This is a genomic window from Chryseobacterium tongliaonense, assembly GCF_041224435.1.
GTDB classification, from domain to species: Bacteria; Bacteroidota; Bacteroidia; order Flavobacteriales; family Weeksellaceae; genus Chryseobacterium; species Chryseobacterium tongliaoense.
Window position 1 is genome coordinate 717481 of record NZ_JBGFFD010000001.1, and the last position, 56477, is coordinate 773957.

Consider the following 56477-nt stretch of genomic DNA (forward strand, 5'->3'; position numbering starts at 1 on the left):
TGCACTTAGAAAAGTAGCAAGGGTAAGACTTTCTAACGGAAAAGAAGTTAACGCCTACATCCCGGGCGAAGGACATAATCTTCAGGAGCACTCGATAGTATTGGTGAGAGGCGGAAGGGTGAAAGACCTACCGGGAGTACGTTACCACATCGTAAGAGGTGCTTTAGACACTGCAGGTGTAAATGGAAGAACACAGAGAAGATCGAAGTATGGAGCTAAGAGACCTAAGCCAGGTCAGGCAGCTGCTGCACCAGCAAAAGGAAAGAAAAAATAATCATTAAATAAGGTACAGAAACAATGAGAAAGACAAAAGCGAAAAAAAGACCGTTGTTACCAGATCCAAAGTTTAATGATCAGTTGGTAACAAGATTCGTAAACAACTTAATGCTTGACGGTAAAAAGTCTATCGCATTCAAAATTTTCTATGATGCATTAGATATCGTAGAAACTAAAAAAGGAGATAACGAGAAAACAGCCCTTGAAATCTGGAAAGATGCATTAACGAATGTAATGCCTCACGTAGAAGTACGTTCTAGAAGAGTAGGTGGAGCTAACTTCCAGATCCCAATGCCAATCAGAGCTGATAGAAAAATTTCTATGGCAATGAAATGGTTAATCAAATATTCAAAAGCTAGAAATGATAAGTCTATGGCTTTGAAATTAGCTAATGAAGTTGTAGCTGCTTCTAGAGAAGAAGGTGCTGCTTACAAGAAAAAGAGTGATACTCACAAAATGGCGGAAGCTAACAAAGCGTTTTCACACTTTAAATTCTAATCTGAAATGGCAAGAGATCTTAAATTTACAAGAAATATTGGTATTGCTGCTCACATTGATGCCGGTAAAACTACCACAACAGAAAGAATTTTATTCTATACAGGAAAAACCCACAAGATTGGTGAGGTTCACGAAGGTGCCGCTACAATGGACTGGATGGAGCAAGAAGCAGAAAGAGGTATTACCATTACTTCTGCTGCCACTACTTGTAGCTGGAATTTCCCGACTGATCAGGGAAAAACTCTTCCTGAAACTAAACCTTACCACTTCAACATCATCGATACACCGGGACACGTTGACTTCACTGTAGAAGTAAACAGATCTTTAAGAGTATTGGATGGTTTGGTATTCTTATTCTCTGCAGTAGATGGAGTAGAGCCTCAGTCTGAAACAAACTGGAGACTTGCTGACAACTATAAAGTGGCAAGAATGGGATTCGTAAACAAAATGGACAGACAGGGTGCTGACTTCCTTAACGTGGTAAAACAGGTTAAAGAAATGTTAGGATCTAATGCAGTTCCAATCGTTTTACCAATCGGTGCTGAAGAAGATTTTAAAGGTGTTGTAGACTTAATTAAAAACAGAGCTATCATCTGGGATGAAGCAGGACAAGGAGCTACTTTCGAAGTAGTGCCAATTCCTGAAGACATGAAAGATGAAGTTTTAGAATACAGAGAGAAATTAGTAGAAGCTGTAGCTGACTATGATGAGACTTTAATGGAGAAATTCTTCGAAGATCCGGATTCAATTTCTGAAGAGGAAATCAACGAAGCATTAAGAAAAGCTACTATCGATCTTTCTATCATTCCAATGACTTGTGGTTCTTCTTTCAAAAACAAAGGAGTACAGTTTATGCTTGATGCGGTTTGTAAATATCTTCCTTCTCCAATGGATAAAGATGATATTACAGGTACAAACCCTGATACAGATGCTGAGATCACAAGAAAGCCGGATGTAAAAGAGCCTTTCTCTGCATTAGCATTCAAGATTGCTACTGACCCGTTCGTGGGAAGATTGGCATTCTTCAGAGCTTATTCCGGAAGACTTGACGCTGGTTCTTATGTTCTTAACACAAGATCAGGAAACAAAGAAAGAATTTCCAGAATCTATCAGATGCACGCTAACAAGCAAAATCCTGTAGAATATATTGAAGCAGGAGATATCGGTGCAGCTGTAGGATTTAAAGATATTAAAACAGGAGATACTTTATCTGACGAGAAAAATCCAATCGTTCTTGAATCGATGATTTTCCCTGATCCGGTAATTGGTATCGCTGTTGAGCCTAAAACTAAAGCTGACCAGGATAAAATGGGTAATGCTTTGGCTAAATTAGCTGAAGAAGATCCTACTTTCCAGGTTAAGACTGACGAGGCTTCAGGACAAACGATTATCTCAGGGATGGGTGAGCTTCACCTTGACATCCTTGTAGATCGTATGAGAAGAGAATTCAAAGTTGAAGTTAACCAGGGACAGCCTCAGGTAGAATACAAAGAAGCTCTTACACAAACTGCTAACCACAGAGAAGTTTACAAAAAGCAATCTGGGGGTAGAGGTAAGTTCGCAGATATCGTATTTACTATCGGACCAGCTGACGAAGGTAAAACCGGTCTTGAATTCATCAACGAAATCAAAGGTGGTAACATTCCTAAAGAATTTATCCCTTCAGTAGAAAAAGGTTTCAAAGAATCTATGAAGAATGGTCCTTTAGCCGGATTTGAAGTTGAGGCTATGAAGATTGTATTGAAAGACGGATCTTACCACCAGGTTGACTCGGATCAATTATCTTTCGAATTAGCTGCTAAAATGGGATTCAAAGAAGCTGGTAGAGCTGCAAAAGCTGTGATCATGGAACCTATTATGAAACTGGAAGTTGTAACTCCGGAAGAATATATGGGGGATATCGTAGGTGACCTTAACAGAAGAAGAGGTACTGTAAACGGTATGGATGACAGAAATAATGCAAAAGTAATCAAAGCTTTCGTTCCACTTTCTGAAATGTTTGGTTATGTAACTTCACTTAGAACATTGTCTTCTGGTAGAGCTACATCTTCTATGGAGTTTGAAAAATATGAAGCGGCACCATCAAACGTTGCTGAAGAAGTAATCGCTAAGGCTAAAGGTTAATATTTAAATTAGATTAAAATGTCACAAAGAATCAGAATAAAACTAAAATCTTACGATTATAATTTAGTAGACAAATCTGCTGAGAAAATCGTAAAAACGGTAAAGGCTACTGGTGCTGTTGTAAACGGGCCAATTCCATTACCAACAAATAAGAGAATCTTCACTGTGTTGAGATCTCCGCACGTTAACAAAAAAGCAAGAGAACAGTTCCAACTTTCTGCTCACAAGAGATTGATGGATATCTATTCTTCTTCTTCTAAAACTGTGGATGCTCTAATGAAATTAGAGTTACCAAGCGGTGTAGACGTGGAAATTAAAGTGTGATAATTGCATACTTTGCAATGATTATAATAAAATCCGTTCCTTTCAAAGGGACGGATTTTTATATTTTACAGATAAGCTGAAATCATAATCATGATTCCTTCCCACTTTTGTATTCCCCTTCTACATATCCTCCGTTTACATAACGGGTCGTGTCATTCATATGCCACGCATAAACTCCGGCGACCATTACACCAAGATCTTCCACATAGTTACAGACTGTCTCATGAAAATGATCAAAAGGTAGAAGGTATTTTTGTAAAACCAGAAACTCATCTAAATAACAATCATGGAGCTCCAAAGCTTTCATATAAGCTTCCTTTAATGATATTTTATGTTCTTGCTGCATGACTTTCACAAGATTCATCGTGTCTTCTTCCCGGTGAAGCTCTTTGGGTAAAGATATAATATCATTATGAATGCCGATCATTAAAGCACAAAGGGTATAAATACGCTTAATGTGTGGATGGTCAAAAATTTCATCCGGTAAATCACGATATTCCTTTTGCAACGCCACATAATTACAATAAGGCTGAACTCCGCTTGTCGCTTCCCGGATAAGCAGGTAAACAGGTAGCGGCGGAATGGTATTTGTCCTGTAATATACCTTTTCTTCCGAATAGCCGATAAGTACCTCATGTATTGACTTTACAAACCTTTTGTATAAACGTTCGGGGATTCCGCATTGAATGGCATCTTGCCTTAATATCCAGAATTGATGGAATATGCCGTTATCTGTTGGCTCTTTAAGATCATCACCGCTTAATAATGCCATGATACGATCTGTTATTTCATACATTTCGCTGCGTGTACAACGGTCAAAATAATCGTCCATCATCGCTCCGTTGCCTGTATAATTGGCTAAAGGCCGTAGCTCTGCAATGTTGTTTAAAAAAGGGCAACCGCGTGCTGCAAGATCGGTAAGATTGTGCTGCTTGTGCTTTTCGCGGGCTGTTAAACTGTGGAAAATATATTCTTTATCAATCCAGTCATAATATTCTTGTCTTTGCTGTAAATAATCGGGATGAATAAAATCCGGAAAAGGATACTTAGGTTTAGGGAGTTCTGCTAAATCCGCATAAAATTCTTCATCTGTAATTGAAGTTTTCATATTATTTTGTTTTTATGGTTAAGTTTTGTTTAAAATTAATTCAAAAAATTGAGATTTAATTTGATTTTTGAAATTGATTTACTGTGTGCCGGTTTCGGCGGAGTTTTTGCTGGCATTCTCTTAAAAACTATTACAATGAGTCAACCAAACAAAAGTATATTTGAAAAGTTTTCAGATTGGGCAACGAAATTTACAGGAAGTTCCTATGCATTTATCGGTGCAACGCTTATTGTGGCGGGATGGGCATTTTCAGGGCCTTTGTTTGATTATTCAGAAACCTGGCAACTGGTGATCAATACCGGAACGACCATTATTACTTTTTTAATGGTGTTTCTGATTCAGAAAGCCCAGAATAAAGATTCAAAAGCAATTCAGATCAAACTGAATGAGCTTCTTGCCGCCAATGAAAAAGCGAGCAACAGAATTGTAGATATAGAAGACCTGACGGAAAAAGAACTTGACCAGTTACATTGCTACTACGAAAAGCTTTCGAGCTTTGCCAAAGAAGATGCAGATATTCACACTTCACACTCCATCGATGCTGCCCAAAGGAACCAGGATTATAAACATGAGTTCTTCAAAAAGAAGCATGAAGAATGGCTGGGAAAACAACAAAAAAAGGAATCAATTTGATTCCTTTTTTTATTATAGATATTGAAGATTATTTCATGAAATAGCTGAAATAAGAACAGCTTCCCATCAGACTTTTCGCAGCTTCAGTATCTGCATATTGGGTTTTCAGCAAAGCAAAATAGGTGCGGTATTTTTGATTTTTAATCTGATCCAACTGTTTTTGGTAAGCATCGGTTTTTTCAGACCACTTAGGATCAGAATAGCTGACATTAGCCGGATTTTTTGCTTCATACTGATAATATTTTCCCTGCTCGGCACTCGCCATCTGGAAGATGATTCTGGCTTTCTGTTCTTTATTGGCGGAAGCATCCAGAGCTTTTCTGTAATAATTGATTGCCAGGTCAAAGTTGTCAGGTTCTATATAAGACCTGTCGAGGAAGTTTTTATAATAATACTGGTAAGGTGTTTTCTTATCGGTATTCCAGAAATCATACTTTCCGCCATTCGTATTATCAACATCCATTACAAAAATATGTCTGTAATACCCCAGAATAGAAGTGTTGTACAAGAGATTTCCTATCAGTTGATTCGCTTTAGCTGCTTTTTCATCTTTTCCTGAACCTATTTTTTTAAGCTGGATCAAAGCATCTGCCAGTTCCAGTTTGCTCATATCCGGCTTGATGAATGGAAACTGGGAATAATCTTCATTTTCCATACTGGTCTGCGCATCACTCTGGTAGCTTTCCCAAAAATTATGTCCGAAAATATAATCAGGAATATTTCTGAAGCCGTTATATTCATTCGCTGCATATTGATGAGGAACTTTCGGCTGCTCAGTAGAAACCCAGTCATAATTAATCCTTGGAATCCCTACAAAGTTCTGTGCCTTCTGATAATAAGATTTTGCTTTTTCAAAATCAGCCTGCCGCATTGCTCTGTCACCATAAATTACGCTGAAGAACGCATCAATATTGCCAACATCATCCATATTTTTGGCGATGATCTGCTGCTCAAACCGGGTCTTGTCGGGTTTTCTGTAAAAGTCCTCAACGCTTTTTACCAGACTTGAATTCGGGTTGTACTGCAGGTCGGAAAGCTTATTATTCATCAAGAAAGATTTTCCGTCTTCACCCTGAAGGAAATAACGGTTAGCCAGAACATCTTTAAGGAAAGATGCCGTTGACGGAACAGGACCATAATAATCATAATCGGTAGTGGCACTGTCTTTTTTAGCTTCCTGATCGATAAAATATTCTGAATAATCTTTCATCAGGTGATCTTCATATTCTGCCGTAATTTTTGGTTGGGAGACTATATCATTCAATACCTTCATCCTTTTGATCTCTTCAAGATATTCCGGATTATTGGTTTTGATCTCATCTAAAATTTCAGTACTTGCTTTATAATCTTTTTTCAGGAACTGCAAATAAGCATCTGCAATCTGCCAGTATTCGTCTTTTGATTTCTCTTTGGTCTTTTCAGTGAATTTTTCCAGCTCATCCAGGAAATCTTTTGTCTTGTTTCCATACCAGTAATTGCTGTTGGTATAAACCGGAATTCTGTTCGGGTTGTCCAGTAATTCATCATCGCTCTGGTCGGCTTTGCTTTCAGTTGAATTTTTATCTTTTTTACCTCCGAAAAGGTTTTTAAAGAATCTTATAATTTTCTGCCAGAAAGAAAGCTCTTTTTCCTTTACTTCTTTGGTTTCGGTTTTGGCTTTATCTACAGTTGCTTTTGAACCGTCTTTTTGAACCGCTGCCTGATTTTCATCATCAGAATTATAATAATAAATCGGAAGATAATTTCTTTCAAGTTCGTTGATGCTTCTCACCGCCATTACTTTTAGAATTTCCGAATCCGGATTGATGTCATACATCTTTTCCATAATAGGAATAGGATTTGTGAAATCTTCATAGCCTAAAAGAAAGTAAGCCATGTTTTTTTCATCATTGTTCCCAGCCCGTTTCAGGATATTATTAAAAGATGCAGTATCCGAAAGCTTCATCGAAACAAACGCAGATTCTTTACGGCTTTTACTGTTCATAAAAACCTGAAAGAAATTCCAGTTGGCATCACCGTTCATTTTTAAACCTCTCTGTGCACCTGCAAGCTGATCAAGAGCCATGAAATAAGGAGCTCCTTTTAACCTGATTGGTTCTACATACATCTTGAAAGCCTGAAGTGCAGTATCATAATTCCGTGTATAATGATTGAAGCGGACAAGCTGATAGCCGTACCGCTGTTTGATCTCCGGATTTTTTGCCGCGTTGTAGAGCGAAGTTAAAGCGGAAATTGTCTTATTGTAATCAAGGTTGGTTGCATTTTTATCATTTCCGGTTCCGCCATAATAAAACGAATCTGCATTTTCAATGAAGTTGATTCTCATATAAGGCTCGAGATATTTTGCCTCAATTAAATAATCAATTCCTTCGTGGTATTTTTGGTAAAAACCGGTGCCCAGCTTTTTTAACAGCTGATTGTTGGGATTTCCTTTTTTTAATTCATTAAGATCATTCATCCCCATTTTGTTCACAAGATAATCTGTCTCTGAATAACTGAGCTGATTATTGAAAAACTTTCGCCATGAATCAATATTTTCATCCGGAATCTGTCCCGCTTTAAACTCAGTATAAAACCTTGTCGAATAACTGTGAAGAAAAGGCAGGTAAGATTTATCCTTGATGATGCTCTGGGTAAACAGATTGAAATATTCATAGTCCGGGTCAGACCATGCGCATGCATCAGACTTGGTATAGAAAAGTGATAGCACTGCTAATGAAAGAATATACTTTTTCATATTATTTTGTGATGTTTTATTTGAGTTTATAGTTTTAAATATTTAATCAATACAATATAGTTTTCTGTGTTCTTTACACAGGTTTTTATTTGTTAAAAGATTCGTATTATTTATGCTTCAATTAAAAATTAAACTTCTGATCTACAACAAATTTACTATCTAATTGGTAATAAATGATATTGAATTGGGGTATTTTTTTCTCTAAGAAATTAACGACCTCTTCCAGCTGCTGATCCGAAATCTCTTCTATTTTTATGGTAAAGCCTTTGTTTAAATAGTTTCCAAAATAGAATCCGTCTTTCATGATTTCAATTTCATTTGCTGAAATTCTTTTGAAATCAGGGTTTTCCAGATCCTTTTCAGACAATGCATTGATCAGCTTATGCTTTCCCAGATAATTGGTGACAATTCCCCATGAATAGATCGGCAGTGCCACTTCTATTTGCTGAATAGGATAATCTTCCAGCTTTGAAAGATAACTTTTCAGTGTATTGACCTCCAAAATTGAGTTTTTATCAGAGCTTTCCAATGGTGAAGACGTGGAATAGCACATCAGGTATACTTTTTTAACGGGCGGAATTCCGGTAAGGTTTTTATCCTTTACCTGATGAAGACGAAGCGTGCAGGTGATTTCTTTTCCCGAAACTTTCTGCAGCTCTTTTAAGAATTTAAAATAATCATTGTGCGTTCCTGCAGTCCAGTCACAATCAATTTGAATTTCATTATTTGTTTTCAGGTGATATTCTGTTGTTTTTTTCCGGATTAAACGATCAATGCTTTCAGCCAGAAATTTGATTTCATCAGCAGAAATATTGAGAAAGGTCTGGTTTGTAATGAAAACCGTAGGAACGATCTTTTTATCAGTGGTAAAGTTTTGGTCTTTGGTAATGACTGCAACCGGCTGAAATTTTCCATCGGTTTTACTCACATCAAAAAAACGGGTATATACATAAGGTGTTGTAGCCTGATCTAAGGCCTTTTTCTCCTCCTGATTCAAGACAAGACGGGTTTTCCAGTAATAAAATGTGTACGGATGATCCTCTTTCTTACATGAAATAACCAAAAGGAAAAGGAATAAAAATCGCAGAACTTTCATTATTGGTAAAATGCGCTTTCACAGGTGCAGTCTCCTTTATCCATCTCGGAAACGGAACAGCAATCTTCCGATTTTTGAATATTGCCTTTTTCGTCGGTAAGGTAGATTTTTTCCTTGTCAAATTTTACATAGAAAGTTTCGTTATACGTCTTGAAATATACCTTCATCACTTTAGGATTGTACTTTCCGGCATTGATTTCTTCGGAAGTTTCTTCTCCGCTTGCCTGGTTTACCTGGACAAAGCCGAAATAGACATCATCGTTTTTCTTTACTTCAAGATAATAAGCCGGAGTTCCGGTACCACTGTATCCTTCAATGATGTTGAAAGTTCTTTTTCCCGTGAAGGGAGCTTTAGACTGGGCAAAAGACAAAAGGCTGATGCATAGAATAAGGAAGCTGAAAATCTTTTTCATATTTTTTATTCAAAATTAAAAATATCCCAGCAAAAATTAAACCGTAAAAACCCGATGTTTTATTTCCTGAGTCTTTTCAGAAAGGATAGACTTAAATTCTGATCATCAACAAAACAAAACCACTCCGGAACGGAATGGTTAATTGAAATTTATTAGATCATATTTTTAAAATACAGTCGCGCTAAGCTGTATCCTGGCAAATTTATTAGCCGGATTCCACATGGCCATCATAAAGACGGGGAGGCTGTAATGTTCGGAAAACTTAATGGCTTTACTGGCTTTCAGGCCTACGTTGACAATTTCAAAACTGTCTTTTCCGCTGCCATACAGGAAATTCCTGTCATTTAATGCAAATCCGCCACCGACAAAGGCATCTAAATTTACTTTTTCATCCCTTATTACAGGATAGCTGGCCTGTACATAAGTCGAGTATTTATTCTTTTTATAGCTTCCGTCAGGTTCTAAAACCACTTCGCCTGCATTTGCTCCACCATAAAGCATAATATCGGCTTCGATATTGATCGGAAACGATGGCCCGAAAGTATAATTGGTTCTTAAATCAATGATATGGGCTGTCTTTCTGTTGGAATAATTGAAAATGTCATCAGAAGCAACCTCAGTATTAATGTTCCTGGAATTAAATAAATCCCACAACCCGATATACAATCGCCCGTCGGAATACTGAACGTAATAATTGATCTCCTTGTAATGGGTACTGTCTTTATCATCAGTGAGCGAAGAAGCTCCCCATAATCCGACTTTCCATTTCTTTTCTGCATCGAAGGCATAAGAAAGGTTTCCCATAACCACCGGTTTGTCTGTAATAATCAATCCTCTCCACAGGTGATTATTCTGAATGTTGGCGGTAAAATCTAATCTGCCTTCTTTGGTTTTTGTGCTGTCCTGGGCAAAAAGATTCCCTGTGCCCAGCATAGCCAGGCATATCATTATCGAAAATTTTTTCATTGATTTTTTTGTGATTAATTTAAAACACCATAAAGTAATGCTGCTAAAGTTGCTCCCAAAATGGGACCTGCCACAGGAATCCATGCATAGCTCCAGTCGCTGCTTCCTTTTACCGGAAGAAGTGCGTGCATAATCCTCGGTCCCAGATCACGAGCAGGATTGATGGCATATCCGGTAGTTCCTCCCAATGATAAACCGATGGCCCAAACCAATAAGGTTACCGGAAGTGCTCCCACAGAACCCAGACCTACTTTTGCTGTAGAATCATTAAGTAAAGAAATACTAGGATCTGCAAAATGAAAAATAACAAATACCAGAACGAAGGTTCCTATAATTTCACTGATCAGATTGGAAGAAGTTTTTCTGATGGCCGGTCCGGTGCTGAAGCAAGCCAGTTTTGCACCTTCATCTTCTGTAATGGCAAAATGGTCTTTATTAAACAGCCATACTAAAAATGCTCCTGATAATGCCCCTATCATCTGAGCGGCAATATATGACGGAACAAGATCCCAGGAAAATTTTCCGGCAATGGCCAGGCCTAGTGTCACGGCGGGATTCAGGTGAGCACCGCTTATTGGCCCTGCAACGGTAACACCTACAAAAACGGCTAATGCCCAGGCTGTGGTAATCACAATCCATCCGGAATTATTTCCTTTTGTACCTTTCAAAACAACATTGGCTACAACACCGTTGCCTAATAGGATCATAAGCATTGTGCCGATTATTTCTGCTATAAATGGAGTCATATGTATTTTTTGTAAAATGGGTTAATCTTCGATCCAGTTTTGAGAACGTGTTACTGCTTTCTTCCATAAATGGATCATGCGGTCTGTCTTCTCTTTTTCCAGTTTAGGATGGAAATCTTTGTCTACAATCCATTGAGACTGGATCTCATCAATATTTTTCCAGTATCCTACAGCAAGACCTGCGAGATAGGCTGCTCCCAATGCGGTAGTTTCCAGTGTTTTCGGTCTTGTAATTTTAAATCCGAATAAATCCGATTGTATCTGCATCAAAAGATCACTTGCGGAAGCTCCGCCGTCCACTCTCAATTCAAGGCTGGCTCGCCCGGAATCCGCTTCCATTGCTTTTACAATATCATATACCTGAAATGCAATTCCTTCCAACGTAGCTCTCGCGATGTGAGCGTTAGTCGTTCCACGGGTAACCCCAACAATAGTTCCTCTTGCATACTGATCCCAATAAGGCGCTCCTAAACCTGTCAAAGCAGGAACAAAATAGACTCCGCCATTATCTTCTACAGTTTGAGCGAGGTCGTTTATTTCCTCAGCAGTATTAATGAGTTTCAAACCATCTCTCAGCCATTGTATAGCTGCACCGCCTACAAATACGCTTCCTTCTAAAGCATAATTAACTTCTCCATTGATTTTCCATGCAACGGTTGTAAGCAGATTATTTTTAGAGGATACAGCTTCTTTTCCTGTATTCATTAATAAAAAGCAGCCGGTTCCGTAAGTGTTTTTTACCATTCCCGGCGTGGTGCACATCTGCCCGAACAATGCAGCCTGCTGATCTCCGGCGATACCGGCAATCGGAATTTTGGTGGAAAAAAGGGTGGTGGCTGTTTCTCCGTAAATTTCACTGCTTTGTTTCACTTCGGGTAAGATTGCTTTCGGAATGTTGAATAACTGCAGCAGATCATCATCCCAATCCAAAGTGTGGATATTCAGAAGCATGGTTCTGCTGGCATTGGAAACATCGGTGATAAACATTTTTCCGCGGGTAAGTTTCCAGACCAGCCATGTATCAACCGTTCCGAAACATAATTTTCCTGCTTCCGCTTTTTCTCTTGCTCCTTCTACATTATCCAGGATCCATTTCAGTTTTGTTGCTGAAAAATAAGCATCCAGAACGAGACCTGTTTTTTCTTTGATCATATCGGCATGACCTTCTTCTTTCAAAGAATCACAATATTTGGCCGTTCTTCTGTCTTGCCAGACTATAGCGTTGTAAACGGGCTCACCGGTTTCTCTATCCCATACCACAGTAGTTTCACGTTGATTGGTGATACCAATTGCTGCAACTTCCAATCCTGAGATGCCTGCTTTTGCAATGATCTCAGCCGCTACGGAAATCTGGGAAGACCATATTTCATTGGGATCATGCTCTACCCAGCCCGGAGTAGGAAATATCTGTTCAAAACTCTTTTGAGAAATGTATTCTATTTCTCCGCTGTGATTAAATAAAATAGCTCTAGAGGAAGTTGTACCCTGATCTAAAGCTAGAATTAATTTTCCACTCATATCGCGCATATTAATTTAGATTGATTGTTTTAGGAGAATACGGAGTCAATAAATAACCCTTTGCCAATTCAATGAATTCTTGTTCCTGTTGGTGTGCCCATTCCTGTCCAAGCCCTCTCTCTTCAGCAATGATTGCTGCCACTTTATGAGCACTGTCTATTGCGGCTCTGGCATCCAGAAACAGCATGCGGACTCTTCTGGCCAGAACATCTTCTATTGTTTCTGCCATTTCATTTCGTACGGCCCATATGATTTCAGCTACCGTAAACGGATGATCCGGGTGTATTTTTTCTGCATAATTTTGATTTTCGTTTTGCAAAGACCGGATCGCCGGAATATCAGATCCGTAAACATATAAATGACTGCTTCTGTCCACCTGTTCAGCTTTTACATTACCATGGATGGATAAATGTTCGGTAGATGAAGGTATTGGTTTCATTTTATGAATTTCCATGGCTTTATTAATGGTGTCTTCCGCCATTTTACGATAAGTCGTCCATTTTCCGCCGATAATTGAAACTAACCCGGTGTCTGATATAATCACTTTGTGGCTTCTGGAAACCTCTTTTGTGTTTTTACCTTCTCCTTTTGGTGCTGCGAGGGGTCTGAGCCCTGCAAATACAGATTTTACATCTTCCCGGGTTGGTTTTTTTGAGAGATATTGTCTTGCCGTATTTAAAACAAAATTAATTTCCTGTTCTAAAGCTCTCGGTTCAAAACTTTCGGTTTCCAATAAGGTATCAGTAGTTCCTACTAAAGCCCTGTCATGCCATGGGACGACAAACAAAACCCTTCCGTCTGAAGTTTTGGGGATCATGATGGCATCATCGCTTTTCAGAAAAGATTTATCCAATACCAAATGGATTCCCTGGCTAGGTACCACAAATTTACCATGCTTGGGATTATTCATATTCAGAATATCATTGGTAAAAACCCCGGTTGCATTGATAACTACCTTCGCATGTATCTCGTATTGCTTTTGGGTGAACTGATCTTCGGCAACGACACCTGTTATTTTATTTGAATCGTTTTTGATCAGGTTGATTACTTTCAGATAATTAATGGCACTGCCTCCTTTTTCAATAATTGTTTGTGCCAGGTTGATCGCTAAACGGGCATCATCAAACTGCCCATCCTGATATACCACACCGCTCATCAGATTTTTCTGTTCTATCGTCGGAAGTTTACCGATCGTCCTGGATTTGCTGATGTATTGTGTTTTTCCGAGACTTAGTTTCCCTGCCAGAAAATCATAGACAGATAATCCTATCTTATAATAGATGCCGCCCCACCATGTGTAATTCGGTATGATGAATGACTGGTTTTTTACTACGTGGGCTGCATTCTTTGCAAGCAGGCCTCTTTCTTTCAAAGCTTCTTTTACCAATCCGATATCTCCCTGTGCAAGATATCTTACGCCACCATGCACAAGTTTTGTACTTCTGCTGGAGGTTGCCTTTGCAAAATCATGAGATTCTATCAATAATGTTTTGAATCCCCTGCTTGTTGCGTCCAATGCTGAACCTAAGCCACTCGCGCCACCACCTATAATGATAAAGTCCCATTCCTGAGTATCGGCTAATTTATTTAGTTCTTCATTTCGTTTCATAACTGTTTCGTTTATGTTTCGTTTTCAAATGTATAAATTAAAAACGAAACTAAAAAGAAAATAAATGAAATTTTTAAGAAGTCAAAAAAAAATGATATTTTTGATGAAACAAATACAATGGAAAAGCTAATAGCCCGGCATAATGATATTTTAAAGGTATTGGATGAAAAAGACTATGTTCTTGTGCAGGAGCTGTGCGAAAAGTTTAATGTTTCTTCAGTTACGATCCGAAAGGATTTGAATTATCTGGAAAGCTTGGGATTACTTTTCCGGAATCATGGCGGTGCCAGTAAACATATGCGATATGCTTATGAGAGGAATGTGGATGAAAAGGAAAGTATCAATGTGGAGGCAAAACAGAATATTGCAAAAGCAGCCTTACAGCTTATTGATGAAAATGACTGTATTATTCTTGCTTCAGGTACTACCATGCATTATCTGGCCAGAATGCTGAAAAATTTTGGACCGCTTACCGTTCTTACTTCTTCCTTAAGAGTTGCTCTTGAGCTTTGCAATAATCCTAATATTAATATCATTCAATTGGGAGGTGAGGTGAGGAAGAGTTCTACTTCTATTGTGGGTTCCATCTCTGAAACGATTCTGAGACAGTTCTCATGTAATAAATTATTCCTTGGGGTTGACGGAATTGATATGGAGTTCGGGATCAGTACATCAAACGCTGCTGAAGCTCATTTGAATCAGCTGATGATCGAATGCTCCGAAAAAGTGGTTATTCTGGCTGACTCATCCAAATTAAATAAAAAAGGATTCGGAAAGATTGCTTCTCTGGATAAGGTTGACTATCTTATTACAGATGATGAAATCTTGGAAGGGGATAAAGTTAGACTTGAAGAAGCTGGTGTGAGTGTTATTGTGAAATAATTTAAGTTTAAAGATTCAAATACTTTTTATTAATCAAAGAAACTTTTTAAGTTTAGTATTTTGTTAATCAGTTGATTGCTTGCCGTTGACTGACTTGTTTTTTAATAATAGTTTCGTGATGTTAAAAAACAAACAATATGAAAAAATTATTATTTATTACAGCTTTAGGAGCTGCGGGCTTAACAAGTGCTAAAGAAATTAAAAAAGAAAATACTTCTGTTAAAAATAAAGAAGCTGTAATTGAAAAAGTTGAAAGCCAAAATTTAGAAAAGCAAGTGAAAATTGCGATATCGTTGCATAATTGGATCGGTGTTTCTACTTGGTGTGGTAAAGTATTTTATTTAGATGCGAATGATTATTCAAATATCGCTGACTTAAATGCTGATGCTGCTTATTTTACAGACCAACAATGTGCCTCCACACAGTTAGGGACAGGTTTTTAGTCGTTTAAAAATTCTCTTAATTGTTACGATTCTTTATCATTTAACAAATATGAAATTCTATCCATTAATATTAACCTTTTTCTTGTCTTTTTACAATGGGCAATCAATCATTTCTCCTAACTTCTCAATTAAAACAGCACCTTTTGAAGTTATCAATTATGAAAAGAGCTCTTATAATATATATTATAAAGTAAATTTTTTAGACAATGCTCTTTCATTAAATAGTCAAAGAGAAGTATTATGTATTTTAGAAATTGGAGATAAGGTTTCTAAATTTTTTGATCATAATCATATGAAAATAGATTCGTTAGACGAAAAATACAGTAGTCAAAATACGATTGGAGCAAAGGAAACTGGTTTGTATTTAAAAACAAAAGTTTTATGGCATAATGTGATCTTTAGGAACAATGATTCAATTACAGTTCAGGATAGGTTTAGAAAAGTCTATCAGTATGAAGAAAGTCAACCAAAGCTTAACTGGAGTTTAGAGAAGGAAGATAAAGACATATTAGGATATAAGTGTAATAAAGCAACCGTAAAATACAGGGGAAGAGATTATGTAGCTTGGTATACCAATGATATATCGGTCAGTAATGGACCTTACATATTTAATGGACTTCCCGGTTTAATAATGGAAGTTGAAGATAGTGACAGGAAATATCATTTTGTTGCAGTTGGTATTGATAAAAACCCTAGGAAGATATATTTACGAAATGAAAAGTCTATATTAAGAACAACAAGAGAAAAATTCAGGAATGTACAAAAAACATATAGAGAAAATCCTGGAGCTTTTTATAGTGGCAAAGCTTACAATGAAGATGGTACACCAATTATTATTAAACAACAAAATGTTAAATATGAATCTATGGAAATCGAATAATCCCTGATCTATTTATAAAAAGTTAAAGCCTTCCAAAAAAATGGAAGGCTTTAACTTTCTATAAATCAAAATATTTTGCTGTAAATATTTGTCAGTTGTAAAATTATTCATACATTTGCACACTCATTTTAGGGGCGTAGTATGCCTATATCAAAAGTAGAAATTACTTCAGACTTCCTGAAAATGGTGATAAATAAAGGATAAATTTTATTATAATATAAACAATGTCAGGTATTATTGGTAAAAAAATCGGTATGACGTCTTTGTTTAACGAAGAAGGAAAAAACATTCCTTGTACAGTTATTCAGGCTGGTCCATGCTCGGTTTTACAGGTCAGAACCATAGAAAAGGACGGCTACAAGTCAGTTCAATTGGGTTTCGATGACAAGAGTGAAAAGAACGTTGGTAAAGCGTTAGCTGGCCATTTTAAAAAGGCTGGTTCTGCTCCTAAAGCTAAATTGGTAGAATTCTACAGAGAATTCGTTGATGAAGTAAAAGTAGGAGAAGAAGTAAAAGTTGATTTATTTGCTGAAGGTGAATATGTTGACGTAACAGGAACTTCTAAAGGTAAAGGTTTCCAGGGTGTTGTTAAAAGACATGGCTTTGGAGGTGTAATGCAAGCTACTCATGGTCAGCACAACAGACTTAGAGCTCCAGGTTCTATCGGTGCTGGATCGGATCCTTCGAGAGTATTCAAAGGAATGAGAATGGCGGGTAGAATGGGAGGTAAGCAGGTAACTGTACAAAACCTTCAAGTGTTAAAAGTGGATCAAGAACAAAATCTTTTAGTAGTAAAAGGTGCTGTTCCGGGAGCTAAAAATTCTTATGTAATTATCAGAAAATGGAACTAGTAGTATTAAATACATCAGGAAAAGAGACCGGAAGAAAAGTAACTCTAGACGAAACAGTATTCGGAATTGAGCCAAATCAGCACGCGGTTTACTTAGAAGTTAAACAGTACCTTGCCGCACAAAGACAAGGGACTCATAAAGCAAAAGAAAGAAGCGAAATTACTGCTTCTACTAAAAAGCTTAAGAAGCAAAAAGGATCTGGTTCTGCTAGATATGGTGATATCAAATCTCCAACTTTCAGAGGTGGGGGTAGAGTATTCGGACCAAAACCAAGAGACTACAGATTCAAATTGAACAAAGCTCTTAAGAGATTAGCTAAAAAATCTGTTTTATCTCAAAAAATGAGAGACAACAGCATCAGAGTAATGGAAGATCTGAGCTTAAACGCTCCTAAAACTAAAGATTTCATCACAATCTTAAATGCATTGGCATTAAACGATAAGAAGTCTTTATTCGTACTTCCTGAAGCTAACAAGAATGTATATTTATCTTCAAGAAACTTACCTAAAACGAAAGTAATGAACTTTAACGAAATCAGTTCATATGACTTAATGAATGCAGGTGAGATCATATTCTTAGAAGGTGCCGTTGAAAAATTCCAGGAAAATTTAAAGAAATAAGTCATGTCAGTTATCATTAAACCAGTTATTTCAGAAAAGGCTAACTATCTTACAGATTTAAGAGGTGCTTATTCTTTCTTAGTAAACACTAAGGCGAATAAAATCCAGATTAAAAAAGCTGTAGAAGAAGCTTACGGTGTAAAAGTAGCAGACGTTAGAACAATGATTTATGCTCCGAAGGTTTCTTCGAAATACACTAAAAAAGGTCTTCAAGTAGGAAAGACAAACAAATTGAAAAAGGCGGTTATCACTCTTGCTGAGGGAGAAGTAATCGACATTTTTGCTGTAAATTAATTATTAATTATAAATAATAGTAATGTCTGTTAGAAAATTAAAACCTATCACCCCGGGACAGAGATTCAGAATTGTAAACAATTTTGAGGAAATTACTACCAACAAACCAGAGAAATCTCTAACAGTTGGTATTAAAAAGTCAGGTGGACGTAACCAAACAGGTAAAATGACCATGCGTTACACCGGAGGTGGACACAAAAAGAAATACAGAATTATCGACTTCAAGAGAAATAAAGCTAATATTGAAGCTACGGTAAAAACTGTAGAATACGATCCAAACAGAACTGCATTTATCGCTTTATTAGAATATGCTGACGGAGAGAAGAGATACATCATCGCTCCAAACGGTATTAAAGTAGATCAGAAAGTAGTTTCAGGTGAAAGCGTAGAACCAAACATTGGTAACGCAATGAAATTGAAAAATATTCCATTAGGTACTGTAATCTCTTGTGTTGAAATGAAGCCTGGTCAAGGTGCTATTTTAGCAAGAAGTGCTGGTTCTTCAGCTCAATTAACTTCAAGAGACGGTAAATATGCAATCATCAAATTGCCTTCAGGAGAATCCAGAATGATCCTTACTGAATGTTATGCAATGATTGGATCTGTTTCTAACTCTGATCATCAGTTAACTGTTTCAGGTAAGGCTGGTAGAAGCAGATGGTTAGGTAGAAGACCTAGAACTAGACCGGTAGTAATGAACCCTGTAGATCACCCAATGGGAGGTGGTGAAGGACGTTCTTCAGGAGGTCACCCAAGATCTAGAAACGGTATGCCAGCTAAAGGTTACAAAACCAGAAAGAAAAATAAAGCGTCTAACCGTCATATCATATCTAAAAGAAAATAATTATGGCAAGATCACTTAAAAAAGGACCATTCATTCATCATACTTTAGATAAGAAGGTTCAGACAAACATAGAGTCTGGTAAGAAGACAGTTATCAAAACTTGGTCTAGAGCATCAATGATCTCTCCGGACTTCGTAGGACAAACTATTGCTGTACACAACGGGAAATCTTTTATCCCGGTATACGTTACAGAAAACATGGTTGGTCACAAGCTAGGCGAATTTTCTCCAACAAGATCTTTCAGAGGTCATGGTGGTAACAAAAATAAAGGAAGCAGATAATCATGGGATCAAGAAAACAAGATAGTTCAATCGCAAGAAAAGAAGCTAACAAAGACGTTGTAAAAGCTTCATTAAATAATTGCCCGTCTTCTCCTAGAAAAATGAGATTAGTTGCTGATATCATTAGAGGAGAGCAGGTAGATAAAGCTCTTTATATCCTAAAATATTCTAAAAAAGAAGCATCTAACAAGTTAGAGAAATTACTTCTTTCTGCTATGGCAAACTGGCAGACTAAAAACGAAGGTGCGGATATTGAAGAAGCTAACCTTATCGTTAAAGAAATATTCGTGGATAGTGCAAGACAATTGAAGAGACTGAGACCGGCTCCGCAAGGTAGAGGGTACAGAATCAGAAAAAGATCTAACCACGTTACATTAATCTTAGGTAATAAAGAAAATTAATCAAGGTATGGGACAGAAGACAAATCCAATTGGTAACAGATTAGGTATCATCAGAGGATGGGATTCTAACTGGTTTGGTGGAAACGATTATGGAGACAGAATCGCTGAAGACTACAAAATCAGAAGATACCTTGAAGCTAGATTATCTAAAGGTGGAATTTCAAAAATATATATTGAAAGAACATTAAAATTAGTAACAGTTACAATTACTACTGCTAGACCGGGACTTATCATCGGTAAAGGAGGTCAGGAAGTTGACAAGTTAAAAGAAGAATTGAAGAAACTTACTAAAAAGGATATTCAAATCAATATTTTCGAAATCAAAAGACCTGAGCTTGATGCAGTATTGGTAGCTGATAGCATTGCTAAGCAAATTGAAAACAGAATTTCTTACAGAAGAGCTGTTAAAATGGCAATGGCAGGTACAATGAGAATGGGAGCTGAAGGTATCAAAGTTCAGATCTCCGGTAGATTGAATGGTGCTGAAATGGCAAGAAGCGAATCTTTCAAAGACGGAAGAATTCCTTTATCTACTTTCAGAGCTGATATCGATTATCATATTGGTGAAGCATTGACTCAATATGGTAAGCTAGGGGTAAAGGTTTGGATTATGAAAGGTGAAGTTTATGGTAAAAGAGAACTTTCTCCTTTAGTAGGACAACAGAAAAAAGGACCTTCAGGAGGCGGAAACAGAGGAGACAGAGATAACAGAAGACCTTCAAGAGATAAAAAAAATAATTAATAAAATTTTAGAGGATAGTTTTTAAATGACCGTTACTTTTTTAAAATCTAAATTCTAAAATCTAAAATTTAAGAAATTATGTTACAACCAAAAAGAACCAAATTCCGTAGAGTTCATAAGATGAAGATGAAGGGGATTGCTCAGAGAGGTAATCAACTTGCTTATGGAACTTTCGGAATCAAAGCAACAGAAGGTGCTTGGATCACTGCAAGACAAATTGAAGCTGCACGTATCGCTGCTACAAGATATATGAAGAGAGAAGGTCAGCTATGGATCAAAATCTTCCCGGATAAGCCGATTACTAAGAAACCAGCCGAAGTAAGGATGGGTAAAGGTAAAGGTGCCGTGGAATATTGGGTAGCTGTAGTAAAACCAGGTAAAATTATGTTCGAAATCGGAGGTGTACCTTACGAAATCGCTAAAGAAGCATTAAGACTTGCTGCACAAAAATTACCGGTAGTGACCAAATTTGTAGTTGCTAACGATTTTGTTAAACCTCTATAATCTTTGAATACAATGAAAAAAGCTGATATTAAAAATTTAAGCGCGGGAGATATTCAAACTAAACTGGCTGAAGCTAAAGCTCAATATTCAAAATTGATCCTGGCTCACAAAATCAGCCCGGTTGAGAACCCGATTCAAATCAGAGATTTGAGAAAGACAATCGCAAGACTAAATACAGAGTTAACCACTAAACAACAATAAGATTTTCATACATTATGGAAAGAAACTTAAGAAAAGAAAGAATCGGAATAGTTTCCAGCAATAAAATGGAAAAGACCATTGTTGTAAGTGAGACTACGAGAGTGAAACACCCGATGTACGGTAAATTCGTTTTGAAAACGAAAAAATATACTGCACACGACGAAAACAACGAATGCACAGAAGGTGATACAGTTCTTATCCAGGAAACTAGACCTTTGAGCAAGAGCAAGAGATGGAGATTAGTAAGAATCATTGAAAAAGCTAAGTAATAATGTTACAAACAGAATCAAGATTAAAAGTTGCTGATAATACAGGTGCAAAAGAAGTACTAGTTATCAGAGTTCTGGGAGGAACCAGAAGAAGATATGCTTCAGTTGGTGATAAAATCGTTGTTACTATCAAAGATTCTACACCATCAGGAAACGCTAAAAAAGGTCAGGTATCTAAAGCTGTAGTAGTAAGAACTAAAAAAGCAGTTAGAAGAAAAGATGGTTCATACATCAAATTCGAAGACAATGCTTGTGTATTACTAAACGCAGCAGGAGAAATGAGAGGAACCCGTGTTTTCGGACCGGTTGCCCGTGAGTTGAGAGACAAAGAATATATGAAAATCATTTCATTAGCTCCTGAAGTACTTTAATTTTTAAAATTTTTAAAAGAAAATGTCAAAGTTAAAAATAAAAAGAGGAGATAACGTAATCATTACTACCGGTAAGAAAGATATCAAAGGTAAGACTGGTGAAGTTATTGAAGTGATCAAAAAAGAAGGAAGAGACCCTAGAGTAATCGTTGCAGGACTTAACATCATCAAAAAACACGTTAAGCCTTCAGCTTCAAATCCTCAAGGAGGAATTGTAGAAAGAGAAGCTTCTATTCATATCTCAAACGTAGCTTTAGTTGGTAAAGACGGAAAAGCTGTCAAAGTAGGTTACAGAACTGAAGGAGATAAGAAAGTAAGATTTGATAAAAAAACGGGTGAAACTTTATAATTTTAAATAACACATGGAATATATAGCAAGACCCAAGAAAGCATATAAAGAAACAATTGTTCCTGCAATGATGGAAGAATTTGGGTACAAATCTGTAATGCAGGTACCTAGATTAGAAAAGATCATCTTATCTCAAGGTTTAGGTGATGCTACTGCAGACAAAAAAATCATTGACTATGCTGTTGAAGAACTTACAAATATTACCGGGCAAAAAGCCGTAGGTACTATTTCTAAAAAGGATGAAGCTGCTTTCAAATTAAGAAAAGGTATGCCTGTAGGTGCTAAGGTTACTCTTAGAGCTAACAAAATGTACGAATTCTTAGACAGATTGACTTCTTCTGCATTGCCACGTATTAGAGATTTCTCTGGTATCAAAGCTGATGGTTTCGATGGTAGAGGTAATTATAACTTAGGTATTACTGAGCAAATTATCTTCCCTGAGATCGTAATCGACAAAGTGAAAAAAATCCAGGGGATGGACATCACTTTCGTTACCACTGCGAAAACAGATAAAGAAGCTAAAGCATTATTAACTCACTTCGGTTTACCATTTAAAAAGAACTAAGAAATGGCTAAAGAATCAATGAAAGCGCGTGAGCGCAAAAGAGAAGCACTAGTTGCTAAATACGCTGACAAAAGAAAAGCTTTAAAAGAAGCAGGTGATTATGAAGGACTTCAAAAATTACCTAAAAATGCTTCCCCTGTAAGATTACACAACAGATGTAAACTAACAGGTAGACCAAGAGGATACATGAGAACGTTTGGTATTTCCAGAGTAACTTTCAGAGAAATGGCAAACAACGGTCTTATCCCGGGAGTTAAAAAAGCTAGTTGGTAATAATTACTAATTAATCGGGACAATTAAGTTGTCTGGATACTAAAGAATAAAAATATCAGACCTAAGATTTTCTGAAGTCTGATATTTTAATCTTCAAGTCCCTTCAATACTGATTGTCTTTAACCAATAATTTTAAAATAGAAAAATGGTAACAGATCCAATTTCAGATTTCCTAACAAGAGTAAGGAACGCACAAAGCGCAGGCCACAAAGTGGTGGAAATTCCTGCATCGAAAATCAAAAAGGAGATTACGAAGATCTTATTTGATCAGGGGTATATCTTAAACTACAAGTTTGAGGATAACGCTGTTCAGGGAGCAATCAAAATCGCTTTAAAGTATGACAAACAAACCAACAAACCTGCTATTAAGTCTATCCAAAGAGCTTCAAGACCAGGTTTAAGACAGTACAAAGGTTCAACTGAGCTTCCAAGAGTACTGAACGGTTTGGGTGTAGCTATCATCTCTACTTCAAGAGGAGTAATGACTGATAAGAAAGCTAGAGAAGAGAAAGTAGGCGGTGAAGTAATCTGCTATGTTTATTAATTTTTAATCAAAGGAAAATGTCAAGAATTGGTAAAGCAATTATAACAATTCCCGCTGGAGTTACAGTCACTGAAAACAATGGTGTAGTAACTGTAAAAGGTCCTAAAGGAGAACTTTCTCAGGAGCTTACAGAAGGAATTACTTTAGAACAGAAAGATGGCGAGCTTACTGTAAACAGACCGTCTGATTCTAAGCAACACAAAGCGCTTCACGGTTTATACAGAGCGTTGATCAACAACATGATGGTTGGTGCATCAGAAGGTTTCGAAAAGAAACTAGAACTAGTAGGGGTAGGATACAGAGCTTCTCACTCAGGTCAAAAACTTGAGTTGGCTTTAGGATTCTCTCACGGTATCGTTTTAGAACTTCCTAGCGAAGTGAAAGTAGATACATTGACTGAAAAAGGTAAAAATCCAATTATTACTTTAACGTCTTACGATAAGCAACTTCTTGGAATGGTAGCTGCAAAGATCCGTTCATTCAGAAAGCCTGAGCCGTACAAAGGAAAAGGTGTGAGATTCGTTGGTGAAAATGTTAGACGTAAAGCTGGTAAATCTGCTTAATAAATTATAAGTATTATGGCATTAAGTAAATTAGAAAAAAGAATAAGAATAAAAAGAAGAGTAAGAGGGAAAATCTCTGGATCTTCTGAATTGCCAAGATTATCTGTATATAAAAGTAATAAGGAAATTTACGCTCAGTTAATCGACGATAAAGATGGTAAAACTTTAGTAGCTGCTTCTTCAAGAGAGAAAGGAGTTGACGCTAAAGGTACTAAGATTGAAGTTTCTGCTGCTGTAGGTAAAGCTATCGCTGCTAAGGCTATCGCTGCAGGAATCGAAAATATTGTATTTGATAGAAACGGATTCGTATACCACGGAAGAGTTAAGGCTTTAGCTGATGGTGCGAGAGAAGGAGGACTTAAATTCTAATCATTAAATTTCGGAAAATATGTTAGGACTAGATAATATAGAAAGAGTAAAACCGGGAGGATTAGAATTAAAAGATCGTCTCGTAGCTGTAAACAGAGTAACAAAAGTAACTAAAGGAGGTAGAGCTTTCGGGTTTTCTGCTATCGTAGTTGTGGGTAACGAAGAAGGAGTTATCGGTTACGGTTTAGGAAAATCTAAAGAGGTTGCTTCTGCAATTGCTAAAGCAGTTGAAGACGCTAAGAAAAACCTTGTGAAAGTTCCTGTAATGAATCACACAATTCCTCACCAGACTACTGCAAGATACGGTGGTGCAGATATCTTCTTAAGACCTGCTTCTCACGGTACAGGGCTTATCGCCGGTGGTGCGGTAAGAGCGGTATTGGAATCTGCTGGTATTCACGATATCCTTTCAAAATCAAAAGGATCTTCAAACCCTCACAACGTGGTGAAAGCTACTTTCAAAGCATTGTTAGACATCAGAAGACCTGAAGAAATTGCAAGAATGAGAGGAGTTTCTCTAACTAAAGTGTTTAACGGTTAATAAATAAAACAATGGCAACAATCAAAGTAAAGCAAGTAAGAAGCGCTATTGGAAGAACAAAAACCCAAAAGAGAACGCTTGAAGCATTAGGATTTAAGAAACTTCACCAAGTTGTAGAACACGAAGCTACACCGTCTATTTTAGGGATGATAGCTGCAGTTAGTCATTTACTTGAAGTTCAAAAATAATTTTTTAAAAAAATTTAAAATGAATTTAAACAACATAAAACCTGCTGCAGGTGCAACTCATAATTCTAAAAGAATTGGTAGAGGGCAAGGTAGTGGAAAAGGAGGTACTGCTACAAAAGGACATAAAGGACAGAAAGCAAGAGCTGGTTATTCTCAGAAGATCGGTTTTGAAGGAGGTCAGATGCCTTTACAAAGAAGATTACCTAAATTCGGATTCAAAAACGTAAACAGAAAAGAGTTTAGAGCTATCAACCTTGATTCTATCCAGATTTTAATCGAAAATAAATCTATCACAGGAGATATTACGAAAGAAGTTTTGGTAGCAAACGGTTTAGCAACTAAAAACGAATTAGTGAAAATTATGGGTAGAGGAGAATTGAAATCTGCGGTTTCAATCTCTGCTGACAAATTCACTAAATCTGCTGAAGAGCTTATTGCTAAAGCAGGTGGAAAAGCAATTACCTTATAATAGTAACTAATGAAAGAATTTATACAAACCCTTAAGAATATTTGGAACCTAAAAGAATTAAGAGAAAAAATTCTCTTTACCTTAGGTATTATCCTTGTGTATAGATTCGCATCTTATATCTCTCTTCCTGCAATTAACCTTGCAGAGGTGGGAGATCTCTTAGAGCATTATAAAAATCAAGGCGGTAACAAGCAAGGAGCAGGTCTCCTTGGCTTGCTTTCGTCGTTTACGGGGGGAGCTTTCAGCCACGCTTCCGTAATGGCGTTAGGAATCATGCCTTATATTTCTGCTTCTATTATTGTTCAGTTGATGGGAATGGCTATTCCTTATCTTCAGAAGCTTCAGAAAGATGGAGAGTCCGGTAGAAATACATTGAATCAAATTACTAGATGGTTAACGATCGGAGTTTGTTTAGTACAGGCCCCTTCTTATTTAACCTCTATTACTCAATTATTCTTACCATATGCTCAGTTCCAGTCTGCATACTATGTAGAGCCAAATTCTATTATGTTCTGGTTACCAAGTATTGTAATCCTTGTAGCAGGTTCAGTATTTGCAATGTGGCTAGGTGAAAAGATTACCGACAAAGGAATCGGAAATGGTATTTCTATCCTTATTATGGTGGGTATCTTATCTAGACTACCGGAAGCATTTGTACAGGAGATGGCCGTGCAGAACGGAAAAGGAGGAATGGGATCTATCATGATCCTTATTGAAGTAATTTTCTGGATGTTGGTTGTTTTATTGGCAGTAGTATTATCTGTTGCCGTTAGAAAAATCCCTATCCAGTATGTAAGCAGAGCTCAGGCAAGAGGAGGTGTAAACAGAAATCTTATGCAGGGAGCAAGACAGTGGATTCCATTGAAAGTAAATGCTGCCGGTGTAATGCCGATCATCTTTGCGCAGGCATTGATGTTCGTACCTGGCTTATTGACTAAATTCGATGAGTCTAATACTTTTCTTGCAGGTTTCAAGAATGTTTTTAGCTGGCAGTACAATGTATTGTTTGCCCTATTAATTATTATATTCTCATTCTTCTATACTGCGATTACAATTCCGGTAAACCAAATGGCTGATGATTTGAAGAGAAATGGAGGTTTAGTACCGAAAGTAAGACCCGGTAAAGAAACTGCTGATTATTTAGATGATATTTTATCAAAAATTACCTTGCCAGGTGCAATTTTTTTGTCTATCTTTGCAGTCCTTCCGGCAATTGTGCATGGAAGCTTTGTTCAGACAGATGCGTTTGCCCTATTTTTCGGGGGAACATCACTATTGATTATGGTTGGAGTAATTTTAGATACTGTTCAACAGATTAATACTTATCTGCTGAATCATCATTATGATGGCTTAATGCAGTCTAAATTATCAAGAACGACTGGATATTAATTTATGGCGAAACAAAAACATATTGAACAAGATGGCGTGATCGTGGAAGCACTTTCGAACGCCATGTTCCGTGTAGAACTGGAAAATGGGCATATACTTATTGCTCACATCTCCGGTAAAATGAGAATGCATTATATTAAACTTTTACCCGGTGATAAGGTAAAACTAGAAATGTCTCCCTATGATTTAACAAAAGGGAGAATTACATTTAGATATTAAACAAACGCCAAATGGAGTCTTCGGGTTTCCATTTGGCTGTTGTTAAAAAATAAATATTTTCAAATGAAATCGCAGATTCCGTTTGTCAATAAAAAAAAATAAATATTTCAAATGAAAGTTAGAGCATCAATTAAAAAAAGAAGTGCTGATTGCAAAATCGTACGCAGAAAAGGTGTACTATTTGTGATCAACAAGAAAAACCCAAAATTTAAACAAAGACAAGGTTAACATTAAATTATGGCGAGAATTTCAGGTATTGATTTACCAAAAAACAAAAGAGGCGTTATCGGTTTAACTTACATCTACGGAGTTGGAAGAAGTACTTCTTCTGAAATCCTTAAAGCTGCCGGTATCAGCGAAGACAAGAAAGTCAACGAATGGAATGACGATGAATTGGCTGCAATCAGAACTTATATCTCAGAAAACGTAAAAGTAGAAGGAGAGCTTAGATCTGAAGTGCAATTGAACATCAAGAGATTGATGGACATAGGATGCCAACGAGGAATACGTCACAGACTAGGATTACCTTTAAGAGGCCAGAGAACGAAAAACAACTCTAGAACCCGTAAAGGAAAGAGAAAAACTGTTGCTAACAAGAAAAAAGCAAGTAAATAATCGTTAGGAATTATGGCAAAACAAACTAAAGTAGTTAAAAAAAGAAAAGTAAAAGTAGAGGCTATTGGTGAAGCTCACATCCAGGCGTCTTTCAATAATATTATTATTTCTTTGACAAATAAAAACGGAGAAGTAATTTCTTGGGCATCTGCCGGTAAAATGGGATTCAGAGGTTCTAAAAAGAATACTCCTTTCGCTGCTCAAATGGCAGCTGAAAATTGCTCTGCTGTAGCTCACGAAGCTGGTTTAAGAAGAGTAAAGGTGTTTGTAAAAGGTCCTGGTGCAGGTAGAGAGTCTGCAATCAGATCTATTCACAATTCAGGTATTGAAGTTAGTGAAATCATTGATGTGACTCCTATGCCACACAATGGTTGTAGACCACCAAAAAGAAGAAGAGTTTAATTTTTAGAATTTACCCATTATGGCAAGATATATTGGACCTAAAACTAAGATTGCTAGAAAGTTTGGTGCTGCAATCTACGGAGATGATAAAAACTTCGAGAAAAGAAAAAACCAACCGCCAGGACAACACGGTCCTAACAAAAGAAGAGGTGCTAAAAAATCAGAATACGCAGTTCAGTTAGCTGAAAAGCAAAAAGCTAAATATACTTACGGTATTTTAGAAAGACAATTTGCTAACCTATTCGATAAAGCACACAGAAGTAAAGGTGTAACAGGTGAAGTTCTATTACAACTTTGCGAATCTAGATTGGATAACGTAGTATACAGATTAGGTTTTGCTAAAACAAGATCTGCTGGTAGACAATTGGTTTCTCACAGACACATTACTGTGAACGGAGAACTGGTAAATATTCCATCTTATTTGCTTAAAGCCGGTGACGTAATCGCTGTAAGAGAAAAATCTAAATCTCTTGAAGTGGTTTCTGATGCATTAGCTTCTAAAGCAAACTATGAGTGGTTACAATTCAACGATGAGAAAAAAGAAGGTACTTTCGTATCTGCTCCTGAAAGAATCCAGATTCCGGAAGACATCAAGGAACAACTTATCGTCGAACTTTACTCTAAATAATTTTTTAATCAAATTTTTGCTCAACCCAATAATATGGCAATTTTACAATTCATAAAACCCGATAAAGTAATTTTACTTAACTCTGATGAATTTAAAGGTCAATTCGAATTCAGACCATTAGAACCAGGTTTCGGGCTTACAATCGGTAATGCTTTGAGAAGAGTGTTGCTTTCTTCTCTGGAAGGATACGCTATTTCATCTATCAAAATAGAAGGTGTAGAGCACGAATTTTCAACTATTCCAGGAGTAATCGAAGACGTTACCGAAATTATTCTTAACCTTAAGCAGGTAAGATTAAAAGCTGCAGCAGAAGGCCAGGCCAATGAGCAGGTAGTTGCTAAAGTTTCAGGTCAAACGATTATTACTGCTGGAGATTTAGGAAAATCAGTAAACGGATTCGAGGTTCTTAACCCGGATTTAGTGATCTGTAACCTAAATTCTGATGTAACTTTCGAAATTACTTTCAATATAGAAAAAGGGAGAGGCTATGTTCCTTCAGAACAAAATAAATCAAACAATGCACCTGTAGGTACCATTGCTATTGATTCTATTTTCACGCCAATTAAGAAAGTACAATACAGCATTGAAAATTATCGTGTAGAGCAAAAAACAGACTACGAAAAACTTGTATTAGATATAGAAACTGATGGTTCCATCAGTCCTCAAAATGCTTTAACAGAAGCTTCTAAGATATTAATTTATCATTTCATGCTGTTCTCTGATGAGAGAATCACCCTTGAAACAGAAGCTGTAAAAGCATCTATCCAATACGATGAAGAAACGCTTCATACAAGACAACTTCTTAAGTCTAAACTAGCAGATATGGATCTTTCAGTGAGAGCTCTTAACTGCCTGAAGGCTGCTGAAGTGGAAACTCTTGGAGAATTGGTTTCTTACAGTAAGTCTGATTTGATGAAATTCAGAAATTTTGGTAAAAAATCTTTGACAGAACTAGAAGAATTAGTGCATTCAAAAGGTCTTAACTTCGGTTTCGACGTTGCAAAATATAAGTTAGACGCTGATAAATAATTAATAATGAGACACGGTAAAAAATTCAATCACTTAGGAAGAACGGCTTCTCACAGAAGTGCTTTACTTTCTAATATGGCTTGTTCTCTAATTGAGCATAAAAGAATCAACACTACTGTAGCTAAAGCAAAAGCTTTAAGAGTATATGTTGAACCTCTATTAACAAAAGCAAAAGAAGATACTACACACAACAGAAGAATTGTTTTTTCATATCTTCAAAGTAAAGAGGCGGTTACTGAACTATTCAGAACAGTAGCTCCTAAAATCGCTGAAAGAAACGGTGGTTATACAAGAATCATCAAAACAGGTTTCAGACCAGGTGATGCTGCTGACATGGCTCTTATCGAGCTTGTTGATTTCAACGAACTTTACAATCCTAATGCTGAAGAGAAAAAAGCTACGAGAAGAAGCAGAAGAGCTACAACTGCTAAAAAAGCAGAAGCTGTAGTTGCTGAAGCTCCTAAAGTAGAAGAAAAAGTTGAAGAGCCTAAGGCAGAAGCAGCTGACTCTACTGAGGAAAAAACTGAAGAATAATATTTCATTCAGATATACATAAAAACCATCCGGATTCCGGATGGTTTTTTTTATTTTTAATTCACGTTAGCTATTAAACTGTTATCATTTTTATATTCATAACTTTAATGTATAAAACTATAGTGTTAAATTTATATGGCTGATATTTTAAATCAGAATTTGTAATTTTTCAAGAATTGAATGGCTTTTCTGTTTTATTCATGTTTTGATTTTGATTTTTTTGCGTTTTTTTAGATTTTGCGAGACCAAATAATTCAAAAACCAAATATGAAAAATCTAAAAAAGCTTTCGAAAAATGAATTGAAAAATGTGTTAGGAGGTGTAAAAGCCTGTTCCGTAGCGATACAAAAGCCGGATGGATCGTGGGTAACCCATCAAGGTATCTGCGCTTACGTCTATAACACCACTTCTCCCAATGGGGTAACCTATAATGGAACCTACTATTGTAATACAGGAACAGGGAACAATCATGTGATTACATCTAACGGAGGTATAAGCCATTGCAATGATTAAAAAATAAAAATGGGAAAAAATAAAAAAAAGCTATTTCTGTATCTTTTATTTTTATCAGTATTTACCTATTCATGTAATGATAGGAAAACGGTCAGAATTGTTGGAGATATCCCCAATCTTCCTGATGGTACCATGTATTTGTGGAAAGAGACTATGCTTGATAAAATAGATAGTGTAGAAACATCTAAAGGACATTTTGAAATAAATTATGAACTTACGGATGAGCTGCCCATCTACATCGGAATATTTCATTTGGACAAAAAGAATATCCAGAGGGTTATCGACTTTAAAACAAATGTTCCTAAATGGGGATCCGCAACTTTTATGTCAGACCCTTTTATAAAAATACAAGGAAATCTTGAAGAATATATTCCTGTGAACATTGTAACACCTCCTGATGTAATCTTTTCAAACAGCCCCAAAATACAGGCAGGTAATCAAACGGAGGCATTATTTAATACCGGTGATGCGGTTTTTACAAGCAACAGTACAGATAATGTAAATACCATAAAAGAAAAACTTAAAAAATATCCTTATTCCTATCATATCCTTTATAGCATCATTAAAAATAAAACTGTTTTTAACAGCCGGCAGACCGATGATTTCCTTAAACTATTTGACAGCAATATAAAACAAAGTAAGCCCTATAAAGCGCTGGTAGAATATAATAACAAAGCAAAAGAAATTGGTAAAATAAAATTTCCTGTCTTAGAAAACACAGAAGGGAAGAAAGTTAATGTGTTGGATACACACTATAAAAAACACCTTATCATTTTTTGGGCAAGCTGGTGCGGGCCCTGCAGAGAAGAAATACCTCTGCTTAAAGAAGTATATGATAAATATGGAAAAGATATTGAGTTTATTTCAATATCGGTAGACGATGATAATAATGCATGGAAGAAGGCTCTTCTAAAGGAAAAAATGCCCTGGAAACAATTTGTTATCAACGATAAAATCCCGGCCTATAGTGATTTGCAAATTTTACTGAAATTTAATAGGGCAATTCCATATACTGTATTAATTGATAATGATTTGAAAATAATAAAGGCTTCTACAGGGCTTTCCTCAAATGACGAGATACAAAAAATGATAAAAAATTAATTCTTTATTATTCAGTAAATAAAAATGTCCCTCGTTTAGAAGGACAGTATATTATTTAGATCTTCGTTTTCTTCAGCTCAATCACATTGTTCCCCTGCTCAAGGTGAAGACTGTCTCCTTTTACCCTTACCGTCATATCATCTTTTTTATAGATTGTTTCGTCTCCTTTTGTTTCTGTTTTTTTCAGAGTGAAAGTTTTTTTGTTGCTTGTAATGGCGACAGTACTTTCTTTTGGCGTTGTTTCAAAAACTACTTTTACTAAGGTTCCGTCACTTGCTTTATAAACATTATCTTTCTTTTCGGTTTTCTGGCCGTTCACCTCGGTCATTGATGAACCTGTAGTTATAGTATCTATTTTTCCGTTATTATCGACAACTGATGTTTCGGAAGTATCAAATTTCACGACACTTTTATTTCCACTTTCACTTGATTTATTACAGCTGATGACAGTCAATGCAAATATGGTATTCAGTACTAAGAGACTTTTTTTCATGATTTTTTAAGTTTAATGTTGAGCTTGATTTTTATTCTTTACTTTTACAAAAATCATGCTATAATATGAAATCTTTTTGCAAATATTTATACATAATTCTTTTCTTTTTCTCTGTTAATTTAATGTATTCTCAAAAAGGGAATTTCGAAATTAAAGACGGTCATTTTTTATTAAACGGAAAGCCGTTTACAATCTATTCCGGGGAAATGCATTATCCCAGAGTTCCTGCAGAATACTGGAAACACCGGCTGCAGATGATGAAAGCAATGGGCCTGAATACCGTCACAACTTATGTTTTTTGGAATTATCATGAAGAGTCACCCGGGAAATGGAACTTTTCCAGAGAGAAAAATTTAAAAAAGTTTATAAAAACAGCACAGGAAGCAGGTTTATATGTCATCATCCGTCCCGGTCCTTATGTTTGTGCAGAATGGGAATTTGGCGGGTATCCGTGGTGGTTGCAGAAAGATAAAAATTTGGAAATAAGAACAGATAATAATGCTTTTCTCAAACAATGCGAAAATTATATCAACGAGCTGGCAAAACAGGTTATTCCGTTGCAGATTGACAATGGCGGACCGGTTATTATGGTTCAGGCTGAAAATGAATTCGGGTCTTATGTCGCTCAACGCAAAGATATTTCATTAGAGCAGCACAAAAAATACAGCCATAAAATAAAAGACCTTCTTGTAAAATCAGGAATTACAGTTCCGTTTTTCACTTCGGACGGAAGCTGGCTTTTTAAAGAAGGTTCCATTGAAGGTGCTTTGCCGACGGCAAACGGGGAAGGAGATATTGATAACCTTAAGAAAAAGATCAATGAATTTAATAACGGAAAAGGCCCGTATATGGTTGCAGAATATTATCCGGGCTGGCTTGATCACTGGGCAGAGCCATTTGTAAAAGTTTCAACGAAAGATGTTGTAAAGCAAACGGAACTGTATATTAAAAATGGAATTTCATTTAATTATTATATGATCCACGGAGGAACGAATTTCGGTTTTACAAGCGGTGCCAATTATGATAAAGACCATGATATTCAGCCGGATCTTACAAGTTATGATTATGATGCGCCGATCAATGAAGCTGGCTGGGCGACTCCGAAATTTAATGCATTAAGAGATATTTTTCAGAAAATTAATCAGCAACGACTTCCGGAAGTTCCGGAACCGGTGAAGGTGATTACCATTCCTGAAATTAAATTCACAAAAATAAATTCACTGTTTGATGTTATTCAACAGCAAAAACCGGTTGTTAATAATCAGCCTCAGACGTTTGAGGAACTCAATATCGGCAATGGATACGTATTGTACAGACGGACATTTGACAAAGATCAGAAAGGAAAACTTGAAATAAAAGGCCTGAGAGATTATGCGAATGTCTATGTTAATGAAAGCTGGCGGGGAGAATTAAACAGGGTTAATAAAAAATATGATCTCGATATTGAAATCAAAGCCGGAGACAAACTGGAAATATTAGTTGAAAATATGGGAAGAATCAACTACGGAGCTGAAATTGTTCATAATTTAAAAGGAATTATCAGTCCGGTAACCATTAACGGAAATGAAGTTTCCGGAAGCTGGGAAATGTTTCCTTTACCTTTCAATCAGTTTCCAAAGCACGATTACCTGCAAAAAGATATCGCGAATAATTCCCCGGTAATAAGTGAAGCTGAATTTAAACTTGATGAAACCGGAGATACTTTTCTCGATATGCGGAAATTCGGGAAAGGAATTGTTTTTATAAACGGGAGAAATATCGGAAGGTATTGGAGCAAAGCCGGGCCGCAGCAAACCTTATATGTTCCGGGAGTATGGCTGAAGAAAGGGAAAAATGTTATTCAGGTTTTTGAACAGATCTTTGAAGGCAACCGTTCCATAAGCAGTATCGATCACCCGATTTTGGATCAGCTTGTGAAATAGCTGAAACTTTTTATTAGTGAAAATTATTATTAATTGAATGTTACGATTAATTAATTGAAAATTCTAATGTAAAATATTGTTTTTAAGATGATAAAATAGTTAAATTTAATAAAACTAAAAACGAAACCATAACCGCGAACTCAAACTTTAAAATTACACAAAGGTGTAATTGATTCTGCTTTGTTTTCTGTTGAAATTTGTCACAAACAAAAAAGAACATGAGCATTTCCATAGCCATAGTAGAAGACGAAAGAAACTACAACAACGCGTTGAAGAAAGTGATCAATTACCAAAGTGATATGAAGGTAGTTGCTCAGTTTTTCGATGGAAATGATGCCCTGAACAATCTTGCCGATATTTCTCCGGACGTTGTGATGATGGACATCCAGTTACAGGATATTCTCGGAATCGAAATCATAGAAAAGTTACGGAAAGATATGCCCGATACACAGTTTATCATGTGTACCAGCTTTGAAGATGATGAAAAGATTTTCAATTCTTTAAAAGCCGGAGCAATGGGCTATCTCATCAAAGGAGAAAGCATGGATAAAATTCTTTCCTCGATCCGTGATGTTTACAATGGTGGCGCCCCGATGAGCCATTCTATTGCCAGAAGGGTTCTTACTCATTTCGAAAAGAAAAGCTCAGATGTCAAAGGCTTCGATGAACTTACCAACCGGGAAAAGGAAATTCTGGAACTTCTCGCTCAGGGTCTTTTATACAAAGAAATTGCCGATAAAAAGTTTATCAGCATGGATACCGTAAAAAAACATGTCGGCAATATCTACAGAAAACTTCACGTCAACAATAAAGTAGAAGCAATAAACAAATTTAACCAATTTAAAAACTAAGAAACCATGGAAACATTAGAAAAGAGAAGATCCATTATTGATCATATATTTGAGGATCTTGGCAATTTAAAAAAAGAGGACTTAATGGCAATTGCTAATTTTAGTGCATCATTATCAAAAATTATTTCTAAAGATAAACAAACTGATGAGGATGCTCTTTATTTATTAAAGTTCTTTAAGCAAGAAGATCCTATACCTGCGGACGAAGGACAAGCAGCAATTAATCTATATAATGAGCAAAAATTTGGATATCTACAGAAAAGGTTTAAAATACTCCCAGATTTGGTTGACTTTTTATTACAAGAAAAGAATGATAAAATTGATATTTTTTTAGTAGAACGTAAACGAGAAGATGATATACCATGTTTAGATATTGCTTATAAAAATAGTGCCAATGGAGAATATTACTACGTGGATAATGTAAGAGGGGGAGTTATTATGACTGATTTTACGAATGCACAAAATACTTTTGAAAACAACTGTAAAAAGAAGTTAGATATAGGACAAAATCCTAATAAATATACCTGCCCAACAAAAATAATGATAGATAAATCTCATTTTGTTGAATTTAAAAAATTCGAAGTTGGAAAAAGTAATCCAAAAATACATTTAACTACAGGGATTAATTTGGACAAAACTCAAAATGATTTTTTTAAAAGAGTGACTTTGGTTATGAATTTTGGACAAGAGAAAGATGGGATACATCATCCTGATATGAATTATTATTTTGATACTTATCATCTTTGCCCACCAGGAACATGCTAATAATATGATACAAGATTTTTTATATTATTTTTTATTAATAATTTGTCTTACTGTTTCATTTTATAATGGAAGAGCAAGGCAAAATTATTTTTGGTTATATTTTCTAATGGTACTGTTTTATGAAATATTGTTTCATTATAGATTAATTGATGTTAAAATTTATGCGACATCTCCAATAATATACTCTTTGTTTTTTATAAATGTTTATCTCAAAGAATTTTGTAATAAAAAATATTGGATTAGACTTCTATCTAATGGTATAATAATTATTTTGGGAATATATTTATATCCAAATGAAGAAGCCTATTCAATTAACCTAGGTATTATGATGGCTTTTACATTTATATTATGTGGTTTAGCTTGGTTATTTTATGAGTTTCAAAATAGCAGTCAAATTCATATAATAACTAAGCAATTCTTTTGGGTAACCATATCATTGTTACTTTGGGCTATTTTTTTTCTATTTAGATTAGTTCCGATGTATTTATTTGAAAAAACTGATGATGAGTTTCTTGGTAACCTCAATAAGATATTTCAGTTTGCAACAATAATATCATATATAATATTTTTAAAAGGGCTTTTATGTAAGATATGAAAACGTTACCTGAAGAAATAAAGCAAACATATATTATGGCTATGATTGTGATGGTATTTTTTGTGGCCTTCATCATTTTCGTTGTATTAATGTACAACAGAAAACAGCTCCTCTACCTCAAAGAAAAGCAGCTCAAAGAAGCAGAATATCAAAACCAGCTTCTCCAAAAAGAGCTTGAAAAACAAAAATCCATAGAGAAAGAAAGAGAGCGTATTTCACATGATATGCACGATGATCTCGGAGCCGGAATTTCTGCACTCAAACTTCAGGCAGAATTTTTAAAGCAGAAAGCAGAAGATGATGACCTTCAGAATGATATTGATGAACTGCTAAAAACTTCCGAAGAAATGAATCTCTCCATGCGGGAAATGCTCTGGAGCTTAAATTCAGGAAATGATACCCTGGGAAGTTTTATAGATTATGCGATCCTATACACTGAGAACTTTTTAAAAAGAACGAAAATAAAGCCCTGGTTTGAAAGCATAGATATTATATCAGACACTCCAATTTCTACAGAGCTAAGACGGAATATGTTTCTGTGCCTGAAAGAGGCTGTCAATAATACCTATAAACACAGTCAGGCTAATACACTGAAGCTTTCATTTTCTCAGAAAGGAAATCTGTTTTTAATGGAAATTACAGATGATGGAATTGGTATTGACAAAGAAAAGCCCGCAGGAAATGGCCTCAGAAATATGAACCGGAGAATGGAGGAATTAGGCGGTGGATGTGAGACATTATCTTCTGAAAAAGGTACCCATATTATTTTCAGAAAGATCCTGTAAATCAGTAAAAGCAATATATAAAACAGCATCATTTTAATGGTTTGTTTGAGAATCACCCGTTTGTGTAATTGACAGGAAACCGCTTTATCATCAACTTTGGTATAGAAAAACTAATAACCATTTTAAAATTTATTAATCATTAAATAACTATACCATGAACACAGAAGAATCAATCAAAAAACTGACAGAAGAATTTGACGCGGAGCTAAAACAGCTTACCAACGAAATTTCCAAAGAAGTCTCTTCTATCGGTGAAGACAGCGAAGTCCTTCAGGATAACAAAACCCTGTTTAAAATTAAGAATGGTAATTATCAGTACAATTTTGAATGGAAAAAAGTCATCTTCAATGTTCCGATACCACAGTTTACGATGAAAAGCCAGAAATGGTCTTTCGATATTCCTGAAGTAACGATGAAGCTTAAAGAAATATGCTTCGACTGGCCTAAAACCAAAATGACAGATAAAAAAGTGGGTGAAAAACCGGAAGTAACGTGTGGCTGGAAAATGAAAAAGATAGGCTTTATCAAAACAAAAGTATGGCAGTGTACTACAAAAATGACCCCGATTATTATTTCTGTCCCGGAAGTAACGATGGAAACCAAATGCATGTCGACCAAAATTCCGGAAGTAGTAATGAAAACAAAGGAAATTATCATAAATATTCCTGAAGTAACGGTGGAAATGAAAGAAGTTTCATTCAATACTTTAATCATAACGAGCATTGATTATGCAGAATCAGAAGAAAATATTGAAAACAGCAACGAAAAAATTACTCAGATTCAACAGAAAATTAATGAATTGACTCTTGGCTATGAAGGGAAAATGAAATATTTGCAGATCAGCCTTGTCAATGAACAGTTTGATAAAGCACAAACCGAAATCCTGGGAAGCATTGATGCCGACAAAAAAAATCTGGAAAAAGCAATTGAAGATTCCAAGAATACAATCAGTGAACTAAAAAATAATGGTGCTGCAGAACAGCTGAAAATCGAAGAAGATAAACTGAATAAATTGATTGCAGACCTGAATAAAATACTTTCTCCTTTCGAGCAGGTACTCAAAGAGCTTAATGAGCAAAGACGGATAGCACTCGAAAACATTGAAATGGCAGAAGCAGAAGTATAACCATTAAATCAGTTGCCATGAAAGAAGAAATTTATATCATAATGGCCATCATCGTTCTGTGTGGAATAATAGGTGGCGTCGGAAGTTCATTAAAAGAAATGAGAGAAAACGGCGGCAGGTTCCTGCTTAGAAATATTATGTTTGGGATTTTGGCTTCAATCACTGTGCCTCTTTTCCTGAATCTGGTTTCCAGTGATATTCTGAAAATAATTTTAGATCCGAAGAAAAAAGATGAAGTTGATGACCTTAATTATTTCATTTTTGCAGGATTTTGTATTGTTGCCGCCTACTCTTCAATACAGTATCTTAATATCATTTCAAGCAGAGTGGTCCAGAATTTAAAGGAAGACTATGCTGCCCTGAAAGTGGAAAGTAAAAAAATGAAAGAAGAAGTGGAACGTATTAATGATGTTCAGAAAACTACTTTAGTCTATGATGAAACCATAGAATTGAATAAATTGGAAAAGTCTGCAATTATTAAAGATGATGAAACGCAGGAAGTTATGAAGGAAATTTATAACCCCGAAAAAAAATTCACCCCGGTTGAAAAAATACTGAATAATGTAACCTCTATCGAAAACGAAAAGATTGAAAAAAAGATAGAGGAGCTGAAAGGAAAAAATATTCTTAAAGAGATCCAGTTTGGTGACGGAACGAGAGCTGTTGCCTTATCAGAAGGAGTGGAAGATTTTATGGTAAACGGAAAATAAACTCTGAATATATTTCTCAATTCTCCAAATTGTAAAAAGTTTGGAGAATTTTCATTCTGAAATTTCCAAATTATCATCACATCAAAATTAACTTAAATTTAACTCAGGATAAACGTATAAATTGGCTCTGTAGTGCTTCCAAAAGTTAAAAATTCATTAAATTTGTCTAAACTATAAAAAAAGAACAATGAGTTACATTTCTTACATAGAAGCGAGACAAATTTTGGATTCAAGAGGGAATCCTACAGTTGAAGTAGATGTATTCACGGAGAGTGGTGCGATGGGTCGTGCTGCGGTACCTTCCGGAGCATCTACAGGAGAACATGAAGCAGTAGAATTACGTGACGGTGGTTCGGAATATATGGGGAAAGGCGTTCTTAAAGCTGTTGAGAATGTAAGAGAAGTGATTGCACCAGAATTGGTGGGTCTTCCCGTATTTGATCAGAACCTTTTAGATCAGATCATGATCGATCTTGACGGAAGCAACAACAAAGGAAATCTTGGCGCAAATGCCATTCTTGGGGTTTCATTGGCAGCAGCAAAAGCAGCAGCAAATGAATTGAAAATGCCTTTATACAAATATGTTGGTGGGGTGAATGCCAACACACTTCCGGTTCCTATGATGAACGTAATCAACGGTGGTTCTCACTCAGATGCACCTATCGCGTTTCAGGAATTTATGATTATGCCGGTAAAAGCAGATTCTTTCTCTCATGCATTAAGAAAAGGAACTGAAATTTTTCATAATTTAAAATCTATTCTTCATTCAAGAGGTTTGTCTACAGCAGTAGGAGATGAAGGAGGTTTTGCTCCTACTTTCAAAGGAACGGAAGATGCATTGGATACATTGCTTCAGGCGATTGAAAAAGCTGGTTACAAGCCGGGTGACGATATTATGTTGGCATTAGACTGTGCCGCTTCGGAATTCTATAAAGACGGAGTTTACGATTATAGAAAATTCCAGACTCCGGATTCTGCACAATTCACGAGCAGTGAGCAGGTTTCTTACCTTGCAGAACTGGCCGCTAAATATCCTATTATCTCTATCGAAGACGGGATGCAGGAAAACGATTGGGAAGGATGGAAAATGCTGACAGACAAAATCGGTGACAGAGTACAATTGGTAGGTGACGATTTATTCGTAACCAATGTTGAAAGACTGGCAAGAGGAGTGAAAGAAGGAATTGCCAATTCAATCCTGGTAAAAGTAAACCAGATCGGCTCACTTTCTGAAACAATGGCTGCAGTACAAATGGCACAGCACAACAAATTTACATCAGTAATGTCTCACAGATCAGGAGAAACAGAAGACTCCACAATTGCTGATCTTGCAGTAGCAATGAATTGCGGACAGATCAAAACAGGTTCTGCTTCAAGATCAGACAGAATGGCGAAATACAACCAGCTGTTGAGAATCGAAGAAGCTCTTGGTGAGACTGCAATTTTCCCAGGATTAGAAGCATTTAAAATTAAAAGATAATTGAATTTATAAATAACGACAAGCGATAATTTTTTGCTTGCGTATTTTGTAATAAGTAGTATATTTAGAAAAAAAATAAATAATGTCAGACAACAAAGTAATATTGAATTACGATGGTAATTCATATGAATATCCTATCGTGGACAGTACTATCGGAGACAGAGGGATAGATATTTCAAAACTAAGAGACCAGACAGGTTTAATCACGTTAGATTTAGGTTACAAAAACACAGGAGCTACCATTAGCGACATCACTTACTTAGACGGAGATAAAGGAGAATTGTTCTACAGAGGTTATCCAATCGAGCAGATTGCTGAAAAATCTAACTTCACTGAAGTAATGTATCTTTTATTACATGGAGAATTACCTACTCAGGATCAGTTTACATCATTCGACAGCAACATTAAAAAATATAACTTCATCGCAGACGAAATGAAAAAAATCATTGATGTTTTTCCTCGTTCTGCTCACCCTATGGGAGTTTTATCTTCTTTAACTTCTGCTTTGACAGCTTTCAACCCGAAAGCAGTTAACGTAAACTCTAAAGAAGAAATGGATCATGCAGCAGAGCTGATGATCGCTAAGTTCTCTCACCTTTGTGCATGGACTTACAGAAAAACTCAGGGCTTACCATTAAATCACGGTGATAACAACCTGAACTACGTAGAAAACTTCTACAAAATGGCATTCAGATTACCAAATGCTGATTTCGAAATCGATCCGGTAGTTGTAAATGCTTTAGATAAATTATTAATCCTTCACGCAGATCACGAACAAAACTGTTCTACTTCTACAGTAAGAATGGTAGGTTCTGCTCACACAGGTCTTTTCGCTTCTATTTCTGCAGGGGTATCTGCACTTTGGGGACCACTTCACGGTGGTGCTAACCAGGCTGTAATCGAAATGCTTGAATTGATCGAAAAAGATGGGGGTGATGTATCTAAATATGTTGCTAAAGCTAAAGATAAAGCAGATAACTTCCGTCTAATGGGATTCGGCCACAGAGTTTACAAAAACTTCGACCCAAGAGCAAAAATTATCAAGAAAGCTGCTGACGATATCCTTACAGCATTAGGTATTCAGGATAAAGCTCTTGACATTGCAATGCAGTTGGAAAGAGTAGCGCTTGAAGATGAGTATTTCGTAGAAAGAAAATTATATCCGAACGTAGATTTCTACTCAGGAATCATTTACAGAGCGTTAGGAATTCCTACAGAAATGTTTACGGTAATGTTTGCATTAGGAAGACTTCCTGGATGGATTTCTCAATGGAAAGAAATGAGATTAAAAGGAGATCCGATCGGAAGACCAAGACAGGTTTACCAAGGAGCTCAGGAAAGAAACTATATCGATATTGCTAACAGATAATATTGATTTCAGATACAAAAAATCCCAAAGTGAAAACTTTGGGATTTTTTTGTGGTTGATATTTAATGGTGATCATTAAAGCTGAAATCGAAATATTTTAATCTGAAAATATACAGATCAGAAATAATGATTTCTTTTTTAATATTTTATAAAAATTTTGGAAAATCGAATGTAATAATTTGATTAAATTTACCTTGTAAAAAATTAATACACAATGACTTTCGGGGAACAGATGTTATTTTTCTTTAGTGCAGTCGGTGCCTTTAACGGGCTTCTGTTGGGAATATATTTGTTATTCATTAAGAAGGCCAGATATCTTCCGGATTTTTTCCTTGGGTTACTTTTGCTGATGCTCAGTCTCAGAGTAGGAATTTCTGTGTGCATTTATTTTTATCCCGATTGGCCGGACATCATTCCTCATTTAGGATTGTCGGCGTTGTTTTTTACGGGGCCTGCCTTGTATTATTATATAAAATCATCATTTTTGCCGGAGCAGTTTAATATTAAAAACTGCAGGAATACTTTTGGAATTCTCACTGCCATTCTTGGTGTTGCGGGTCTGTTATATATGGTTTATCCCAATACGGGAGAACGGTACTTCGGAACTTTTATTTATACGGAATGGACGGTTTTTGTCTTCCTTTCGGTGTATCAGTATTATCTATTGTCCGGGAAATATCAAAAGAATCCCAACCAGTTTATTCTCCCTGTTTTATTGAGCAATGTAATTATTTTTCTTACCTACCAGCTGATATCTACAGGCTGGGTTCAGATATATTGTGCAGGAGGAAGCCTTGTATTTTCATTTGTTTTATATGCTAATTTTCTGATCTTATTCAATCATAAATCTCAGGCGGCAGCGATAAAAGAGGCGAACAAATATTCCAACAAGAAAATATCCGATGAAAAGGCAGACAGCTTTGTCTCTAAATTGGAAAGGCTCATGGAAAGCGAAGAACTGTATAAAAATCCAAACCTGAAATTATCTGATCTGGCCACAAAAATGAATATCTCCGCCCATCAGCTTTCCCAGTTGCTGAATGATAACCTAGGGAAAAGTTTTTCCACTTACATTAATGAATACAGGATTGAGGAAGCCTGTGAAAAAATTGAAAACGGAACCTATCTGAAGATTGAAGAAATAGGTTATGAAGTAGGATTCAATTCCAAATCTACTTTTTTCTCGACATTTAAGAAAATAAAAAATACTACGCCGTTGTTATATAAACAGTCGCAAACCTCTTCCCAGCCGATATTGGAGAGTTTTAATTTATAATTCAGTACTTCGGAATTTAAACTTCAAAACCCCATTTCCGTCCTTCTCCGGTACTTTTGATTTCATAAAATATAAACTTTATGAAGATCAGATTCTGGGGCACATTTACCTTCATTGTATTATCTTTTTTTGTAAATGCTCAGCAAACTTTAAATGGGAAAGTTATAGACACGGAAACCGGAAAAGGAATTTATCAGGCGGAAATTTCTGTATTTAAAACATCTGACAGCTTACTTCTGCAAAGAAAATATTCGGATTCATCAGGAATATTTCAATTGGAGACTGTAGCTGCTGACTCTTATATTTTTATCCGTAAAGTAAATTATGAGTCTCAGAAATTACCTAATGCCGATCAGAATTTACTGATTGAGCTAAAGCCTTCAATAAAAACCATTTCTGAAATTGTCCTGCAGGCTTCCCCCAAGAATTTGAAATTAAATGATGGGAATCTGGTGATGAGTGTGGCCAATAATAAAGATTTTAAAGGCTCTGCAAATATTCTTGAAGTTCTCAGAAAAACTCCGGGAGTTACGGTAGATCAGGAAGACGGGATTTTTGTAGGCGGAAGAATCAGCCCTGCGATTTTTATTAACGGAAAACAAATATTGATGAGCAGCCAGGAGCTTCAGGCTTATTTAAGATCTCTGTCACCGGAAATGGTTGAATCCATTGAAGTCAACTCCAATCCTTCTTCAAAATTTGATGCTGAATTCAAAGGGATTATTGATATCAGGCTGAAAAAGAACAATATTCTCGGATGGAGAGGAAGTTATATGGGAAATGTTTCTGTCAATCGGTTTAACTACCGGGAAAATACGCTCAATCTTTCTTATAATACCTCAAAAATAGCCTATCAGATTCAATTGGGCTATAATGACGGAATTTCTACCTATCGTTATAATGCCTTACAATATTTAGCCAATACGAATGTAATGAGAACCAATACCTATCAGAAAGATGAAGGAAAGGTTTATAATCTTCAGGCAGGAATTGATTACCGGCTGAATGATAAAAGCAGGTTCGGGCTAAGTCTTAGAGGGAATTTCAGAGAAAACGACCGGATGCGTCTGGGATCTTTACATACAGTCAACAAAGATCAGACCCAGCTTGTCTTTAATACACAAAGTGAAAACCCTACTGATTACAACCAAAGTAATTACGGAATCACGGCTGATTATTCATTTCAGTATAAAAATTTTAGGTTAAATGCCTTGGGAAATTACCTCTCGGTTGAAAATAAGCAGAAAGATGATTTTATCAATAAAGATGTGCCTTCTTCACAGCTTTTATCCTACTGGAAATCTGATTTAACCAATGCGATCCATATTTATGCAGGCCAGATTGATGCCGTTCAGAAAATAGGAAATGCGAATTTTGAAGCCGGAATTAAATTGAGCAGCTCAAATACCGGTAATAACATCAGATATGATACTTTATCGGTGAATAATCAATTTGTTTTTGATCCGGGAAGGAGCAATGTATTTAAATACAGGGAGAAGGTGTTGGCCGGATATATCGCGTACAGTCAGAAGATCAACAAATTTCAGATTAATGCAGGTTTAAGATTTGAAAATACACAAAGCATATCCAATGCCGTGACGGTAGATTCTGTGGTATCCAGGAATTATCTTAAATGGCTTCCGTCTTTCAGTATCAATTATACAATGAATCAATCAAATGAATTTTCAGTTTCGTACAGCAGGAAAATTACCAGGCCTGCCTTTTCACAGCTTAATCCCTTCAGGTTTTATTTCAGCCCGCTCAATTACTGGATCGGAAATCCATACCTGCAGCCCTCTTTTACCAATCAGATTAAAGCTACGTATCGTTATAAAAACTGGATAACAAGTTTTACGATCGGAAAAGAAACGGATGTAATGGTACGTTACCCCTTGTATAACCCCCAGACTAATGTTCTTGAATATCTGGGAACTAATCTGCCTTATCGTAAATTTGCAGCCTTAGAGACAAGTTTTCCTGTTAAAATTTCAAAATGGTGGAATATAACCGGCCAGCTGACAGGTTATTACAATGATGAATACAGACCTTATCTGGATGAGGTTTTTGCTCTGAAAATATATAATTATGAAGTGAGGCTGACTCAGGTTTTTTCACTGCCGTTCGGGATTACAGCTAATCTTTATACCAATTATGAATCAAGGACGGGAAACAGTTTGTACATCATAAAACCACGATATACCGTTGACGTTTCCCTGCAAAAAGCATGGTTTGATAATACATTAAATACAAAAATCAGCTACAGTAATATCTTTGATTCTTATGATCAGCGATTGGAATTCAGGCATAAACAGATCATGGATAACCGTTTTACCCATTGGTGGGACAGCAGGAGATTACTACTGTCGGTAAATTACAATTTCGGAAATTCAAAATACCAGGCAAAAGAAATACGGAAGTCAGAAGAAGAAAACAGAACGCGATAATTTGAAAGTTGGTGGTTTAAAATTTAGAGTTTAAGGTTGAGTTCCAAAATCCAAGATTTAAAATTTCAGAATTCTACAACCCTAAACTCTAAGTTTTAGCTGTTAAGGACATTGGCATCTGTCACAAGTGTACAAAGTACATACCCCTGTTTCATAATCCCATTCACAGCAGCGTCTTGATGCAGGTGGAGCACCGCCTAAAATTGATTTTTGTTGATCTCGTCCTAGTTTTTGCGCATTTTTTAGCGCCGGATTTTTCTTGTTCATGATTTTGATTTTTTGGTGTTAATAATTTAGTTTTTAATTTCCATTGAAATTATATCACTAAGATATGAATATTTTTCTTCTCATGGATATGATTTTTAATTCGAATGTAGATGGTAAACAGTAAGTTGTAGATTTTTTAACTGAATGATGAATGTTTTGAATGTATTAATGGGTATTGTATTTAAAAAGATTTTCTAAGATGAAGATAATTCACGGCATAAAACAAATTCAAAAGTTTTCCAGATAGAGACCTTTACTTATATTTGTATAATGCATAAATCTTTATGAAACTAAATATTAAAAACGAAACAGGAAGGTTAAAATCAGTTGTTCTCGGCCAGCCTAATTCAATGGGACCGGTTCCCACTCTCGAGGAAAGCTATGATGCCAAGTCCTATTATTCAATAGAACACAATATGTATCCTAAAGAAGAGGATATTATCAATGAAATGAATGCTTTTGAAGCAGTATTGAATAAATATGATGTAGAGGTTTTGCGCCCGAGTATTATCAAAGACTACAATCAGGTTTTTGCAAGAGATGTGGCTTTTGTTATTGATGATAAAATGATTATCTCAAATGTGATCGCAGACAGAGCCGATGAGCAGGAAGCCTATAAAAAGGTATTTGAAAAAGTAGCCTGGAGAAAAATTATCAATCTCCCGGAAACTGCCCATATCGAAGGTGGAGATGTTATCGTCTGGGATGATTTCCTTTTCATCGGAACATGCTTCAGCGAAGACTACAGAAATTATAAAACAGCCAGAACCAACGAATACGCTATCGAAATTCTGAAAGAATATTTTCCTAAAAAAAGAATTATTGACCTGGAGCTGAAGAAAAATGATAAAATTCCTTTTGAAGGGATTCTGCATTTGGATTGTACCTTCAACCCGATCGGAAAAGATAAATGTATTATCTACAAAAACGGTTTTGTAGATGAAAGTGATTACCGTTTGATCATTGATATTTTCGGGGAAGAAAACTGCTTCCATGTAACAGACGAAGAAATGTTTGAAATGTTCCCGAATATCTTCTCCATATCTCCTGAAATCATAGTTTCAGACAAATCATTCACAAGAATGAACAATCATTTCAGAAGTGAGTGGGGAATGACCGTAGAAGAAATTCCTTACCGTGAGATTTCTAAAATGGGCGGTTTATTAAGATGTTCTACAATGCCTTTAGTACGCGAGTAGAAGTGTTGATAAGAGAATTTTTAATCTTTAAATCAAAAAAATGCAAACAACAGATACCGTTTTAATGATAGAGCCGATTGCTTTCGGTTACAATGCGGAAACCGCAAAAAATAATTACTTTCAGGTTGAACAGAAAGGTTCAGATATTCAGTCTAAAGCATTGGCTGAATTCAACACCTTTGTTGGAAAACTGAGAAGCAAAGGAATTAATGTGATTACCATTAAAGATACATTAGATCCTCACACTCCGGATTCTATTTTTCCGAATAACTGGGTAAGCTTCCATAAAGACGGGAAGGTGGTTTTATATCCGATGTTCGCCTCAAACAGAAGAGTGGAAAGAAGAGAAGACATTATTGAAACGATCAAAAACCAGGGATTTGACGTCGCCGAAATTGATGACTGGTCTTTGTCTGAAATACAGGGACATTTTCTGGAAGGAACAGGAAGTATGATCTTTGACCATGATCATAAAATTGCTTATGGTTCAGTTTCTTTAAGGCTTGATGAGCAGCTGTTCAGGGATTTCTGCGCAAAATATGGCTTTGAACCGGTTGTTTTCCATTCTTTTCAGACGGTAGGATCAGAAAGGCTTCCGATTTATCATACCAACGTTATGATGTGTGTGGCGGATAAGTTTGTGGTGATCTGTTTAGACTGTATCGATGATGAACTGGAAAGAAGCAAGGTAATTGAAACCATTAAAAATTCTGGAAAAGAAATTATCGAAATTTCCGAAGAGCAAATGCAGCAGTTTGCCGGCAATATGCTTCAGGTACAGAATAAAGAAGGTGAAAAATTCCTGATCATGAGCGAAACAGCTTATCAATCTTTAACTCAGGAGCAAATTTCAAATATTGAAAAATACTGCGAAATCATTTATTCCGACCTTAATACGATTGAAGTAAATGGAGGAGGAAGCGCACGTTGTATGCTGGCTGAGGTTTTCCTGCCTAGAAAATAAATAGTAAACTATTATCAGGATGAAATATAAATGCTTATGAAATCGAAAATCATGCTATTGATGGCGTTATTGCCATTCTGTTTTAACGCCCAGCAAAAAACATTTTGCAACCCTATCAACATCGACTATGGGTATACGCCGTTCAAAACTTTTTCAAAACAGGGAAAACACCGAGCTACGGCAGATCCGGTGATCGTTAATTTTAAAAACAAACTCTTTCTCTTTTCAACCAATCAGGAAGGATACTGGTATAGCGACGATATGCTGGACTGGAAATTTGTAAAAAGAAAATTCCTCAGAGACAACAAATATCAGCATGACCTGAATGCGCCGGCAGTCTGGGCAATGAAGGATACGTTGTATGTTTTCGGTTCTACCTGGGAACAGGATTTCCCAATCTGGAAAAGTACAAATCCTACCAAAGACGACTGGAAAATTGCAGTGGATACTTTGAAAGTAGGAGCTTGGGATCCGGCTTTCCATTACGATGAAGACAAAAATAAACTCTACCTGTATTGGGGATCCAGCAATGAATGGCCTCTTTTGGGAACTGAAGTTAAAGTGAAAACACTTCAGTCTGAAGGTTTTGTAAAGCCGATCATCAAATTAAAACCGGAAGACCACGGTTGGGAAAGATTCGGGGAATATAATGATAATGTCTTCCTTCAGCCGTTTGTAGAAGGAGCGTGGATGACCAAGCATAACGGGAAATATTATATGCAGTACGGAGCTCCCGCAACGGAATTCAGTGGATATTCCGATGGCGTATATGTAAGCAATAATCCGCTGGAAGGCTTCGAATATCAGCAGCATAATCCGTTTTCCTATAAACCCGGAGGCTTTGCAAGAGGAGCCGGACATGGGGCAACCTTTGAAGATAATTACAAAAACTGGTGGCATATTTCAACGATTTTTATTTCCACAAAAAATAATTTTGAAAGAAGGCTGGGAATCTGGCCTGCAGGCTTTGATAAAGATGATGTGATGTACTGCAACACGGCGTATGGAGATTATCCTACTTATCTTCCACAATATGCCCAGGGAAAGGATTTCTCAAAAGGTCTTTTTGCAGGATGGATGTTACTGAACTATAATAAGCCGGTTCAGGTTTCATCCACTTTAGGAGGATATCATTCGAATTACGCTGTAGATGAAGATATTAAAACCTATTGGAGTGCTAAGACCGGAAATTCAGGAGAATGGTTTCAAACAGATCTGGGAGAAGTTTCCACCATCAATGCTATTCAGATCAACTATGCGGATCAGGATGTAGAATTCTTAGGGAAAACTTTAGGAAAAATGCATCAGTATAAAATCTACGGTTCAAATGACGGCAAAAAATGGACTGTCATTGTAGATAAAAGTAAAAATACCAAAGATGTTCCACATGATTATGTAGAACTTGAAAAACCGGCAAAAGCAAGATTCCTGAAAATGGAAAACCTGAAAATGCCGACAGGAAAATTTGCACTGAGCGGTTTCAGGGTATTCGGAAAAGGAGAAGGGGTGAAGCCTACGAAAGTTCAGAACTTTGTTCCGCTGAGAGCCGATCCTAAAAAATATGGGGAAAGAAGAAGTATCTGGATGAAATGGCAGCAAAACCAGGATGCCGACGGTTATGTCATCTATTGGGGCAAATCTCCGGATAAAATGTATGGAAACATGATGGTGTATGGTAAAAACGAATATTTCTTTACCGGAGCTGACAGAACAGACGCCTATTACTTTCAGATTGAAGCTTTTAATGCCAACGGAATCTCGGAACGAACAGAAATTGTAAAATCAGAATAATATTTTAAAACGCTTTGAAATTTTCAGAGCGTTTTATTTTATTCCAAAAATAGAAAAACCCACCACAAAATGCAGTGAGTTTTACATAAAAAATGATTAAATATGAAGAAATGATAAATGTTATTTTGTTCTGTTTTTGATGTCGTCTGAGGCTGCTTCGATATCTCTTATTTTTTTCACCTTCTGATTCCCGAAGTTATACGTAATGCTTAGTGTCATGCCTCTTCTGTATTGGTCGTTTCTCACGAAGTTATAGTTTCCGCTGGCCTGATAATCTTCAATTTCTATGATATTCGTTCTTAAAACATCATTGACATTAAGGGCAAATGTCCAGTCATTCCAGTTTTTCTTGATGCTCAGGTCTAAGCTCATCAGGTTTTTCAGCATCCCAAGTTCGATCTGTTGCTTGTCTACATAGAAATAATTAATTCCCAAAAACCATGTTTTCTTTTTATCCAGTCTGATGGTATTGTTGGTCTGAATGATTAAGCTTGTAGATTTTGTATTGTTGACATAAGTATCAAATACTTGTCCTGTCGTAGGATCGGTATTCAAAGTTCCGTCATTAATGTTGTGCTGAACTCCGATATTGAAATTGGTTGTCAGGTATTGTTTGAAAAATGACTTCTGAACTCCAACCATTGCAGACATTTCCTGTTTCGTTCCAAAATTGGTTCTGATGTATGCCAGCTGCTGATATTCAACATTGTTTTCTACGATCTTTCTCTGTAAAGGAACCTGTGTGATCACATCTTTAAATAATGAATGGTTCAATATCAGGAAGTAAGAATTCTTGTACATATAGGTCAGTTCCTGGTTATAAGTTGAAGATGCCTTTACAAACGGGTTGTTTTGCGTATAATTAAATTCCGTAATGATATTTCTTACAGGATTCAGCTCCCAGAAACTAGGCCTTCTCATTCTGCTTGAAAATGAATAGGAAATATTATTCTTATCATTGATCGCATAATTGAAGCTCAGATAAGGTAAAAGATTATTATAATTTCGCACTATTTTCTGATGCTGCATATCCGGATTTGTATTTTGTGGGTTATCAGTGGTCCCGATACTGTTTGTAATTTCATATCTTGTTCCGATTTTTCCGGAGAATTTATCAGAGAATTTCTTTTCAAGAGTCAAATAAGCTCCATAAATATTTTCATCATAGATAAAATGGTTAAAATCAGGTTTCAATTCTGTCTGATTGCCATCTTCATCATAAGAATATGTGTAGTTTTTAGAATCGTTATCTGTTTTGGTTTTGTTAAAATTCCCCCCTGCGGAGAATGTAAGATCCTTTTTAAATTTTTGGATGTAATCTGCTGTTCCTGAAAAATTATTAATGATCTGCGGAATATCCTGGATGATTTTTTTTCCATGTTGTGAAAAATCTCCAAGCAGTCCCGGAACTAAAGTATTATTATCGGAATACTGAAAACGCTTGTAATTAAGATACGCTGCATTTACATTTAACTTGCTTCCTAAAGAATCTAATTTAAGTTCATAATTTAAATTCAGTGAATTGTTGTAGCTGCGTGAATCTTCCCTGTTTTTTGAACGGGTAAAATCAGTGGAAATCAAATTTCCATCATTATCATATTTGGTTAGAGTATTCAATAAATCAATCGTCGAATTATAACTTTTGTTGGCTGAGGTGTTCCATGATAAAGCCAGATTACTCTTTTCAGTTAGCTGGTAATCGGCATTTATATACCCACCGATGTATTTGTTGGGATCGTCAATATCTCCCACGGATTCGTTTTTTACCATATTTGTACCGTTTCTCAGAATATAAGATTGTGGCTGAATATTTTCTCCACCATTAAGATTGGCACTTATCCCTAATTTTCCTTTTCTGTAGTTGGCCGAAAAACTGGCAGAGCTTGAGTTGTATTTATTCTGTGCATTGGCCATTCTCATATTACCGTTCAGGCCGTCGCTCATTTTTTTCTTTAATACGATATTGATGATTCCGTCTGAAGATTCCACCTGATACTCACTTCCGGGAACGGTGATCACTTCAATTTTCTGGATGTTTTCTGCAGGAGTGTTTTTCAGGAATTGTGTCAGAGATTCTGCATCCATATTGGTTTTTCTGCCGTTAATGTAGATCAGCGCATTGTTCTTTCCTGCAATTTTTAACGTTTTATCATCAGTAGTAGATAACAGCGGAGTTTGTTTTAAAAGATCAAAAGTGGTATTTCCTTTTGCAACAGGCGAAGCTGCCACATCATAAACAAAACGGTCACTTTGCTTTTTGAAGACCTGCTTGGTAAGTGTTATGCCTTCAATGCTTTTGGTTTTTACCGTATCAGATTTTGGTTTTTCCTGGGCAAAAGCGCAGGTTCCGGATAAGACAGCGGTGAGTAATAGTATATTTTTCATGTTTATTTTTATTTAAAAGTGAGAGTGATTAAATTTGAAGTAGACTTATTAAGTCCTTGATTTTATAGCATCATTAGCTGATTTCATTTCTCTGGTTTTTTTCAGTTTTTGATTACCGAAATTATAGGTAACCCCAACGCTTATGATTCTCGGATAACCGAACTCCGTAATATTATTATAGCTTCCGTCCGGTTGAACGCCTTTGATTTTAGTATAATTCTGATTAAAAATATCATAGGCTTCAGCCAGGAAAGTCCAGTTGCCCATTATTTTTTTCACACTCAGGTCAAAGCTTTGTCTTACTCCCATTTCCCCGCTTTCGATGGCATTTTTCCCGGCAAAGAAATAATTAACTCCAAGGAACCAGTCTTTTTTAGAAGAAAGACGAATGGTATTATTGATCTGGGTGAAGAAATTAAAGTTTTTAACATCAATAACATAAGGTGAAAGAACTTCTACCTGTCCCGGAACCGGAACCGAAGTAGGATCTTCAGTTACCGTACCCGAATAGATTGCATATCCTAAATTCACAGAATAATTGGTTGTCCAGATCTCTTTAAACCAGGTCTTGTTCATTCCAAGCGTTAAACCCAATTGCTTGTTGTTGCCATAATTGGTTCTGATATATCTCAGAAACTTGGTATCTCCGTTAATCGTTCCCTGTAGCGGTAACTGATTTGAAGCGTCATCCACATAATTGAAAGAAAGATTCGCATAGAATGCATTCTTAAACATATAGCTGATTTCCTGATTGTAAAATTTAGAAGCTAATATAAACGGGTTGTTCTGAGTATAATTGGTAGGCGTAAAATACGTTCTTGACGGATTAAGTTCCCAGAATCTCGGTCTTCTCACCCTGCTTGAAAAAGTATAGCTGATACTGTTATTTTCATTAATGGTATAATTAAGATTAAGATAAGGAAGCAGGTTGTTATAATCCCTGTCAAAACCGGTTTTTCCTATAATATCACCGGTGCTTTTAGTCATCTCAAAACGGGTTCCTATTTTTCCGGATAGCTTTTCGCTCAATTTTCTTTCATAAGTAAGATAGGCAGCCAGAATATTTTCTTTATAAATAAAATGGTTGGTTTGGTTAGGATCATTCACAAAACTTCCGTCTTTCAAAACGTCCTGTCTGGTGTCATTATCCGTATTGGTGTGGTTGTAGCTTATTCCCATAAGCCATGTATTTCCTTTAGCTGTTTTTTTAAGATAATCTATATTGGCCGCGTAATTATTGATGATCTGTGGAACCGATTGTTGGAAAGCTCCGTATTCATCTGAATTGCTGATAGGGAAAGTCTGGTTTAAACTTACTTTGTCCCTGTTGAACCATAAGTAAGAAACATTGGACGTCAGTTTACTTCCTAAAGTATCCGTTTTTATTTCATAATTCAGGTTAAAAGAATGGTTTCTGGTCTGGGCATCTTCATGATTTACCGTTCTGTTACGTAAAACTCCGTTCTCAAGATTGGTCACATCTAAAATTGAGTTGAAGCTTTTATTGTATCTCATATTATAAGTGAAACCTAAGCTGTGTTTTTTATTGATCTCATAATCGATATTTACACTTCCGCCGTATGTTTTGTTTGGGTCGTCATTAGATCCGAAAGATTCGTTTTTGAAAGTATTATCTCCATTGGAAAGGTTATATCTTTCTCTTTCTCTCCAGCTTCCCATATTGAAGCTTGTATTCACAGACCATTTATTCTGTTTGAAATTAAAAGTGGCACCTCCGCCCGGATTGCTGTAATAGCTCATCTCATTCTGCGCTTTCAGTGTTCCGTTATACCCATTGTTTTTACTCTTTTTCATTACAATATTGATCACCCCGTCATTTGATTCTACCTGAAATTCACTTCCCGGAACCGTAATTACCTCAATTTTCTGGATGTCTTCAGACGGTGTGCTTTTAAGCATAGCCAGTAAAGCTTCCGAATCCATATTGGTTTTCTTCCCGTTGATGTAGATCACCACTTCAGATTTTCCCATTATTTTCAATGTTTTTCCATCAATACTGGAGATCATGGGAGTTTGCTGTAAAAGGCTGAAAGTATTGGTTCCTTTTGCAATAGGAGAAGAAGCTACATCATAGATAAAGCGGTCACTTTGTTTTTTGAAAACCTGTTTCTTCAAATTGATCCCTTCTAAAGTTTTTGTTTTTAGCGTATCAGATTTTTGCTGGGAATAGATAAATCCGCTGAAAAATAGGGCTGCGATGAGAATGGGCGTTTTCATATTATTATTTTTAGAGTGTTAATAGCTTGTATTTGTTATTATTTAACATTGCAAAGATATATAATAATTTAAGTATCTTGCAATACAAAGTACTTAAAATGTTTTAATTAAAATTCTAACTCATTGATTTTAAGTCGTTAAAATTTACTGATTAAAATTTAATCACTTTGATTTTATATACAATAAGACAACCCTGACAGTAATTTTGTTACATGTCAGGCTTAAAAAATGGAAAAAATTAATAAGATTGACGATTTTATCTCATATCAACTTGCCACCAAAAGATAGTTTTGTGGTGTGAAAAGTTCAGACTGATGAAAAAAATTGAAGAAATCTTTATTTACTCCCTGTCGAAACGGGCAAGTTTTTTATCTACCCAGATCGTAGCGAAAGGAAAAAATGCAGACAATAAAGCAAATACAAAATCTTCATCGTCCCATTTGAAGATTTTTCTTACCGGAATGCAAAGCAAAAGATAGCCGGTAAAAAATAAGCCGTGAATATTTCCGATGATAATAATGAAAATAGTAGGAAGTAAGCCTCCGTCATCATATCTTTTCCAGATCATGGCAACACCATAAAGCAAAAAACATGAAATGGCTTCTGCCACACACATCTGCTTAAACCATTTAATGATTTTTTCCTGGGAATATTTTGAGAAAAATTTTTCTATGAAATTCATTCTGATTTTGAATTGAAAATTAACAGTTGACGAGGATATTTTCTAACCTCTAATTTCTAATCTCTAACTTCTATAATCTATTTATAAAAATTACTGCCGTCCAGATAATCAAAAACTTCGGGCGGAAGCATTGGCCTTACATTTTTCCCTTCTTTGATCATATTACGGATTTCTGTGGCGGAAAGCTCAATTACCGGAGCTTTTATTAATGAAATATTTTCATGCTGAAGATATTCGGAATCTTTTTTCTCACCATCGAAAACCCTAGGGTAAATAATGATATGATGGTTTTTAATCAATATCTCCGAGTTTTTCCATTTATGTAAGCCGGCCAGGTTATCTTCACCCATAATTAAACTGAAAGAATAATCAGGGTGTTTTTCATGAAGATAGGTCAGGGTATCAATCGTATAACTTGGCTGAGGTAAAGAAAATTCAACATTGGAAGCCCGCATATTCGGATAATTTTTTACGGCAAGCTGCACCATATCCAGTCTGTTGTGATCTTTCAGTAATGTCTTTTTTTCTTTAAAAGGATTCTGAGGGCTCACCACAAACCACAATTCATCCATATCGGAATTTTCCAGAATATAATTGGCCAAAATAAGATGTCCGATGTGAATAGGATTAAATGAACCGAAAAATAAACCGATTTTTTTCATTTGATCGTTGGAATTAGGGTTTAGGGATTAGAGCTTAGGGTTTAGGTTCGGTTTGTAATTTAGAAATTAAGGCATTAAGCATTTTTGAAATTTCCAATGATTTCTCATTCAATTTTTCAAATTCCTCAGGATTTAAGTAATTCAGGTTTTTAGAAATAAGTAATTGAGTTTCCAGTTCTGCACAACTACCTCTTGCTATTTTTAGAAATTGAAGATAATCTGTGTGAGATCTTCTTGAGTGACTTTCAACAATATTTGAAGGAATTGAAATTGAAGAACGCCGGATTTGATTGGTCAGACAACAAACTTCTTCTTTTGGGAATTTTTTGGTACAGGCATAGATTTCTGTAATAAGATCCACAGATTTTTGCCAAACAATTAATTCCTTATAATTTCCCATATTCTGTAAGTCCTAATCCCTAAATCCTAATCCCTGAATTTTACATCCTTAATATTCAGATAATGGGTTACATTTCCTTTCCAGTGATTCTCTTCCAAGGTGAAGGCAAGGTCAAAATTTTTATTTTTAAAATCTTCAGAAAACTGTCCAA

The 56477-nt window shown here is 36.1% G+C and carries 67 protein-coding genes (1 of these 67 running past the window's edge); 52 read left to right on the forward strand and 15 right to left on the reverse strand.

Features of this window, described 5'->3' with window-relative positions; all coding sequences use genetic code 11:
• The 4 genes from rpsL to rpsJ form a co-directional block, all read left to right on the forward strand.
• Positions 1–274 (forward strand): 30S ribosomal protein S12 (gene rpsL, locus AB8P06_RS03345; RefSeq protein WP_369837842.1); only part of this gene is annotated, 274 nt, incomplete at its 5' end.
• 23 nt (positions 275–297) lie between these two features.
• On the forward strand, positions 298–774 hold the full coding sequence (rpsG, locus tag AB8P06_RS03350; protein WP_007839548.1) for a 30S ribosomal protein S7: 477 nt from the start codon (positions 298–300) through the stop codon (positions 772–774).
• Positions 775–780: 6 nt separating this feature from the next.
• The gene (fusA, locus tag AB8P06_RS03355) at positions 781–2898 is read left to right on the forward strand and encodes an elongation factor G (protein ID WP_369837847.1); all 2118 of its coding nucleotides are present in this window, start codon (positions 781–783) and stop codon (positions 2896–2898) included.
• An 18-nt stretch (positions 2899–2916) separates the two neighbouring features.
• A complete protein-coding gene (rpsJ, locus tag AB8P06_RS03360; RefSeq protein ID WP_002661363.1) occupies positions 2917–3222 on the forward strand; it encodes a 30S ribosomal protein S10 in 306 nt (101 codons plus the stop codon).
• A gap of 88 nt (positions 3223–3310) precedes the next feature.
• On the opposite strand, the gene AB8P06_RS03365 is transcribed toward rpsJ, so the two are convergent.
• Positions 3311–4330, reverse strand: a complete 1020-nt coding sequence (locus tag AB8P06_RS03365; RefSeq protein WP_369837859.1) for a terpene synthase family protein — start codon at positions 4328–4330, stop codon at positions 3311–3313.
• 135 nt (positions 4331–4465) lie between these two features.
• On the opposite strand from AB8P06_RS03365, the gene AB8P06_RS03370 reads away from it, so the two are divergent.
• Positions 4466–4963 carry a low affinity iron permease family protein gene (locus AB8P06_RS03370; protein WP_369837862.1) on the forward strand — a complete coding sequence of 166 codons (498 nt, stop codon included), beginning with the start codon at positions 4466–4468 and terminating at the stop codon, positions 4961–4963.
• Positions 4964–4991: 28 nt separating this feature from the next.
• On the opposite strand, the gene AB8P06_RS03375 is transcribed toward AB8P06_RS03370, so the two are convergent.
• The 7 genes from AB8P06_RS03375 to AB8P06_RS03405 form a co-directional block, all read right to left on the reverse strand.
• On the reverse strand, positions 4992–7700 hold the full coding sequence (locus AB8P06_RS03375; protein ID WP_369837865.1) for a hypothetical protein: 2709 nt from the start codon (positions 7698–7700) through the stop codon (positions 4992–4994).
• Between the two features lie 121 nt (positions 7701–7821).
• The gene (locus AB8P06_RS03380; protein ID WP_369837868.1) at positions 7822–8796 is read right to left on the reverse strand and encodes a hypothetical protein; all 975 of its coding nucleotides are present in this window, start codon (positions 8794–8796) and stop codon (positions 7822–7824) included.
• Complete coding sequence (locus AB8P06_RS03385) at positions 8796–9209, reverse strand: hypothetical protein (RefSeq protein ID WP_369837870.1); 414 nt, start codon at positions 9207–9209, stop codon at positions 8796–8798. The genes AB8P06_RS03380 and AB8P06_RS03385 overlap by 1 nt, the downstream gene beginning before the upstream one ends.
• 165 nt (positions 9210–9374) lie before the next feature.
• A complete protein-coding gene (locus tag AB8P06_RS03390) occupies positions 9375–10175 on the reverse strand; it encodes a hypothetical protein (protein WP_369837872.1) in 801 nt (266 codons plus the stop codon).
• Positions 10176–10189: 14 nt separating this feature from the next.
• Positions 10190–10921 carry an MIP/aquaporin family protein gene (locus AB8P06_RS03395; protein WP_369837875.1) on the reverse strand — a complete coding sequence of 244 codons (732 nt, stop codon included), beginning with the start codon at positions 10919–10921 and terminating at the stop codon, positions 10190–10192.
• Between the two features lie 21 nt (positions 10922–10942).
• Complete coding sequence (gene glpK, locus AB8P06_RS03400) at positions 10943–12439, reverse strand: glycerol kinase GlpK (RefSeq protein WP_369837878.1); 1497 nt, start codon at positions 12437–12439, stop codon at positions 10943–10945.
• A 10-nt stretch (positions 12440–12449) separates the two neighbouring features.
• Entirely contained in the window at positions 12450–14048 is a 1599-nt protein-coding gene (locus AB8P06_RS03405) for a glycerol-3-phosphate dehydrogenase/oxidase (protein ID WP_369837881.1), read from the reverse strand.
• A gap of 117 nt (positions 14049–14165) precedes the next feature.
• Between AB8P06_RS03405 and AB8P06_RS03410 the strand changes: the two genes are divergently transcribed.
• The 33 genes from AB8P06_RS03410 (at position 14166) to AB8P06_RS03570 (ending at position 31922) form a co-directional block, all read left to right on the forward strand.
• Positions 14166–14930, forward strand: coding sequence for a DeoR/GlpR family DNA-binding transcription regulator (locus tag AB8P06_RS03410; protein ID WP_369837884.1), 765 nt, complete (start codon positions 14166–14168; stop codon positions 14928–14930).
• Between the two features lie 137 nt (positions 14931–15067).
• Positions 15068–15373 (forward strand): hypothetical protein, encoded by a 306-nt coding sequence (locus tag AB8P06_RS03415; RefSeq protein ID WP_369837887.1) that lies wholly within the window; start codon positions 15068–15070, stop codon positions 15371–15373.
• A 49-nt stretch (positions 15374–15422) separates the two neighbouring features.
• The gene (locus AB8P06_RS03420; RefSeq protein WP_369837890.1) at positions 15423–16253 is read left to right on the forward strand and encodes a GLPGLI family protein; all 831 of its coding nucleotides are present in this window, start codon (positions 15423–15425) and stop codon (positions 16251–16253) included.
• A gap of 224 nt (positions 16254–16477) precedes the next feature.
• The gene (gene rplC, locus AB8P06_RS03425; RefSeq protein WP_007839520.1) at positions 16478–17104 is read left to right on the forward strand and encodes a 50S ribosomal protein L3; all 627 of its coding nucleotides are present in this window, start codon (positions 16478–16480) and stop codon (positions 17102–17104) included.
• A complete protein-coding gene (rplD, locus tag AB8P06_RS03430; protein WP_369837892.1) occupies positions 17095–17724 on the forward strand; it encodes a 50S ribosomal protein L4 in 630 nt (209 codons plus the stop codon). The genes rplC and rplD overlap by 10 nt, the downstream gene beginning before the upstream one ends.
• A gap of 3 nt (positions 17725–17727) precedes the next feature.
• Positions 17728–18018 (forward strand): 50S ribosomal protein L23, encoded by a 291-nt coding sequence (gene rplW, locus AB8P06_RS03435; protein WP_007839518.1) that lies wholly within the window; start codon positions 17728–17730, stop codon positions 18016–18018.
• Between the two features lie 22 nt (positions 18019–18040).
• Positions 18041–18862, forward strand: coding sequence for a 50S ribosomal protein L2 (gene rplB / locus AB8P06_RS03440; protein WP_369837895.1), 822 nt, complete (start codon positions 18041–18043; stop codon positions 18860–18862).
• A 2-nt stretch (positions 18863–18864) separates the two neighbouring features.
• Positions 18865–19143, forward strand: a complete 279-nt coding sequence (rpsS, locus tag AB8P06_RS03445) for a 30S ribosomal protein S19 (RefSeq protein ID WP_034702850.1) — start codon at positions 18865–18867, stop codon at positions 19141–19143.
• A gap of 2 nt (positions 19144–19145) precedes the next feature.
• Positions 19146–19544: a 50S ribosomal protein L22 gene (gene rplV, locus AB8P06_RS03450; RefSeq protein ID WP_007839512.1), complete on the forward strand. Its 399-nt coding sequence runs from the start codon at positions 19146–19148 to the stop codon at positions 19542–19544.
• Between the two features lie 7 nt (positions 19545–19551).
• A complete protein-coding gene (gene rpsC / locus AB8P06_RS03455; protein WP_007839510.1) occupies positions 19552–20286 on the forward strand; it encodes a 30S ribosomal protein S3 in 735 nt (244 codons plus the stop codon).
• Between the two features lie 78 nt (positions 20287–20364).
• Positions 20365–20790: a 50S ribosomal protein L16 gene (rplP, locus tag AB8P06_RS03460; RefSeq protein ID WP_369837900.1), complete on the forward strand. Its 426-nt coding sequence runs from the start codon at positions 20365–20367 to the stop codon at positions 20788–20790.
• A gap of 12 nt (positions 20791–20802) precedes the next feature.
• Positions 20803–20991, forward strand: coding sequence for a 50S ribosomal protein L29 (rpmC, locus tag AB8P06_RS03465; protein WP_007839507.1), 189 nt, complete (start codon positions 20803–20805; stop codon positions 20989–20991).
• Positions 20992–21002: 11 nt separating this feature from the next.
• Positions 21003–21260: a 30S ribosomal protein S17 gene (gene rpsQ / locus AB8P06_RS03470; RefSeq protein ID WP_053073319.1), complete on the forward strand. Its 258-nt coding sequence runs from the start codon at positions 21003–21005 to the stop codon at positions 21258–21260.
• Between the two features lie 2 nt (positions 21261–21262).
• Positions 21263–21631, forward strand: coding sequence for a 50S ribosomal protein L14 (gene rplN, locus AB8P06_RS03475; RefSeq protein ID WP_007839504.1), 369 nt, complete (start codon positions 21263–21265; stop codon positions 21629–21631).
• Between the two features lie 22 nt (positions 21632–21653).
• Positions 21654–21980, forward strand: a complete 327-nt coding sequence (rplX, locus tag AB8P06_RS03480) for a 50S ribosomal protein L24 (RefSeq protein WP_369837904.1) — start codon at positions 21654–21656, stop codon at positions 21978–21980.
• A gap of 13 nt (positions 21981–21993) precedes the next feature.
• Positions 21994–22545 (forward strand): 50S ribosomal protein L5, encoded by a 552-nt coding sequence (gene rplE / locus AB8P06_RS03485; protein WP_007839502.1) that lies wholly within the window; start codon positions 21994–21996, stop codon positions 22543–22545.
• 3 nt (positions 22546–22548) lie between these two features.
• Positions 22549–22818, forward strand: a complete 270-nt coding sequence (gene rpsN / locus AB8P06_RS03490) for a 30S ribosomal protein S14 (protein ID WP_027387207.1) — start codon at positions 22549–22551, stop codon at positions 22816–22818.
• A 145-nt stretch (positions 22819–22963) separates the two neighbouring features.
• A complete protein-coding gene (gene rpsH / locus AB8P06_RS03495; protein ID WP_007839500.1) occupies positions 22964–23362 on the forward strand; it encodes a 30S ribosomal protein S8 in 399 nt (132 codons plus the stop codon).
• Between the two features lie 17 nt (positions 23363–23379).
• On the forward strand, positions 23380–23925 hold the full coding sequence (rplF, locus tag AB8P06_RS03500) for a 50S ribosomal protein L6 (protein ID WP_369837909.1): 546 nt from the start codon (positions 23380–23382) through the stop codon (positions 23923–23925).
• Between the two features lie 15 nt (positions 23926–23940).
• A complete protein-coding gene (gene rplR / locus AB8P06_RS03505; RefSeq protein ID WP_007839497.1) occupies positions 23941–24294 on the forward strand; it encodes a 50S ribosomal protein L18 in 354 nt (117 codons plus the stop codon).
• Between the two features lie 19 nt (positions 24295–24313).
• Complete coding sequence (gene rpsE, locus AB8P06_RS03510; RefSeq protein WP_007839495.1) at positions 24314–24835, forward strand: 30S ribosomal protein S5; 522 nt, start codon at positions 24314–24316, stop codon at positions 24833–24835.
• 11 nt (positions 24836–24846) lie between these two features.
• Positions 24847–25023: a 50S ribosomal protein L30 gene (gene rpmD / locus AB8P06_RS03515; protein WP_007839493.1), complete on the forward strand. Its 177-nt coding sequence runs from the start codon at positions 24847–24849 to the stop codon at positions 25021–25023.
• A 19-nt stretch (positions 25024–25042) separates the two neighbouring features.
• On the forward strand, positions 25043–25492 hold the full coding sequence (gene rplO / locus AB8P06_RS03520; protein ID WP_369837914.1) for a 50S ribosomal protein L15: 450 nt from the start codon (positions 25043–25045) through the stop codon (positions 25490–25492).
• A gap of 9 nt (positions 25493–25501) precedes the next feature.
• Positions 25502–26881 carry a preprotein translocase subunit SecY gene (secY, locus tag AB8P06_RS03525; RefSeq protein ID WP_369837917.1) on the forward strand — a complete coding sequence of 460 codons (1380 nt, stop codon included), beginning with the start codon at positions 25502–25504 and terminating at the stop codon, positions 26879–26881.
• 3 nt (positions 26882–26884) lie between these two features.
• Positions 26885–27100, forward strand: a complete 216-nt coding sequence (gene infA / locus AB8P06_RS03530; protein ID WP_002983257.1) for a translation initiation factor IF-1 — start codon at positions 26885–26887, stop codon at positions 27098–27100.
• A gap of 111 nt (positions 27101–27211) precedes the next feature.
• Positions 27212–27328: a 50S ribosomal protein L36 gene (rpmJ, locus tag AB8P06_RS03535; RefSeq protein ID WP_007839480.1), complete on the forward strand. Its 117-nt coding sequence runs from the start codon at positions 27212–27214 to the stop codon at positions 27326–27328.
• A gap of 9 nt (positions 27329–27337) precedes the next feature.
• Complete coding sequence (gene rpsM, locus AB8P06_RS03540) at positions 27338–27715, forward strand: 30S ribosomal protein S13 (protein WP_007839478.1); 378 nt, start codon at positions 27338–27340, stop codon at positions 27713–27715.
• A gap of 12 nt (positions 27716–27727) precedes the next feature.
• Positions 27728–28117 carry a 30S ribosomal protein S11 gene (rpsK, locus tag AB8P06_RS03545; RefSeq protein WP_002983263.1) on the forward strand — a complete coding sequence of 130 codons (390 nt, stop codon included), beginning with the start codon at positions 27728–27730 and terminating at the stop codon, positions 28115–28117.
• 19 nt (positions 28118–28136) lie between these two features.
• The gene (rpsD, locus tag AB8P06_RS03550; protein WP_369837925.1) at positions 28137–28745 is read left to right on the forward strand and encodes a 30S ribosomal protein S4; all 609 of its coding nucleotides are present in this window, start codon (positions 28137–28139) and stop codon (positions 28743–28745) included.
• Positions 28746–28778: 33 nt separating this feature from the next.
• On the forward strand, positions 28779–29774 hold the full coding sequence (locus tag AB8P06_RS03555; protein WP_369837928.1) for a DNA-directed RNA polymerase subunit alpha: 996 nt from the start codon (positions 28779–28781) through the stop codon (positions 29772–29774).
• Positions 29775–29780: 6 nt separating this feature from the next.
• Complete coding sequence (gene rplQ / locus AB8P06_RS03560) at positions 29781–30308, forward strand: 50S ribosomal protein L17 (protein WP_369837931.1); 528 nt, start codon at positions 29781–29783, stop codon at positions 30306–30308.
• A 267-nt stretch (positions 30309–30575) separates the two neighbouring features.
• Positions 30576–30821 (forward strand): bacteriocin-like protein, encoded by a 246-nt coding sequence (locus tag AB8P06_RS03565; RefSeq protein ID WP_369837934.1) that lies wholly within the window; start codon positions 30576–30578, stop codon positions 30819–30821.
• Between the two features lie 9 nt (positions 30822–30830).
• On the forward strand, positions 30831–31922 hold the full coding sequence (locus AB8P06_RS03570; protein WP_369837937.1) for a TlpA family protein disulfide reductase: 1092 nt from the start codon (positions 30831–30833) through the stop codon (positions 31920–31922).
• Positions 31923–31977: 55 nt separating this feature from the next.
• Here the strand turns inward: AB8P06_RS03570 and AB8P06_RS03575 are convergent, their stop codons facing one another.
• Complete coding sequence (locus AB8P06_RS03575) at positions 31978–32415, reverse strand: hypothetical protein (protein WP_369837940.1); 438 nt, start codon at positions 32413–32415, stop codon at positions 31978–31980.
• Between the two features lie 65 nt (positions 32416–32480).
• Between AB8P06_RS03575 and AB8P06_RS03580 the strand changes: the two genes are divergently transcribed.
• The 14 genes from AB8P06_RS03580 (at position 32481) to AB8P06_RS03645 (ending at position 49959) form a co-directional block, all read left to right on the forward strand.
• Entirely contained in the window at positions 32481–34337 is a 1857-nt protein-coding gene (locus AB8P06_RS03580) for a glycoside hydrolase family 35 protein (protein WP_369837943.1), read from the forward strand.
• Positions 34338–34555: 218 nt separating this feature from the next.
• The gene (locus tag AB8P06_RS03585; protein WP_369837946.1) at positions 34556–35188 is read left to right on the forward strand and encodes a response regulator; all 633 of its coding nucleotides are present in this window, start codon (positions 34556–34558) and stop codon (positions 35186–35188) included.
• 6 nt (positions 35189–35194) lie between these two features.
• Positions 35195–35953 carry a hypothetical protein gene (locus tag AB8P06_RS03590; protein WP_369837948.1) on the forward strand — a complete coding sequence of 253 codons (759 nt, stop codon included), beginning with the start codon at positions 35195–35197 and terminating at the stop codon, positions 35951–35953.
• Positions 35954–35957: 4 nt separating this feature from the next.
• Positions 35958–36548, forward strand: a complete 591-nt coding sequence (locus AB8P06_RS03595; protein ID WP_369837951.1) for a hypothetical protein — start codon at positions 35958–35960, stop codon at positions 36546–36548.
• Positions 36545–37333 carry a sensor histidine kinase gene (locus AB8P06_RS03600; RefSeq protein WP_369837954.1) on the forward strand — a complete coding sequence of 263 codons (789 nt, stop codon included), beginning with the start codon at positions 36545–36547 and terminating at the stop codon, positions 37331–37333. The genes AB8P06_RS03595 and AB8P06_RS03600 overlap by 4 nt, the downstream gene beginning before the upstream one ends.
• 154 nt (positions 37334–37487) lie before the next feature.
• Positions 37488–38459, forward strand: a complete 972-nt coding sequence (locus AB8P06_RS03605; protein ID WP_369837957.1) for a hypothetical protein — start codon at positions 37488–37490, stop codon at positions 38457–38459.
• A gap of 17 nt (positions 38460–38476) precedes the next feature.
• Positions 38477–39169 (forward strand): YEATS-associated helix-containing protein, encoded by a 693-nt coding sequence (locus AB8P06_RS03610; RefSeq protein WP_369837959.1) that lies wholly within the window; start codon positions 38477–38479, stop codon positions 39167–39169.
• A gap of 187 nt (positions 39170–39356) precedes the next feature.
• On the forward strand, positions 39357–40649 hold the full coding sequence (gene eno, locus AB8P06_RS03615) for a phosphopyruvate hydratase (RefSeq protein ID WP_369837962.1): 1293 nt from the start codon (positions 39357–39359) through the stop codon (positions 40647–40649).
• Between the two features lie 82 nt (positions 40650–40731).
• Complete coding sequence (locus AB8P06_RS03620; protein ID WP_369837965.1) at positions 40732–42018, forward strand: citrate synthase; 1287 nt, start codon at positions 40732–40734, stop codon at positions 42016–42018.
• A 214-nt stretch (positions 42019–42232) separates the two neighbouring features.
• Positions 42233–43294, forward strand: a complete 1062-nt coding sequence (locus tag AB8P06_RS03625; RefSeq protein WP_369837968.1) for a helix-turn-helix domain-containing protein — start codon at positions 42233–42235, stop codon at positions 43292–43294.
• Positions 43295–43374: 80 nt separating this feature from the next.
• Entirely contained in the window at positions 43375–45738 is a 2364-nt protein-coding gene (locus AB8P06_RS03630) for a TonB-dependent receptor domain-containing protein (protein ID WP_369837971.1), read from the forward strand.
• Between the two features lie 551 nt (positions 45739–46289).
• A complete protein-coding gene (locus AB8P06_RS03635; protein ID WP_369837974.1) occupies positions 46290–47204 on the forward strand; it encodes a dimethylarginine dimethylaminohydrolase family protein in 915 nt (304 codons plus the stop codon).
• Positions 47205–47244: 40 nt separating this feature from the next.
• Positions 47245–48168, forward strand: a complete 924-nt coding sequence (gene ctlX / locus AB8P06_RS03640) for a citrulline utilization hydrolase CtlX (RefSeq protein WP_369837977.1) — start codon at positions 47245–47247, stop codon at positions 48166–48168.
• Positions 48169–48204: 36 nt separating this feature from the next.
• Entirely contained in the window at positions 48205–49959 is a 1755-nt protein-coding gene (locus tag AB8P06_RS03645; RefSeq protein WP_369837980.1) for a discoidin domain-containing protein, read from the forward strand.
• A 120-nt stretch (positions 49960–50079) separates the two neighbouring features.
• Here the strand turns inward: AB8P06_RS03645 and AB8P06_RS03650 are convergent, their stop codons facing one another.
• From AB8P06_RS03650 to recJ, 6 genes are all read right to left on the reverse strand, one after another.
• Complete coding sequence (locus tag AB8P06_RS03650; protein WP_369837983.1) at positions 50080–52344, reverse strand: TonB-dependent receptor domain-containing protein; 2265 nt, start codon at positions 52342–52344, stop codon at positions 50080–50082.
• 48 nt (positions 52345–52392) lie between these two features.
• Positions 52393–54582: a TonB-dependent receptor domain-containing protein gene (locus AB8P06_RS03655; protein WP_369837986.1), complete on the reverse strand. Its 2190-nt coding sequence runs from the start codon at positions 54580–54582 to the stop codon at positions 52393–52395.
• Positions 54583–54922: 340 nt separating this feature from the next.
• Positions 54923–55264, reverse strand: a complete 342-nt coding sequence (locus AB8P06_RS03660) for a DUF3817 domain-containing protein (protein ID WP_369837989.1) — start codon at positions 55262–55264, stop codon at positions 54923–54925.
• Positions 55265–55341: 77 nt separating this feature from the next.
• Entirely contained in the window at positions 55342–55926 is a 585-nt protein-coding gene (nadD, locus tag AB8P06_RS03665; RefSeq protein ID WP_369837992.1) for a nicotinate (nicotinamide) nucleotide adenylyltransferase, read from the reverse strand.
• A 34-nt stretch (positions 55927–55960) separates the two neighbouring features.
• Entirely contained in the window at positions 55961–56326 is a 366-nt protein-coding gene (locus tag AB8P06_RS03670; RefSeq protein WP_369837995.1) for a four helix bundle protein, read from the reverse strand.
• A 26-nt stretch (positions 56327–56352) separates the two neighbouring features.
• Positions 56353–56477 carry the 3' portion of a single-stranded-DNA-specific exonuclease RecJ gene (recJ, locus tag AB8P06_RS03675; RefSeq protein WP_369837998.1) on the reverse strand. Its footprint extends 1588 nt past the window's final position, so only the last 125 of its 1713 coding nucleotides appear in the window; the start codon falls outside the window, past its right edge; its stop codon occupies positions 56353–56355.

Excerpts from the sequence above, each read along its gene's own strand:
- rpsG (WP_007839548.1), top strand. The coding sequence starts at position 298 with ATGAGAAAGACAAAAGCGAAAAAAAGACCGTTGTTACCAGATCCAAAG.
- fusA (WP_369837847.1), top strand. The coding sequence starts at position 781 with ATGGCAAGAGATCTTAAATTTACAAGAAATATTGGTATTGCTGCTCAC.
- rpsJ (WP_002661363.1), top strand. The coding sequence starts at position 2,917 with ATGTCACAAAGAATCAGAATAAAACTAAAATCTTACGATTATAATTTA.
- AB8P06_RS03365 (WP_369837859.1), bottom strand. The coding sequence starts at position 4,330 with ATGAAAACTTCAATTACAGATGAAGAATTTTATGCGGATTTAGCAGAA.
- AB8P06_RS03370 (WP_369837862.1), top strand. The coding sequence starts at position 4,466 with ATGAGTCAACCAAACAAAAGTATATTTGAAAAGTTTTCAGATTGGGCA.
- AB8P06_RS03375 (WP_369837865.1), bottom strand. The coding sequence starts at position 7,700 with ATGAAAAAGTATATTCTTTCATTAGCAGTGCTATCACTTTTCTATACC.
- AB8P06_RS03380 (WP_369837868.1), bottom strand. The coding sequence starts at position 8,796 with ATGAAAGTTCTGCGATTTTTATTCCTTTTCCTTTTGGTTATTTCATGT.
- AB8P06_RS03385 (WP_369837870.1), bottom strand. The coding sequence starts at position 9,209 with ATGAAAAAGATTTTCAGCTTCCTTATTCTATGCATCAGCCTTTTGTCT.
- AB8P06_RS03390 (WP_369837872.1), bottom strand. The coding sequence starts at position 10,175 with ATGAAAAAATTTTCGATAATGATATGCCTGGCTATGCTGGGCACAGGG.
- AB8P06_RS03395 (WP_369837875.1), bottom strand. The coding sequence starts at position 10,921 with ATGACTCCATTTATAGCAGAAATAATCGGCACAATGCTTATGATCCTA.
- glpK (WP_369837878.1), bottom strand. The coding sequence starts at position 12,439 with ATGAGTGGAAAATTAATTCTAGCTTTAGATCAGGGTACAACTTCCTCT.
- AB8P06_RS03405 (WP_369837881.1), bottom strand. The coding sequence starts at position 14,048 with ATGAAACGAAATGAAGAACTAAATAAATTAGCCGATACTCAGGAATGG.
- AB8P06_RS03410 (WP_369837884.1), top strand. The coding sequence starts at position 14,166 with ATGGAAAAGCTAATAGCCCGGCATAATGATATTTTAAAGGTATTGGAT.
- AB8P06_RS03415 (WP_369837887.1), top strand. The coding sequence starts at position 15,068 with ATGAAAAAATTATTATTTATTACAGCTTTAGGAGCTGCGGGCTTAACA.
- AB8P06_RS03420 (WP_369837890.1), top strand. The coding sequence starts at position 15,423 with ATGAAATTCTATCCATTAATATTAACCTTTTTCTTGTCTTTTTACAAT.
- rplC (WP_007839520.1), top strand. The coding sequence starts at position 16,478 with ATGTCAGGTATTATTGGTAAAAAAATCGGTATGACGTCTTTGTTTAAC.
- rplD (WP_369837892.1), top strand. The coding sequence starts at position 17,095 with ATGGAACTAGTAGTATTAAATACATCAGGAAAAGAGACCGGAAGAAAA.
- rplW (WP_007839518.1), top strand. The coding sequence starts at position 17,728 with ATGTCAGTTATCATTAAACCAGTTATTTCAGAAAAGGCTAACTATCTT.
- rplB (WP_369837895.1), top strand. The coding sequence starts at position 18,041 with ATGTCTGTTAGAAAATTAAAACCTATCACCCCGGGACAGAGATTCAGA.
- rpsS (WP_034702850.1), top strand. The coding sequence starts at position 18,865 with ATGGCAAGATCACTTAAAAAAGGACCATTCATTCATCATACTTTAGAT.
- rplV (WP_007839512.1), top strand. The coding sequence starts at position 19,146 with ATGGGATCAAGAAAACAAGATAGTTCAATCGCAAGAAAAGAAGCTAAC.
- rpsC (WP_007839510.1), top strand. The coding sequence starts at position 19,552 with ATGGGACAGAAGACAAATCCAATTGGTAACAGATTAGGTATCATCAGA.
- rplP (WP_369837900.1), top strand. The coding sequence starts at position 20,365 with ATGTTACAACCAAAAAGAACCAAATTCCGTAGAGTTCATAAGATGAAG.
- rpmC (WP_007839507.1), top strand. The coding sequence starts at position 20,803 with ATGAAAAAAGCTGATATTAAAAATTTAAGCGCGGGAGATATTCAAACT.
- rplN (WP_007839504.1), top strand. The coding sequence starts at position 21,263 with ATGTTACAAACAGAATCAAGATTAAAAGTTGCTGATAATACAGGTGCA.
- rplX (WP_369837904.1), top strand. The coding sequence starts at position 21,654 with ATGTCAAAGTTAAAAATAAAAAGAGGAGATAACGTAATCATTACTACC.
- rplE (WP_007839502.1), top strand. The coding sequence starts at position 21,994 with ATGGAATATATAGCAAGACCCAAGAAAGCATATAAAGAAACAATTGTT.
- rpsN (WP_027387207.1), top strand. The coding sequence starts at position 22,549 with ATGGCTAAAGAATCAATGAAAGCGCGTGAGCGCAAAAGAGAAGCACTA.
- rpsH (WP_007839500.1), top strand. The coding sequence starts at position 22,964 with ATGGTAACAGATCCAATTTCAGATTTCCTAACAAGAGTAAGGAACGCA.
- rplF (WP_369837909.1), top strand. The coding sequence starts at position 23,380 with ATGTCAAGAATTGGTAAAGCAATTATAACAATTCCCGCTGGAGTTACA.
- rplR (WP_007839497.1), top strand. The coding sequence starts at position 23,941 with ATGGCATTAAGTAAATTAGAAAAAAGAATAAGAATAAAAAGAAGAGTA.
- rpsE (WP_007839495.1), top strand. The coding sequence starts at position 24,314 with ATGTTAGGACTAGATAATATAGAAAGAGTAAAACCGGGAGGATTAGAA.
- rpmD (WP_007839493.1), top strand. The coding sequence starts at position 24,847 with ATGGCAACAATCAAAGTAAAGCAAGTAAGAAGCGCTATTGGAAGAACA.
- rplO (WP_369837914.1), top strand. The coding sequence starts at position 25,043 with ATGAATTTAAACAACATAAAACCTGCTGCAGGTGCAACTCATAATTCT.
- secY (WP_369837917.1), top strand. The coding sequence starts at position 25,502 with ATGAAAGAATTTATACAAACCCTTAAGAATATTTGGAACCTAAAAGAA.
- infA (WP_002983257.1), top strand. The coding sequence starts at position 26,885 with ATGGCGAAACAAAAACATATTGAACAAGATGGCGTGATCGTGGAAGCA.
- rpmJ (WP_007839480.1), top strand. The coding sequence starts at position 27,212 with ATGAAAGTTAGAGCATCAATTAAAAAAAGAAGTGCTGATTGCAAAATC.
- rpsM (WP_007839478.1), top strand. The coding sequence starts at position 27,338 with ATGGCGAGAATTTCAGGTATTGATTTACCAAAAAACAAAAGAGGCGTT.
- rpsK (WP_002983263.1), top strand. The coding sequence starts at position 27,728 with ATGGCAAAACAAACTAAAGTAGTTAAAAAAAGAAAAGTAAAAGTAGAG.
- rpsD (WP_369837925.1), top strand. The coding sequence starts at position 28,137 with ATGGCAAGATATATTGGACCTAAAACTAAGATTGCTAGAAAGTTTGGT.
- AB8P06_RS03555 (WP_369837928.1), top strand. The coding sequence starts at position 28,779 with ATGGCAATTTTACAATTCATAAAACCCGATAAAGTAATTTTACTTAAC.
- rplQ (WP_369837931.1), top strand. The coding sequence starts at position 29,781 with ATGAGACACGGTAAAAAATTCAATCACTTAGGAAGAACGGCTTCTCAC.
- AB8P06_RS03565 (WP_369837934.1), top strand. The coding sequence starts at position 30,576 with ATGAAAAATCTAAAAAAGCTTTCGAAAAATGAATTGAAAAATGTGTTA.
- AB8P06_RS03570 (WP_369837937.1), top strand. The coding sequence starts at position 30,831 with ATGGGAAAAAATAAAAAAAAGCTATTTCTGTATCTTTTATTTTTATCA.
- AB8P06_RS03575 (WP_369837940.1), bottom strand. The coding sequence starts at position 32,415 with ATGAAAAAAAGTCTCTTAGTACTGAATACCATATTTGCATTGACTGTC.
- AB8P06_RS03580 (WP_369837943.1), top strand. The coding sequence starts at position 32,481 with ATGAAATCTTTTTGCAAATATTTATACATAATTCTTTTCTTTTTCTCT.
- AB8P06_RS03585 (WP_369837946.1), top strand. The coding sequence starts at position 34,556 with ATGAGCATTTCCATAGCCATAGTAGAAGACGAAAGAAACTACAACAAC.
- AB8P06_RS03590 (WP_369837948.1), top strand. The coding sequence starts at position 35,195 with ATGGAAACATTAGAAAAGAGAAGATCCATTATTGATCATATATTTGAG.
- AB8P06_RS03595 (WP_369837951.1), top strand. The coding sequence starts at position 35,958 with ATGATACAAGATTTTTTATATTATTTTTTATTAATAATTTGTCTTACT.
- AB8P06_RS03600 (WP_369837954.1), top strand. The coding sequence starts at position 36,545 with ATGAAAACGTTACCTGAAGAAATAAAGCAAACATATATTATGGCTATG.
- AB8P06_RS03605 (WP_369837957.1), top strand. The coding sequence starts at position 37,488 with ATGAACACAGAAGAATCAATCAAAAAACTGACAGAAGAATTTGACGCG.
- AB8P06_RS03610 (WP_369837959.1), top strand. The coding sequence starts at position 38,477 with ATGAAAGAAGAAATTTATATCATAATGGCCATCATCGTTCTGTGTGGA.
- eno (WP_369837962.1), top strand. The coding sequence starts at position 39,357 with ATGAGTTACATTTCTTACATAGAAGCGAGACAAATTTTGGATTCAAGA.
- AB8P06_RS03620 (WP_369837965.1), top strand. The coding sequence starts at position 40,732 with ATGTCAGACAACAAAGTAATATTGAATTACGATGGTAATTCATATGAA.
- AB8P06_RS03625 (WP_369837968.1), top strand. The coding sequence starts at position 42,233 with ATGACTTTCGGGGAACAGATGTTATTTTTCTTTAGTGCAGTCGGTGCC.
- AB8P06_RS03630 (WP_369837971.1), top strand. The coding sequence starts at position 43,375 with ATGAAGATCAGATTCTGGGGCACATTTACCTTCATTGTATTATCTTTT.
- AB8P06_RS03635 (WP_369837974.1), top strand. The coding sequence starts at position 46,290 with ATGAAACTAAATATTAAAAACGAAACAGGAAGGTTAAAATCAGTTGTT.
- ctlX (WP_369837977.1), top strand. The coding sequence starts at position 47,245 with ATGCAAACAACAGATACCGTTTTAATGATAGAGCCGATTGCTTTCGGT.
- AB8P06_RS03645 (WP_369837980.1), top strand. The coding sequence starts at position 48,205 with ATGAAATCGAAAATCATGCTATTGATGGCGTTATTGCCATTCTGTTTT.
- AB8P06_RS03650 (WP_369837983.1), bottom strand. The coding sequence starts at position 52,344 with ATGAAAAATATACTATTACTCACCGCTGTCTTATCCGGAACCTGCGCT.
- AB8P06_RS03655 (WP_369837986.1), bottom strand. The coding sequence starts at position 54,582 with ATGAAAACGCCCATTCTCATCGCAGCCCTATTTTTCAGCGGATTTATC.
- AB8P06_RS03660 (WP_369837989.1), bottom strand. The coding sequence starts at position 55,264 with ATGAATTTCATAGAAAAATTTTTCTCAAAATATTCCCAGGAAAAAATC.
- nadD (WP_369837992.1), bottom strand. The coding sequence starts at position 55,926 with ATGAAAAAAATCGGTTTATTTTTCGGTTCATTTAATCCTATTCACATC.
- AB8P06_RS03670 (WP_369837995.1), bottom strand. The coding sequence starts at position 56,326 with ATGGGAAATTATAAGGAATTAATTGTTTGGCAAAAATCTGTGGATCTT.